We start from the raw sequence: 57671 nt of genomic DNA on the forward strand, positions 1-57671 counted from the left end.
ATCATCATCAACTAAAACCGTAATTTTTGTATGTCCTTCCAGCGAAGTTTTTATTTCATTTTCTTGAGATGAAGAAGTAAATAGCTCAAACTTAATAGCTGATTCTTTTACATTTTTCTCTTTCAAAATATCAGAAACGGTATTGATCATTTCTTCTGGACCACACAAGAAAAATTTATCAAATTGAAGTTCTTTATGTTTGTTGTTCAATACAAAATTTACTGCAGATTTTTCGATTCTGCCAAACAATGCATTTTCGGCTTTGGCCTGACTGTATACATAATGTACAAAAAGACGGCCGACATATTGCAATTGCAAATCGTGAAGTTCTTGATGAAAAATAGTTTCTTCAGGAGTTCTGTTTCCGTAAACTAATACAAATGAGCTTTTTGGCTCACTTTTTAAAACTGATTTTATAATAGAAAGAACTGGCGTAATACCACTTCCTGCTACAAAAGCAGCATAATTTTTTTGTCTTTCAGCATCTGGTTCAAAAGTAAATTTTCCTTCAGGATGACCTACTTCTAGAACATCTCCGGCTTTTAGTTTTGTATTGGCAAATTGAGAAAACAAACCATTTTTAACGGCTTTAACTGCAATTCGCAATTCACCGCTTTCTGGTGCAGAGCAAATAGAATAAGCACGTCTTATTTCTTGATTATCAAGAGTTAATTTTAAATTTATGTATTGTCCTGCAATAAATTTATAGTCTGATTTTAGTTCTTCGGGAACATTAAAAAGTACAGAAACAGCATCGTTAGTTTCGCGTTTTACCTCTTTAATTATGAGTTTTAAGAATGAAGGCATGGTTGTATATTTTATGCAAAAGTAGCAAACAGCAGTTAAATCACAGGCACTAAATTATTATTTTTAACTTTTTTTGTAACGTTTTCTTACATTTGATCTCTTACTACCAAACTCAAAACCAATTAACCATGATTAAAAAGTTTATTTATCTCGAATGGAAGGCCTTTACAAGATCGGCATCGTTTGGCGCAAACCTGGCGATGAAAATTTTAATCGGTTTTTTGATGGTCTACTTTTCGGTACTATTTATCGCGATGGGCGTAGGAGCATTTTATGTTCTAAAAAAAATGAATTTCGAACCATTAGTAACTGTCAATAAATTTTTGATTTACTATTTTCTGTTCGACCTTGTAATTCGTTTGCTTATGCAGGCAATTCCGGTGCTGAATATAAAACCGTTATTGGTTTTGCCTTTCAAGAAGCCCACAATTGTTCATTTTTCTTTAGGCAAAACAGCATTGTCTTTTTTCAACTGGGTTCATGCGCTTTTCTTTGTTCCTTTTTCGCTTGTGCTGCTATTTGAAGGATATGATATTCTAGGAATCACTTTTTGGCTTTTAGCGATTTTCTCTTTAATATATATCAACAATTTCTTGAATATCATTTTAAGTAATATCGACAAATTATTTGTTGTTTTTATCGGAATCGCGCTGGCTTTAGGAGCAGCACAATATTATAAATTATTTGATATTACGATTTTTACAACACCATTTTTTCAAGGACTTTATGCAAAGAAAGGCTTGTTTTTAATTCCAGTTTTGGTGCTTATCGGCTTATATCAGTTTACATTTAAATACTTCAAGAATAATTTATATTTAGATGCCGGACTTTCTAAAAAAGAAGATATAGCAACGACCGAAAATTTGGTTTGGCTAAATCAATTTGGAACTTTAGGAACTTTTCTTAAAAATGATATTAAACTGATTAAGAGAAACAAAAGATCTAAAACAACTATTTTTATGAGTGTGCTCTTTTTGTTTTATGGACTCATCTTTTTCGGGAATTCGCACCAGCCTCCAATCATGCACATTTTTGCAGGAATATTTGTTTCAGGAGGATTTTTGTTTGTTTTTGGTCAATTTGTACCAAGCTGGGACAGTTCATATTATCAATTAATGATGACACAAAACATTCCGTATCGCGGCTACATAACTTCAAAATGGTGGCTGGTTGTAATTGCTACTTTCGTTTCGACAATTTTGGCATCCTTCTATCTTTTTTACGGATGGGAAATTTATCTGACAATTGTAGTTGGTGCAATTTATAATATTGGAGTCAATTCGCATTTGGTTCTTTTAGGCGGCGCATTTACCAAAACGCCAATCGATTTGAGCAACGCCGGAGGTGCCTTTGGAGATAAAAAAGCATTCAATGTAAATGCCATGTTATTGACACTGCCAAAATTATTATTGCCTTTAGGATTATACGGAATCGGACTTTATTTGGGTGATAAAACACTGGGATTATTACTGGTTGCAGGTGCAGGAGTTTTAGGATTTATTTTTAGAAATAAGGTTTTCTCCTTAATCGAAAGAAGATACAAAATTGAAAAATACAGCACAATAAGCGCTTACAAACAAAAAAACTAATTAGAAAATTTGTCAATTAGAAAATTCTAAAAACTGAAACAAATTAACTATTAACCAAATCAATAATTAAACATATAAAAAATGATACAAGTAAACCAACTTTCAAAAATATATAACGGAACAACAGTTTTAAAGATTAATAATCTTGAAATTCCAAAAGGACAAAGTTTTGGATTAGTAGGAAATAACGGAGCAGGAAAAACTACTTTTTTCAGTTTGCTTTTAGACCTGATTCAGCCTTCTACCGGTCACATTACAAGCAATAATATTCAGGTAAATACAAGCGAAAACTGGAAATCTTTTACAGGATCTTTTTTAGATGAAAGTTTCTTGATAGGATATTTAACTCCTGAAGAATACTTTTATTTTATTGGAGATTTGCGTCATCAAAACAAAGCAGATATTGATGCTTTATTGGCGCAGCATGAAGAATTTTTTAATGGAGAAATTCTGAAAAACAAAAAATACTTACGCGATTTATCAAAAGGAAATCAGAAGAAAGTGGGAATAATTGCCACACTTATTGGTAATCCTGAAGTGGTTATTTTAGACGAACCTTTTGCGAATTTAGACCCTACAACCGTTAGCCGATTAAAAAAAATAATTAAGGATTTGGCAGAAAATCCAAACGTTACTGTTTTGGTTTCAAGCCATGATTTACAACACACTGTAGAGGTTTGCGATCGTATAGTTGCACTTAATAAAGGAGAAGTAGTAAAAGATATTCAAACATCAAAAGAAACCTTGCAAGAGCTGGAGTTGTTTTTTGCAGTATAACTTCTATTGTTTCAAAAAAGAAGCGTATTTTTACGAGTTCATTATACTAAAAAGCTATTTTCGAAGTTAAATGATTTAAAATCTTTTCTATTGAAAAAGAATACTCTAAAATATTGTTTTCCTGTTGTGTTTTTATTTCTTTTGATAGCTTGTTCTACCAAAAAAAATACTTTTGTGTCTCGAAATTCTCATGCGTTAAGTACAAAATATAACATTTTGTACAACGGAGGCATTGGCCTTGATAAAGGTTTAAAATCTATTCAAGGCAACAATCAGGATAATTTCTGGAAAATGCTTCCTATTGAAAAAATGCAGGTTGATGAAAATTTTTCTGAAGAAAAGAAGACAAAAAACCCTGATTTTGAATTGGCAGAAACTAAAGCAACAAAAGCCATTCAAAAACACTCCATGAATATTGGAGGACGCGAAAGAAACAGCCAAATTGATGAAGCTTATTTAATGCTCGGAAAAGCCAGATATTACGATCAACGTTTTATTCCAGCACTTGAGGCATTCAATTATATTTTATACAAATACCCAAACAGCAGTAATATTTATACGGCAAAAATCTGGCGTGAAAAAACAAATATGCGCTTAGGAAACGACGCAATTGTCTTAAAAAATATAAATAAATTATTAAAAAACACAGATCTAGACAAACAGACTTTTTCTGATGCAAACGCTTTATTGGCAGAAGCTTTTTTGAATTTAGAAGAAAGAGACAGCGCAGTTGCGAAACTTAAAATTGCAGAAGAATTTTCGAGAGTAAATGAAGACCGCGCGAGGTATCGTTTTATTTTGGGTCAGATGTATCAGGAAGCCGGAAAAAAAGACAGCGCTGCTTATTTTTATGACGGAGTAATAGACATGAACCGCAAAGCTGACCGTAAATACATGATGCATGCTTATGCGAAAAAAGCCCAGATGTATGATTATGAAAATGGCAATGACACCATTTTTTTAAAAACGTATAATAAGTTAGTTGCAGATCGTGAAAACCGACCATATTATGATGTGCTTTTTTATGAAATGGGAGTATTTTATGATAAAAAGAAAGACAACGAAAGCGCACTGAAATTCTATAATAAATCTTTAGGCAGAAAATCTAAAGATCCGTACTTGACAGCATCAGCATATCGAAATATCGGGAACATGTATTTTAAAGATACAGACTACACAATGGCTGCCAAATATTACGATAGTACACTAGTAAAATTAGACCCGAAAACGAGGGAATTTGCTCTTATCGAAAAAAACAGAAAAAATTTAGATAATGTAATTTTATACGAAGGAATTGCAAAACGCAATGACAGCATTATCAAAGTTCAAGGTTTGCCTGTAGCAGATAGAAAGGTGTACTTTGAAAATTATATTGCAGAGCTTAAAAAGAAAGATGAAGCAAAACGCATCTTTGAAGAACAAGAAAAAGAAAAATTGGCCAATGTTGAACGTAATACGAACGCCAGCAATATCCCAACTGCTGTAAATCCGCAATCACAAGCTAAAAATGATTTGACAGCCGGAGCATTTAATCCGCCGTCAGGAACTGAAACAGCGAGTACTTTTTATTTTTATAATCCAACAACAGTTGCTTATGGAAAACTGCAATTCAAAAAAATGTGGGGTAATAGAACTTTAGCTGGCAACTGGAGATTGGCTTCATTAAAATCAATTATCAATACTGCAATAAAAGACTCTTTAAGCATTCAACAAGATTCTATAAATGCCTTGAAGGATACAGTTGTAATAGAAAAGTACACTACGGAGTTTTACGAAAAACAGCTTCCAACAAGTCAGCTTGTTATGGACAGCATTGGAAAAGAACGCAATTTTGCGTATTACCAATTAGGACTTATTTATAAAGAAAAATTTAAGGAGTATAATTTGGCCAGCGATAAACTGGAGCAGTTACTGCGAAATAATCCAGATGAAAAATTGATTTTGCCTTCGATGTATAATTTGTATAAAATTTATCAGATTACAAATCCAGCAAAGGCCGAATCTGTAAAATTGGATATTACTTCGAAATATCCAAACTCGAGATATGCGCAAATTTTAAACAATAAAAATTCAGATGATTCGAATTTTTCACCTGAAAAAGAATATCAAAAATGGTACAAGCTTTATCAGGAAGAACAATTTGATGTTGTTTTAGATAATATCGATAATTTGATTAATCAATATGCTGGAGATGACATTGTTTCTAAATACGAATTGCTGAAAGCAAATACTTTAGGAAAAGTAAACGGTTTGGCAGCATATAAAAAAGCACTTGAAGGCGTTGCAGATAATTATCCGAATAGCGAGGAAGGAAAAAATGCAAGAGAAATTTTAGAGAAACAAATTCCGAGTCTAGAAAAACTTGATTTTACTGCTGTTGACGGTCATAGTTGGAAAATTATTTATAGAGTAGCGAATAATGATCTTAAAACGCGTAAAAAAATTGAGGAAGCAATTCGAGTATTCTTATTAGTTGAAAATTTCGAGAGACTAACAACTTCTTTTGATAAGTATAATAAAACAGAAAGTTTTGTAGTTATTCATGGTATAAAAACAGAAGCTTATGCCAGAGATCTTTCAGGAGTTTTTAGAGATGACAAAAAATATAAAATTTCAGATCCGGCAATCGTTATCTCAAGTGATAATTATACAATAGTACAAATCAAAAAAAATCTGGAAACTTATTTAGCCCCTAAAAATCCATAAATCATGTTTGATAAAGTCAAAAAAAACGGCACAGAGCAGTTAGGAAAAACCAACAGAATTGTTGAAGGAACTTCTATTATTGGAGACATTGTCTCTAAGGCCGATTTTAGATTAGACGGAGAATTGATTGGAAATTTTACATCACAAGGCAAACTTGTTATTGGCGCATCTGGAATTGTAAAAGGCGAAATCATATGCCACAATGCAGATATTGAAGGAGAGTTTCAAGGAAAATTAAAAGTTTTAGAAGTCCTTAATATAAAAGCCACAGCAAAAATTCATGGTGAAGTTGCTGTCGGAAAGTTATCCATAGAACCTGGAGCCGATTTTACAGCTACTTGTACCATGCTAACCAACACTAAAGAAGTAACCGTAAAAGATGGAAAAAGAGCCGAACAAAAACCAGTGGAATAAATGGATTGGACTTATCAATATTCCGGTTCAAATGGGAATTATTATTTTCGTGTTTTCTTATTTTGGCAGCTGGCTAGATGAAAATCATCCTAGTCCTAAAGTTTATTATAATACAATTTTTGTAATGATTGGCGTGGGACTCGCCTTATATAATGTTATCCGTCAGGTGAACGAAATCAATAAAAAGTAAAAAGTTTTTTAAAAACAGCTTTAAATAAATGTTGCATCTTTGCATAAATTTATTTCAAATGCTTTTAAAAAATTATAAACCTTTTGTACAATTATTCTTTTTCGCTTTAGCAGCCTACATTTTGCACAAAGCATCTTTTCTAGTTTTAAAAGTTAATCCCCTAAACTTTTATTATAGTCTTGAATTTTTGTATTTGATTTTTTTCGGAATATCCGCATTGTTATACTTTATATTATTAATAGTAAAAAAGAAGAATTTTGAAATTGTCGGAATGGCTTTCCTGTTTGGAACCTTCACGCAAATGTTATTAGGATATTTAATTTTGAGACCAATTTTAGAAAGCAAGTCTGAAGAAGTCGAGATTGAAAAAATCAATTTTTTTATAACATTTATTTTATTTTTGTTATTTGAAACGCTTTTAACTGTCCGATTATTAAATGAAAAGCGTTAAAATAACGATTCTGTAAAACAAGGTTCAAAAATAATTTTTCATATCCTTTTGAATATTAATAAAAAATGTACCTTTGCACCAAATTTTAGAAACGTAAAAAAAATAAGATTTTTAACAGATATGGTGATTTCCAACAAACCGCTCAAATTTATTCTTGCCGCTTTAGTAGCTTGTTCTCCAGTAATGAGTTTTGCAAATTCAGAGAATGACTCAACGCATGTGCAAAATGAGATAGCTCATGAAGAGAAAGTAGTTTCGCATAACACTCCTGCGGAAGGAGAGCATGTAGCTCTTGATCCGAAAGCAAAAGTGGATGCTTTTATCGATCATCACTTACAGGATTCTCACGATTTTGTTTTCTTTTCAGATGAAAAGGAAAACAAACATTATGGTTTCCCATTACCAGTTATTCTTATTGACGGAGGTTTGAAAATTTTTTCATCTTCAAAATTACACCACGGTGAAGCAGTTGCAGAAGTTGACGGAAACTTCTACAAATTAGTTCACGGTAAAATTTACAAAACAGATGCTGCCGGCACAATTAACTTTAATGAGCACGGACATCCTGAAAACGAAAAGCCACTAGATTTTTCGATTACAAAAAATGTAGTGTCAATGCTTTTTGTTTCAGTTCTATTATTTATAATGTTTACTGGTTTAGCAAGATCATATAAAAAAGGACCAATTCCAACTGGATTTGGAAGAGTTTTAGAACCGCTTATTATTTTTATCAGAGACGAAATTGCTGTTCCTAATATAGGTGAGAAAAAATACAGAAAATATATGGGTTACTTATTAACTGTATTTTTCTTTGTGTGGCTGTTAAACTTATTAGGTATGACTCCGCTAGGAATTAACGTAACAGGAAATATTGCAATTACAGTTTGTTTGGCTGCCTTTACTTTTATTATTACGCAATTTAGTGCAAACAAAGATTATTGGGGACACATTTTCTGGATGCCAGGAGTTCCTGTTCCAATGAAAATCATTTTAGCTCCAATAGAAATCTTAGGAACATTAACAAAGCCATTTGCATTATTAATTCGTTTGTATGCAAACATTACTGCAGGTCACGTCGTAATTATGAGTTTAATTGCAATGATTTTTGTTGGTAAAAATTTAGCTGCAGATTTGCCAATCTCTTTAGGATTAACATTATTTATTTCGGTTATCGAAGTTTTAGTTGCATTTTTACAGGCTTTCATTTTTACAATGTTATCATCATTGTTTATTGGTATGGCTGTTCAAGATCATGATCACGCACATCATCACGAAGATGAGACTGCAATCATTTAATTAGAAGTTTAATTTTATATATATAAATACTTATGGGAACAATTCCAACTTTAGTAGGTGCAGGTTTAGTAGTAATCGGTGCAGGTTTAGGTTTAGGTAAAATCGGTGGATCTGCTATGGACGCGATTGCTCGTCAACCAGAAGCTGCTGGTAAAATTCAAACTGCGATGATTATTATCGCGGCTTTATTAGAAGGTTTAGCATTCGCTGCTTTAATCTTAGGAAAATAATAAAGAGAGAAATAACAACATCTTTAACGGTTGGTTAAAGGTGTTGTTACTTTTAAAAAATGAAATTAAATATTTAATATAGTTATAAAATGGATAAGTTAATTAACGATTTTTCATTCGGTTTATTCTTTTGGCAAGCTTTAATCTTGTTGGTTTTGATTTTACTTTTAGTAAAATTCGCTTGGAAACCAATTATGGAATCTATTACTGCAAGAGAAGAAGGTATTAAAAACGCATTGCTTTCTGCTGAAAATGCAAAGAGAGAAATGGAAAACCTACAAGCTGATAATCAAAGAATTTTGAATGAAGCTCGTGCAGAACGTGACGCGATGTTGAAAGAAGCTCGCGAAATGAAAGAGAAAATGATAGCTGATTCTAAAAACGAAGCACAAGTGCAAGGTCAAAAAATGATCGAGCAGGCTAAAGCTGCTATCGAAAGTGAAAAAAATGCTGCAATGGCTGAATTGAAATCACAAGTTTCAACTTTATCATTAAGCATCGCTGAAAAATTGTTGAAAGAAGAATTATCTAACAAAGAATCTCAAACTAAATTAGTAGAGAAAATGTTAGGTGACGTAAAGTTAAACTAAGATTATGGCAAGTACAAGAGCAGCAATTCGTTATGCAAAAGCAATTCTAGACTTAGCAAACTCTAAAGGTGTTGCCGAAGCTGTAAACAACGATATGAAGTCAATTGCTTCGGCAATTGAAAACAATTTAGAATTGAGTACCTTTATCCAAAACCCAACTACAAAGGTTGAAGTTAAAGAGAGTGCTCTTTTAGAAGTTTTTGCAGATGTAAATGGCGTAACTAAAGGTTTATTTCATTTATTATTTGAAAACAAAAGATTCGAAATTCTAGAAGCAATTGCATTAGAATATAAAAAATTATTTGATGAAAGTAATGGCGTTGAGGTAGCAATAGTTACTACAGCTATACCTATGGATGCTGCATTAGAAGCTAAAGTTTTAGCAAAAGTGTCAACATTATCAGATAAAAAAATAACAATAGAAAATATAGTAGATCCATCAATCATTGGAGGATTTATTTTAAGAATAGGTGATCAACAATACAACGCTTCTGTTGCAAACAGATTACAAGTATTAAAAAGAGAGTTAAGTAATTAGTTTTATTACACATAAAAGTGTCTAAATTATAAATTAAGATGGCGGAAATCAAACCTGCTGAAATTTCAGCAATATTAAGAAAGCAAGTAGAAGGTTTTGAATCTGGTGCTACGCTAGAAGAAGTAGGAACAGTACTTCAAGTTGGAGATGGTATTGCTCGTATTTACGGGCTATCGAATGTACAATATGGTGAGTTAGTTGAATTTGATAACGGACTTGAAGCTATTGTATTGAACCTTGAAGAAGACAATGTTGGTGTGGTATTGTTAGGACCATCAACAGGAATCAAAGAAGGATCAACAGCAAAAAGAACACAACGTATTGCATCTCTTAAAGTAGGTGAGCAAATGGTAGGACGTGTAGTAAACACTCTTGGTTTTCCAATTGATGGAAAAGGACCAATTGGTGGAGACTTATACGAAATGCCTTTAGAAAGAAAAGCACCTGGAGTTATCTTCCGTCAGCCAGTAACTGAGCCATTACAAACAGGAGTAAAAGCAGTTGATGCTATGATCCCAGTTGGTCGTGGTCAGCGTGAGCTTGTAATTGGTGACCGTCAAACAGGTAAATCAACTGTTTGTCTTGATACAATCTTAAATCAAAAAGAATTTTACGATGCAGGAAAACCTGTATTCTGTATATATGTTGCAATTGGGCAAAAAGCTTCAACTGTAGCAGGAATCGCTAAAATGTTAGAAGAAAAAGGTGCAATGGCTTATACAGTTATTGTTGCAGCTAATGCTTCTGATCCAGCTCCAATGCAAGTTTATGCTCCTTTCGCAGGTGCTGCAATTGGAGAATACTTTAGAGATTCTGGTCGTCCAGCTCTTATCGTTTATGATGATTTATCTAAACAAGCTGTTGCTTACCGTGAGGTTTCTCTTTTATTAAGAAGACCACCGGGACGTGAGGCATATCCTGGAGACGTTTTCTACTTACACTCTCGTTTATTAGAGCGTGCTTGTAAAGTAATTGCAGATGACGGAATTGCTAAAAACATGAACGATTTGCCAGATTCTATCAAGCCTATCGTTAAAGGTGGCGGTTCATTAACTGCTTTGCCAATTATCGAAACTCAAGCTGGTGACGTTTCTGCATATATCCCAACAAACGTAATTTCGATTACAGATGGTCAGATTTTCCTTGATGGAGATTTGTTCAACTCTGGAGTGCGTCCTGCGATCAACGTAGGTATTTCTGTATCTCGTGTTGGAGGTAATGCTCAAATTAAATCAATGAAAAAAGTTTCTGGAACTTTAAAATTAGACCAAGCTCAATTCCGTGAATTAGAAGCTTTCGCTAAATTTGGTTCTGATCTTGATTCTGTTACTTTAAACGTAATTGAAAAAGGAAAAAGAAACGTTGAAATCTTGAAACAAGGTTTGAACGATCCTTATACAGTAGAAAATCAAGTTGCTATTATTTACGCTGGTTCTAAAAACTTATTAAGAAACGTTCCTGTAAATAAAGTAAAAGAATTTGAAGCAGATTTCTTAGCTTACTTAAACAGCAAACACAAAGATACGCTTAATGCGTTGAAGGCTGGGAAGTTAGATGATAACATTACTGATGTTATTGAAAAAGCAGCAAAAGAAATTTCAGCAAAATATATCTAATTAGATAATTCGTTAATTAGATAATTAGAAAATTTCTTGAGAGACTTTCTAATTATCTAATTTTCAAATTGTCACATTTTTTAATTAACAAATGGCAAATTTAAAGGAAATCCGTAATAGAATTACTTCCGTTTCATCGACGATGCAGATTACATCGGCTATGAAAATGGTTTCTGCTGCAAAGCTTAAGAAAGCACAAGATGCAATCACTGCAATGCGCCCTTATGCCGAGAAATTAACGGAGTTGCTGCAAAATCTTTCTGCTACACTTGAAGGTGAAGTTGGAGGAGATTACACAACACAACGTGAAGTAAAAAAAGTATTGCTTGTAGCGATAACTTCTAACAGAGGTTTATGTGGTGCATTTAATACAAATGTAATTAAAGAGATTAAAAGCCGTACTGAGTTTTACGCTGGAAAACAAGTTGACGTTTTTGCTATTGGTAAAAAAGGAAATGATGTTTTAAGCAAAACTCATAAAGTTCACGGTCATCATAATGCAATTTTTGATCATTTGACTTTTGAAAATGTTGCTGGAATTGCTGATAATTTGATTGAGAAATTTTTAGCTGGAGAGTACGACAAGATCGAAATAATCTACAATCAGTTTAAAAATGCTGCGACTCAAATTGTTCAGACTGAGCAGTTTTTACCGTTAGCTCCAATTAAATCTGACGTAGCAGCTACTGCTGGAGATTATATTTTTGAGCCTTCAAAAGAAGAAATTGTATTGACTTTGATTCCAAAATCATTAAAAACACAATTGTACAAAGGTATTCGTGATTCATTTGCTTCAGAACATGGAGCACGTATGACAGCTATGCACAAAGCAACTGACAACGCAACTGAATTAAGAAACCAATTGAAATTGACATACAATAAAGCACGTCAGGCTGCAATTACTAATGAGATCTTAGAGATCGTTGGTGGAGCAGAAGCCTTAAACGGATAATACTTTATTACAAAAAGCAAAAGAGCCGACAATTAATAATTGTCGGCTCTTTTTAATATATAGTAGTTTAGTTTTTTCAAGTGTAACTTATAAAATGGTGATTCCCAATTTACCCAAAAACTGAGAATCAATACCATTTTATAAAATTAATGAACAGATTTATCACCTCTGTAATGCTTTGTCTTTTATGGGAACAAACTAGCTTTATTAGTCCCAATGCTCTGTTTTTTTGAGGGTTACATTTCAGCAGAATCAATCCCTTTTGCTTTGTCTTTTATGGGAACAAACTAGCTTTATTAGTCCCAATGCTCTGTTTTTTTGAGGGTTACATTTCAGCAGAATCAATCCCTTGTGCTTTGTCTTTTGTGGGAACAAACTAGCTTTATTAGTCCCAATGCTTCGCTTTTTTATAAGGGTTGTATTTTAGCTTTTCTCAATCCCTGTGAAGCAAATTTAAGAAGAGACTGTTAAAGAAATGTTATATAATTTTTAGCCTCGATTTATATATTTCACATGTGTAAGTTTTTTGCTATAATAACAAATGAAAAAATTAAGTATTTTTGATGTCTATTTTTAATACAATGAAACTGCAAATACAAGAACTTACTACTATTGAAGAAATGATTTCTCAGATTGAAACCATGAGATTTCTTTATCCAAACCTATCTGTTGAAAAATACAAATCCTTTCTCTTAGACATGGTACCGCGCAACTATATTCAGATTGGAGTTTTTGAAGATGGTGTATGTTTAGGAATAACAGGGTGTTGGTCTTCTACTAAATTATGGACAGGCAAATATCTTGAAATTGATAATTTTGTTGTAAATCCCCAACACCGCTCTAAGGGAATTGGAAAATTGCTGACAGATTATATTGAGCAAAAGGCTTTAGATTTAGACTGCAGCAGTATCGTTTTAGATGCTTTTACGGCAAATTTTGCTGCTCACCGCTTTTATTACAATCAAGGTTATGGCCCAAAAGGTTTTCATTTTGTGAAAATTTTAGATGAAAAGAAATTGACACAATAAAAAAGAGACCTAAGTTTTTTTTATTGAACCAGCAAAAGCAATAATAAACCAAAGAATTGGTTATTTTTGTTTTACGAACTTTATTATAAAATTATTTTGGGATTATATAAAAATCTATTCAAACAGACTGCGATTTATGGACTAGCAACGGTTTTACCAAGAATGCTTAGTTTTTTATTGGTCAGATTATATACAGATATCTTGCCAACCGCAGAGTACGGCGAAGTTTCGATTGTTTTGTCTTGGATGGTTTTCTTTAACGTCGTGCTTTCGTACGGAATGGAAACAGCCTTTTTTAGATTTTACAGTGCCGAAGAAGACAAGAAAAATGTAATTGCAACCTCGACAATTTCGATATTTTGGTCGTCTATTATTTTCTTATTTGCTGCTTTAATTTTTAGAAACACATTGGCAAGTCTTGCCGAGGTAGACGTACAGTATATTACATATTCGGTTTGGATTTTAGTTTTAGATGCTTTGGTTTTGGTACCTTTTTCTAAATTAAGAGCCAATCAGAGACCCATGGTTTATGCAGCCATAAAAATTGGAAATGTCATTATCAATCTATTATTAAATGTGTTTTTCTTAATGTACCTGCCTAAACTTGCAGCTTCAAATCCTAATTCGGTTTGGGATAATTTGTATGTTGAGAATTTCCAAATTGCCTATATTTTCATAGCAAATCTATTAGCTAGTTTAGCGACTTTTGTGGTGCTTTCGCCAAATTACCTTTCACTCGGAAGAAAATTTGATCCAGTACTTTGGAAAAAAATGATGAAATATGGTCTGCCAATTTTGATTGCCGGACTTGCATTTGCAGTAAATGAACATTTTGATAAAATTCTTTTAGGATATCTGCTTCCTGAAAATCTTGCAAAATCTGAAGTTGGAGCTTATTCTGCTTGTTACAAACTGGGACTTTTTATGGTTTTGTTTGCAACAGCTTTTAGATTAGGAATAGAACCGTTCTTTTTCAGCCATGCTAAAAATGAAAATGCCCCTCAAACATATGCTGTTATCACAAAATATTTTGTCATTCTTGGTTCCTTAATTTTATTAGGTGTAATCGTTTTTGCAGATGTTTTGAAATTTTTATTACTGCATGATAAAGCCTATTGGGAAGCTATGAAAGTAGTACCGCTAATTATTTTGGCAAACTTCTTTTTAGGAATTTACAACAACTTATCGGTTTGGTATAAATTAACAGATAAAACAAAAATTGGAGCTTACATTTCAATTGTCGGCGCCATTGTAACATTGGTTTTAAATTATCTTTTAATTCCAAAATACAGTTATTACGGTTCTGCAATTGCAACTATTTCAGCTTACGGAAGTATGATGTTAATCTCATATACTTTGGGAAACAAATATTATCCAATACCGTATGATATGAATAAAATTGGAGCTTACTTAGGAATTTCAATCGCATTTTCGGCTATTTCTTTTTACGGATTTAGAGAAAATTATTTCGTTGGAATACCGTTATTATTAGGCTTTATGTATTTTGTTTATCATAATGAAAAAGCGACAATCAAAGGAATTATGAATAGAAAGTAATAGTACTTTTTAATCTTTAAAATAAAAAATGAAAATACAAATTATCAATAAATCACAACACGATTTACCAAATTACGAGACAATTGCTTCGGCAGGAGTGGATTTACGCGCCAATTTGACTGAAGCTATAACGTTAAAACCATTAGAAAGAACCATTGTAAAAACAGGACTTTTTATTGAATTGCCAATTGGCTACGAAGCGCAGGTAAGGCCAAGAAGCGGATTGGCAGCAAAAAAAGGTGTTACCGTTTTAAATTCTCCTGGAACTGTAGATGCTGATTACAGAGGTGAAATAGGTGTGATTTTAGTAAATTTATCAAATGAAGAATTTGTAATCGAAAACGGAGAAAGAATCGCACAATTAATTATCGCTAAACACGAAAGAGCAGAATGGATGGAAGTAGAAGTACTTTCTGAAACTTCAAGAGGCGAAGGCGGTTTTGGAAGCACTGGCGTAAAATAGTTTTCAGTCTCAATTTTCAGTTTTTACCGATTTAAAATTGTACTTAAAAAGTTGAACTAACCAAACTGAAGATTTTAAATCTTCTATATAAAATACATTACATGAAAATAATCGTTCCAATGGCGGGTCGCGGATCGAGACTTCGTCCACATACTTTAACAGTTCCAAAACCATTAATTCCGGTTGCTGGAAAATCTATAGTACATCGTTTAGTCGAAGACATTGCCAAAATATTAAAAGAACCAATAGAAGAAGTTGCTTTTATTTTAGGCGACGCCGCTTTTTTTGGAGATGATCTAGTTGAAAGTTTAGAAGAATTGGCAGGAAGTTTAGGTGCAAAAGCATCTATTTACCGCCAAGATTTGCCTTTAGGAACAGGTCACGCTATTATGTGTGCAAAAGAATCTTTGTCAGGACCAGCTGTAATTGCTTATGCAGACACTCTAATCAGAGCTGATTTTGAATTAGATCCTGCAGCAGATGCCGTAATTTGGGTAAAACAAGTAGAGCAGCCAGAAGCTTTTGGTGTTGTAAAATTAAATCAGAATAATGAAATCATAGAATTGGTTGAAAAACCAAAAGAGTTCGTTAGTGATTTAGCGGTTATTGGAATTTATTATTTCAAAGAAGTTGGCGATTTGAAAAAAGAACTTCAAGGTGTTTTGGATAATAATATTCAGAATGGAGGAGAATATCAAATTAATGACGGAATAAAAGCCATGATGGCAAACGGTAAAGTCTTTAAAACTGGAAGCGTTGACGAATGGATGGATTGCGGAAATAAAGATGTTACTGTAGAAACAAACACCAGAATGTTAGGCTTTTTGCACAACGACGGCGAACATTTAGTAGACTATGATGTAACGCTAGAGAACTCAACAATTATTCCTCCTTGTTATATTGGAGAAAATGTAGTGTTGAAAAATGCAACCGTAGGACCAAATGTTTCACTAGGAAAAGGATGCCATGTTATTGACAGTTCAATTAAAAACAGCTTAGTTCAGACTTATTCTCAAATAAAAAATGCTAACTTAGACAATGCTATGATCGGAAATCACGTTAGTTATGATGGTAAAGGTACTAGCATTAGTATTGGTGATTATTCAGTTGTAGAATAAAAATAAGTTTCGACTGATTCTTTTTGGTTTAAATATGAAATTATAAAAGAATGAAAAAAAGGGTATTACTAATTTTATTTTTTGCTTTTATTGGCAATTCAGCTTCGGTTTTCGCACAGACAGAACCGGAAGATATTGCTATGGCAACCGATGAATATCAGGACTCCTTTTATGAATCTTTAAAACAAAAAGGAATTGAGAATTACGATAAAGCTATTGTATCATTAGAGAAGTGTATCAAACTAAAACCTAATGACGCCGTTGCTTATTTTGAATTAGGGAAAAATTATTTGTCATTAAAAGAATATCAAAATGCTCAAAGCGCATTTGAAAAAGCGACGCAGTTAAATCCTAAAAATAAATGGTATTGGCTCGGAATTTATGATGTAAGTTATGAAACTAAAAACTATCCTTTAGCAATAGAAACGATTCAAAAAATCATTCCGTTTGACGAAGAATATAAAGATGATTTGATTTCGTTATATATGATTACAAATCAATATGACAAAGCGCTTTTGACGATTAATGAAATGAATGATAAATTCGGAAAATCAGAAGATCGCGAAAGATATAAAACACAAATTTTATCTCAGGGAAAATATCAAAATGCAGAAGCTTCAAATTTAATTGAGCAGATTAAGAAGAATCCAAAAGAAGAATCGAATTATGTTAATCTGATTTTTTTATATTCAAAATCAGAAGAAACAGATAAAGCGTTAGATGTTGCAAAACAATTGGCGAAGGAAATTCCGAATTCTGAATGGGGACAAGTAAGTTTGTTTAAAGGATATTTAGATGCCAGTCAAGCTGATAAGGCGATTAAATCGATGAATGTGATTTTGTCAAGTTCAAAAATAGATTCAAAAATTAAACACCGCACACTAAATGAGTTTTTGATTTATGTGAATAAAAATCCGCAGTATGCGTCAGATTTAGAAAAAGCGATTGCTTATTTTGATAATGATAAAGAAGTTGATGTTGCAAAAGAAATTGGTAAATTTTATCACAGCAAAGGTCAGTTTGAAAATGCTATTAAATATTATGAAAAAGATTTAAAAGCAAATTCAGATACAGATCGTGAAACGAACTTGCTTTTGCTTGAAGCCTATACGCAGGCAAAACAGTTTGAACCAATGACAAAAAGAGCGATGAACATGATTGAAGTTTATCCGAGCCAGCCTCAATTTTATTATTATGCAGGTTTGGGAAGCAATCAGTTAAAACAATTTAAAAACGCAAAAACCGTTTTAGAAATGGGACTCGATTATGTTGTAGACGATAAAAAGCTCGAAGCAAATTTTAACATTCAACTAGGAGAGGCTTATAATGGGTTAGGAGATGCCAAGAAAAAAGAGGAATACTTTTTGAAGGCTAATGAGTTATTAAAACAAAAAAAGTAAAGGAGAGCATTCAGATGAAAAAATATATAGTTATATTAATAATGTCAGTGGTTATGATTTCTTGTAAATCAAAAGCAGTCGCTGTACAAAACAACAATAAAGCAGAAGCACCAACAAAAGAAGATAAAAAAGCGGTAGAGAAACATTACGATAATAAATTAGACTTCAAGACATTATACATAAAAGCAAGCGCTAAATATGTTGATGAAAAACAAAGTCAAAACGTTACAGCTGAAATTAGAATTGAAAAAGACAAACAGATTTTAGTTAGTGTTCGTTTCCTTGGAATTACAATGGCAAAAGCATTGATTACGCCAACTGCGGTAAGTTATTATGAAAAAATAAACAGTACCTATTACGAAGGCGATTTTACTAGTTTAAGTAAATGGCTTGGAACAGAATTAGACTATAGTAAAGTTCAAAATTTATTAGTTGGAGAAGCATTAGATGATTTAAGAAAAGGAAAATATACACAGACTATTGTTGAAAATCTTTTTCGTTTAGAAGATGAAAAAGACGATAAACTAAAAAAGACATTTTATTTAGATTCAGATAAATATTTGTTGCAGAAAGAAGAGATTTCTCAGCCTGCTGAAAACAGATTGTTGAAGATTTCTTATGCAGACAGTAAAACTTTTGATCAAGGAATACTTCCTACAAGCATCGAAATTAATGCAATTCAGCCAAAAGGGAAAACGGATATTAATTTAAATTACAACAATATTTCATTTAACGAAGAACTTTCTTTTCCATATAGCGTTCCTGGTGGTTATAAAAAAGTTATAATTAAGTAAATTTGCAAAAAGAAAACACACACATGCCAAAATTTCTCCTAAGCCTAATTTTTATATGCGCCACAACTTTTATGTGGGCACAAGATTCGCAACAAGAAAAACTGGAACAGCGAAAAGCTCAGATTCAGCAGGAAATTAGAGATAACGAAAAAATGCTGCAGTCTGTAAAGAAAAAAGAAAAATCGGCTGTAAATGTTTTTTTAATTCAGGCGAATAAAATTAAGCTGAAAGAAAAACTGATTAATACAACGGCAAAACAAGAAAAACTTTTAAGCAACGACATGTATATTAACCAAGTTCAGGTTAATAAACTAAAAAAAGAACTTACAGTTTTAAAACAAGATTATTCTAAAATGATCTTGAAATCATACAAAAGCCGTTCTGAACAAAGTAGAGCAATGTTTATTTTGTCATCAGAGAGTTTTTTACAAGCTTATAAAAGAGCACAATATTTAAAACAATATACAACTTTTAGAAAAAATCAAGGTTTAGAAATTCAATCTAAATCGGCACAATTACTTGATTTTAATGCAAAATTAGACGGACAGAGACAAGTTAAGAAAAAGATCATTGCAGAAAATCAGAAAGAAAAACAAAGCTTAGAAGTTGAAAAGAAGGAACAGCAAAAACTGGTTAATGCAATCAAAAAGGATAAAAACAAAATTATTGCTGATACAAAAAGCAAGCAGGCAGAAGCAAAAAGAATTGACAGACAAATCGATCGTTTGATTCGTGAAGCCATTGCAGAAGCAAATAGAAAAGCAGCTGCAGAAAAAGCAAAAGATAATCCTGGTTCAACAGCAACGGTGACAGCAGTTTCGTCATCTAAAATTGCATTAACTCCAGAAGGTAAAATTTTGGCGGCTGATTTTAAAGCAAACCGAGGAAAATTGCCTTGGCCGGTAGAAAAAGGATTTGTTTCGTTAAAATATGGAAATCAGCCACATCCGCTTTATCCAGATTTAACGGTTCACAATTCTGGTGTAGAAATTACGACAGAGCAAGGAGCAAATGCACGCGCAGTATTTGAAGGTGAGGTTTCGACAGTTATGGTTTTATCTCCTGTCAATAGAGCAGTCGTTATTCAGCATGGAGATTATTTTACCGTATATCAAAATTTAAGTCAGGTATTTGTAACTAAAGGCGATAAGGTAAACATCAAACAAAGTATCGGAAAAGTGAGAACCAGTGGTGATTCTGGAAAAACAATCATTAAATTCTTGATTCTTCAAAATACAACAAACAGCGATCCTGAAGGATGGCTTCAAAACAGATAATCAAAAGGGAGCTAATTTTAGCTCCCTTTTTTATTGCAATTGCAATTGTTGAATGTGAAATTGCAGCGATTGAATTTAAAAATAGTATTTTTGCACTATGGAAACAAATAGACAGAAAAAAATAGGCGGTGTCATCCAAAAAGATTTGGTTGATATTTTGCAAGGTGAAGTGCGAAAAAACGGAATTAATAATTTGGTAATTTCGGTATCCAAAGTTAGTGTTACTTCAGATTTATCTGTGGCAACAGTGTATTTAAGCATTTTTCCTCAAGATAAAGCGAAGGAAACACTAGAAGGTATAAAATCAAATACAACCTTAATTAAACACGATTTATCGCAGCGTGTTCGTTTGCAATTGCGTCGTGTACCAAACTTGGTATTCTTTATTGATGACTCTCTTGATTATATCGAGAAAATTGACAACGCTTTATCAAACAGAGAAAACCCAATTGAAAACCGTGATCTTTTAGAAAAAAGAAGAAAATCATAAATTGAATTTCCCCCTTTACATAGCCAAACGTTACATTTTTAGCAGAAGTAAAAACAATGCTATAAATATCATTAATCGCATTGCCAGCATGGGAATCATTGTTGGTACGATGGCTTTGTTTGTAGTTTTATCTGTTTTTAGCGGACTAAAAGTATTCAGTCTTTCGTTTGCAAACGAAATAGATCCTGATCTAAAAATTACCAGTACATACGGAAAATCATTTTTGATTACACCAGAACAGGAAGCTCAAATTAAAAAAATTGATGGTGTTATTTCGTATACTAAAATTATCGAAGAACGCGTTCTGTTTTTGTTCAAAGACAAGCAAAAAGTAACGTATTTAAAAGGTGTTGACCGTAATTATGCAGTAGTTAACGATATAAAAAAAAGGCTTTTTACCGGACAGTGGCTAAAACCAGATACGTATCAGGTTGTAATAGGGTACGGAATGTCTCGTGATTTTTCTTTAGGTGTTCTTGATTTTGAAAATCCGCTGCAAATATTTGCGCCTAAACCTGGAAAAGGCGCGATCGAAAATCCAGAGGATGCTTTTAATAAAACAGATGTTTTGCCAGTTGGAATTTATTCCATCAGCGAAGATTTAGATTCAAAATATGTTTTTGCTGATTTAGGTTTGGCACAGGAATTATTAATGTACAAACCCAATCAGATTTCAGGAATTGAATTTAACCTGAAAGAAAATGCAGATGAAAGTGCAATTGTAGCAAAACTAAAGCCCATCTTTCAAAATAAAATTACTTCAAAAAATAGAGCACAGCTTAATGAGTCGTTGTACAAAATGCTGAATACCGAAAATATTGCAGTTTATCTGATTTTTACTTTGGTAATTATCGTAGCACTTTTTAATTTGATTGGAGCATTAATTATGATGATTTTAGAGAAAAAAGGAAACTTGAAAACCCTTTTTAATCTCGGAACAGAAATTAGTCATCTTCGAAAAATATTTTTGCTTCAAGGTACTTTGTTAAGTGTTTTTGGAGGTTTAATCGGACTTGTTTTGGGTGTCATTTTGGTATTGCTGCAACAGCGATATGAGCTCATTATGATTACGCCAACTTTAGCTTTTCCGGTTGTTTTTACAGTCGAAAATATACTTATTGTATTAGGAACCATTATCTCACTTGGTTTTCTGGCTTCTTTAATTGCTTGCAGCCGTGTGAGCAAAAAGCTGTTAGATTAGTATTTTTTGCTAAGAAAAATTACCTATATTTATCGTCTTAAATAGCTACAGCATATGATTGTTTCTGCCTAATCCTACTTTTATTTTTTAGAATAGGATACTTACGTGTTTTCTCGAGTTCAGATTATTGAATCTGGATCAATTTTATCATTTATCCTAAAATATTATGACAGAAACTACAATAGAGAAAAGTTTATTTTCTAAAATTTTCACGACTTTAAAACAGGCCATAAAAGGCGACGAATCATTTGATTATACTGCCGGAAGTATTAAAAAAGCCGTTATTCTATTAGCTATTCCAATGGTTTTAGAAATGATGATGGAATCAGTTTTTGCATTGGTCGATTTATATTTCGTTGGTCATTTAGAACACAGCAGTTTTGCGATTCAGACCGTTGGTTTAACCGAATCAGTTCTTACTATTATATATTCACTAGCAATCGGAATGAGCATGGCGGCAACGGCCGTGGTAGCACGACGCATTGGCGAAAAAGATCCAGTCGCTGCTGCAAAAGCAGGAATGCAGGCCATTATAATTGCTTTTGCAGTAAATAGCATTATGAGTGTTTTAGGCGTTATGTATGCCAAAGACATTTTGGTTATTATGGGAGCTTCTGCGGAAGCGGCCGAACATGGCTACCGATTTACACAAATAATGATTGGCTCAAGTTTGTGCATCATGCTTTTATTCTTAATAAACGGAATATTTCGTGGTGCAGGAAATGCAGCAATTGCTATGAAAAGTCTTTGGCTGGCCAATATTTGCAATATTATTTTATGTCCTATTTTTATTAACGGTTTAGGACCAATCCCAGCTTTTGGATTAGTTGGTGCTGCATTGGCAACAACGATCGGAAGAAGTATTGGTGTATTATACCAAGTATACCATTTGTTTTTTGGAAAAGGTGCTTTAAAAATTATTATCTCTTATTTTATCCCAGATTTTCAGCAGATAAAAGCTTTAGTTAAAATCGCTGCTCCGGGAATTTTACAATTTGTAATTGCTTCCTGCAGTTGGATTTTTCTAGCGCAATTAGTTGCAACAACAGGAGGCGATCACGGTTCGGCGGGTTATCAGACAGCACTTAGAATTATGATGTTTTTTATTCTTCCGGCTTGGGGATTGAGTAATGCAGCCGCAACCTTAGTTGGACAAAATTTAGGGGCCAAGCAAATTGAGCGTGCCGAAAAATCAGTTTATACAACAGCAAGATATAATGTTATTTTTATGGCAACCATTATGGTCATTACATTGTGTTTTGGAAAATATATTATTTCGTTTTTCACAAATGACGAAATGGTAAAAACTGTTGCCGTTGAAGCTTTGCAGATTATGAGTGCAGGATTTATTTTCTACGGAATTGGGATGGTTTTGATAAATACTTTTAATGGAGCAGGAGATACTTGGACACCAACGGGAATTAATTTTTTCGGATTTTGGCTGTTTCAGATTCCGCTTGCGTTTATATTGGCGAAGCATTTTAACATGGGACCAACTGGAGTTTTTATTGCCATTCCGGTTGCAGAGACTGCGATTACTTTAGCAGGAATAGTGCTTTACAAAAAAGGAAAATGGAAACGTATTCAAGTATAAGTTTATAAAAAAAATGCCTTCAAATTTTGAAGGCATTTTTTTTATTGAATTAAGAATATTTATACAAATTCGTAACCTGCATAAACTTGTTCGATTTCTTTCATAATGGCGAACAAAACTTCAGGCTCATCCGTTGTCACTAATTTTTGTTTGTATTCTTTAAAAGAGTGAATGCCTTTGAAATAGTTTGTATAATGACGGCGCATTTCTACAATTCCCAAACGTTCGCCTTTCCATTCCATCGACCACATTAAATGATTTCTGGCAGCTTCTACACGATCAATAACCGTTGGAGCAGGCAAGTGCTCGCCAGTTTTAAAATAATGCTTGATTTCATTAAAAATCCATGGATAACCAATCGCAGCACGGCCGATCATGATACCGTCAATGCCGTATTCGTTTTTATATTGTAATGCTTTTTCTGGGCTGTCGATATCGCCGTTTCCAAAAATTGGCATTGTAATTCTTTGGTTGTTTTTTACACGCGCAATATGCGACCAGTCAGAATGACCTTTATACATTTGAGCTCGGGTTCTGGCGTGAATCGTTAAAGCTTGAACACCAATATCCTGAAGTCTTTCAGCCACTTCATCAATGTTAATAGAGTTTTCATCCCAGCCTAAACGCGTTTTTACGGTAACAGGCAAATCAGTTCCTTTAATAACCGCTTGTGTCAAACGTACCATCAAATCAACATCTTTTAAAACTCCCGCTCCAGCACCTTTGCAAACTACTTTTTTTACTGGACATCCAAAATTAATATCAACTAAATCTGGTTTTACTGTAGAAACAATTTTAGAAGACATTTCCATTGCTTCCTCATCGCCTCCAAAAATCTGAATTCCAACCGGACGTTCGTAATCAAAAATATCTAACTTCATTCGGCTTTTGATAGCATCGCGAATCAATCCTTCTGATGAAATAAATTCAGAATACATCATGTCAGCGCCGTGCGTTTTGCATAATCTGCGAAACGGCGGATCGCTAACGTCTTCCATCGGTGCTAATAATAAAGGAAATTCAGGTAATTCTATGTTGCCAATCTTGACCATCTTCAATATTTTGTGCAAAATTACAACATTTAGTTTAATTTGTACCAAATTGAGGTTCAAAGGTTCAGAGTAACAAAGGTTGAAAGGTTTTTTTATTAGTTTTTTAAGAAACCTTTGTCCCTTTGAACCTTTGTCCCTAAAAAATTATCTATAATCAAAAAACCGAATTGGTTTTCTGCTCATCGGATTAAAAACCAATGGATTTAATATTTCTTTTGAAGCAAATTCAATCTTTGGTGTAACTCTCAATTTGGCTCTAAAGTGATCTTTTATTTCTTGTAAAAATTCTGGAGTCTGGTTTTTTACCGCAATTTTTATTACGATTTCATCTGTGCCTAAATCGTTCGTCGAAATCTCAATAATATGATTTTCGATATTGTCAAAACCGCTCAAAACATCATTCATCGCAGGCGGATAAAGTGTTGTTCCTTTGTATTTTATCATTTGTTTTTTACGGCCAATTACTGGACCCACACGCAACGTATTTCTGCCACAGGCGCAAGGTTCATTATGAAGCTGTACAATATCTCCAGTTTTAAAACGCAATAAAGGCATAGCTTCGATACCCAAAGTGGTAAAAGTTAATTCGCCAACTTCTCCATTTTTTACGGGCATATTATCTTCATCTAAAACTTCTACAATAATTAATTCTGGATGATGATGACCTCCAACTCCGTGTTCACATTCTGTAAAAGCGGTACTCATTTCTGTCGAAGCATAAGTCGAAAACAACTTAATATCCCATTTATCTGTAATTTTTTGGGATAATGTATTCATCGAAAAATCGTCATTTCGCAATGATTCTCCAATGCAGATCGCTCCTTCTATACTCGAATTATTATACTCTATTCCGTGAATTTCAGCATATTCGATTAACTTCAATAAAAAAGAAGGAACCGTAATTAAATACGAAGGTTTATATTTTAAAATCGAATCCCATTGTAATTCTGGAATTCCAGCGCCAACTCTAATAACACCAACTTTTAATTTTCGAAGTCCAAGAAAATAAGCCAAACCAGCCATGAATTTTCGGTCTATTGTAGTCATCAACTGCACAACATCGCCTTCTGCAATTCCGGCGCAGGCAAACGAAATCGCTTCATTATAAGCCAATCGATCTAAATCTGAATCGGTTAAGCCAAAAGTTACCGGATCGCCTAAAGTTCCTGAACTCGAAGCATAATCTATAATTTTATGCTGTGGTACGCACAAAAAATCATCGTTGTATTGCTGTAAATCTTCTTTATTAGTTACAGGCAAATATTGTAAATCTTCAAGGGTTTTAATTTTAGAAATATCAATATTTTGTCCTGCGAAAAGGCGTTTATAAAAAGGTGAATTTTTGCTTATGTAAGTTAAAAGTTCGGTTAGTTTTTGTTCCTGAAAAATTTTAATTTCTTCTAAAGAATTTTTTTCTATTGCTGGAATCATTTTAATTTTCTTTTGAGTTTTTTTAAATATTTTTCAATTGTTGCTTTTTCAGGAGCGGTAGTAATTTCTTTTGTCAACGCTTTTTGGAAATTAGCTTGAGCCAGCTTAAATTCTTTTTTTTGATAAAAGTACAACCCTGCTTTGTAATATACAACCCAATAATCCGGGTTTAAAGATTGATAATGTTCTATGAATTCTAAAGAAACAGTTTCTTTGTTTTCTCGATATAAATCAAACTGATGATTTTGTATTTTAAACTTTTTATAGTTTTGATAAGCAGTCGATTTTACAAACGGATCTTCGGCTATGTTTAAATTTTCTTGTTCGAATGAAACAGCAGCATTTGATTTTCTTTCTTTAAAAATAGAATCGAGATTGTAACACACAAATTCGCCCATTTGAAACGGATTTGCAGAAACCCAAACCAGTTTTTCTTTAGGTTTAAAAATAATGCCATGATGCGCCAAAAGCTGATTCAAAGCTTTTTCATTTCCTAAACCTAGTGGAATATCTTTTAAGCCTTCTTTATTTCGTAAAATTTCTGATGCAATTTTTGGATTGATTTTTGAATTTTCAGACAAAAGTTCCTGCATTCTGTCCAAGCGATATTTAGAATGACTGTCTGCTATTTGCATTTCATTTCGCTTGTCATTTTCGAAAGCTTTGCTCTGAAAATGATTTGAACAAATTAATTGATTGGTGTTTGGAACATCAAAAACATCCATTTTCTTAGGAGAAACTTCAATCAAAACGGCTTTATTATCTTGAGCACTTCCAACCATAATAGATTCAGAAACAAAGACAGATCGCTTTTTGGCGATCATAATAGCTTCTTCAATATTTTGTGCGTGCTGTAAAATTTCGCGGGTCAAGATCGAAATGGGTGTTTTTGCACTTAGCGGAATTTCTGATTTTCCTGCATTAATTGTAACTGTCAAGCCTTCCTGATTCATTCCAGAAACTGCTCCAACCATTCCGGGCCAAGTTACCATCATAAATTTGTGGCCTTGTTCTGGACTTATAAACGCGATGATTTTGTTTTCCGCGAAAGCGTCATTTATATAAAAATCAAAATTTCGTCCGAGAATTAAATTGCCATCTTCTGATTTTTCGCCCCAAGCCGCAAACGAAGAACAGCCAACCAAAGCCAAATCTTGCAGCGCGTGCCCAATGTCGTGGGCCGCGTGCAAATATAAACTGCGCTGATATTGTGGAGCAATGTTCTCAAAATCGTGTGACGTGTATTGCGAAATGCCGTAAATTTCTGTCTGGTATTCTTCAGGAACATTCAGGTATAATTTTCGGTTGTACCATTTTAGAAATTGGCGCAATATTTTTTGTTCGAATCTGGACGGAATTATATCTTTTATTTTAGAGAAGAATATGTGTTCCTGATTCTTTAAAAGAGAGTCAGACAAAGCCCCTGTATTTAAACCAATCTCCAACGGATCGCCTTCTACATACAATTCCCAGAGACCTTGTTTGTTTTTTAAAAGCGAATTTTTTCCAGAAACAAAAACGGTGTCAGATTTTTTTATTACAGTAGGTTTTGAAGTATTAAGGTTTGAAATTTGAGGCTGATGACGCATAGATTTTGATGTTCCGCACGAAGCCAACATCAACAAAAAAACAACGAAAAAAAATAAATTAATCCGGTTTTTCATATCCCACTTTTATTCAAATGCTTTATTGATTTTTGTTACTAAATATTCTTTTCCTAGAATTTCTGAGCAGGTTACCACCGCACCAATCGTTACTCCTAAAACGCCATGCATATTGATACTTTGGCCAGTTAGATATAAATTGTCTAATTTGGTTTTTGAAGGAATAAGAGTTTTCATAGGATTATTAGAGTCCTTCACATAACCATACATATTCCCGCCATCACCTCCAATATAATCCCGATAAGAAAGTGGAGTAGAAGTGTGTATCGATTGAATACAGTCTGTAATTCCTGGAAATTTTATTTCAATTTCTTTTAAAAATTTTGCAGCTTTTCTTGATTTAAATGCTTCGTAACTTTCTCCCCGATCATTTTCTTGAACAGTGGTATTAAACGTATCTGCCCATGGCGCAACATCTTTATATTTCATATAGGTTATAAAAGTCATTCCTTCTGCCCATTCTTCCTGTTTTTTTGAGGCATTCATAGAAGCCATAAAAGCCTTTGGCCAAGAATTTTCGTCGTAATCATGAGCACTCCAGACTTCACTGCTTTTTTTAAAATGATAATGATTATGGTTGATATATTTAAAGGTTTCCGGTTTAAAAACAATGTATAAACTAAATGCCGATATGACGCCTTCAAGACTTTGAATACGATTTAAAAATGCTTTTCTGAAGTTTTCTTCGCCAGCCATTTTTAGGGTTGTTTTGGGTTCAATATTCGAAATAAACATAGAGCCAAAAACTTTTGTTCCGTCTTTTAATTCTACACAATCAACTTTGTTGTCTGTAACTTTAAAACGGGTAACTTCTTTATATTTATAAAATTCGCCTCCGTACTTTTTCAGTTGTTTTAAAAGCTGCTTCGTAATCTGGCTTCCGCCATTAATACATCGCCATGAACTTTGAATGTAAGAGTTGACAGAAAGCGCATGAACGTAAAAAGGCGATTTATCTGGAATTCCGGCATACAGAAAATTAGAACCAGCTAAAACTGCTTTTAATTTTTCGTTTTGCGTGCATTCGTCAATGATTTCTTTTGCATTTAACTCCAGAATTTCATTATCATATTTGCCTTCCCATTCTAAATTGTAGAGCGGAAATGATTCGCAAATTGCTTTTATTCTTTTGCAATATTCTTCAATATTTGCTTTTTCATCAGGAAAAAAATCGACTAATTGATTGGCAAAATTTTCGTAACCCTGTGCATGTGGATATTCATTTTCGTCGTCTTCAAACGAAATAATGTCAAAACCATTTTCATCTAATTTTTTCAGATTAAGATGATCCATAATGCCCAAATAAGTAAAATATTTGTACAAATTTTGCCCTTCTTCTAAACCTCCGATATAATGAATTCCGGTATCAAAAATAGTTTTATCGCGTACAAAAGTCTGAAGATTGCCACCATATTGATTGTTTTTTTCGAGCACACAAACGCTATAGCCTTCTTTAGCCAAAATTATTGACGAGACCAATCCGCCCAATCCGCTGCCAACAATTACAATATCGTATTGCTCCTTCATCTTAATTTTTCTCTAATACGATTATAGAATCTTCTTCTAAAACAGATTCAAAACCAAAATTAAGCAAAGTATTTTTTAAGTCCGAACTATTGATTAAGATTATAGATGAAGTGGTCGAAATTATTTTTTCAAGAGCATCTTTGTAATTTTCATCAGAAATTAAAACAACATCGTATTGATTTTGCAACGCAAATTCCAGATCATCTAAATAAGATATTTTTCTTTTTTTAACGAAATAATTGGTTTTTGAAACCGACAGTTTTTCTTCGTCAAAATTGTATGAAGTTACTTTTCGCTGTGGTTCCTGCAACGTTAATAATACATCTAACTGACCGTAATCGTTTGATAAATGCAATATTTTGGCTTTCGCCGAAAGATGCTTGTTGAGATGATAGTAAGTTTCAAGGTTATTTTTTAAATCGCTTTTGACGCTGTTTACGATTTCGATTTCTTTATAATCAAAACTATGAATAACCATTTTTTTGAAATACTCGGGACCTTCTAAACGCTGACGAATTTTATGATACTCTTCTTTAAAAAAGACACTCATTTGTTTTGTTCTTTCGGCATAATTTTTCCCGAAAGAAAGATTGTCAGGCGTGATTCTTTCTAAAATAGAGACCGTAAGATGGCTGTCATGAATAACAAAATCACCTTTCGGAATTGTCTCTGACGCGCCATGAATAATTACAGGGAGAATGTCTAAATTAAATTCTTCTGCAAGATAAAATGCTCCTTTGTGAAAACGCTTAATCTGATTACTTTCTGAACGTGTTCCTTCTGGAAAAACCATTAACGAATATCCTTCATTTACTTTTTGGCGTAAATGTTCAACACCGCCTTCAATTCCTTCAGAAACAGGATAGAAACCTGCTTTTCTAACTGTACCGCCAAAAATAGGAGAGTTGTAAACCCAATCGTTTACCAGAAATATAATTTTTGGACTAAGCATTCCCATTGCTAAAATATCGATAAAAGAAGAATGGTTTGCAATGATAATTGCCGGTTTATCGAAGGTTTCATTATACTGATTAATGACTTTTTTATGAAGAAATGGATTAGAATACAAAACTGATTTCATGAATTTTGAAATGAAGTATCGAAAGCCTTTCATTTTTGTTTTTTCATTTACAGGAAGAATAGGCATAATCGTTATGCTGAAAAGAGACATCAAAATACCACCAAGTCCGTAATAAGTAAATGAAACAATACCGTGAATAAAAGTTCGCAGCATAAAAGGCGGATTTCCTTTTTTCGAGCGATTTGATATAAATATTTTAAATAGAATTGGATAAAAAATAAACGTAATAATCAGCGCAGCAAAAACTCCAATCAATGAAACAGAAGAAATAGATCGCAAAGCCGGATGCTGTGCAAAAATCATGGCACCAATTCCTAAAATAGTTGTAATAACAGCCAGAATAATTGAAGTTCTATAAATCGCAATTTCGTTTTTTCCGGTTGTATATTCTTTTTGAAGTGCACTTGTCATGAAAATACTAAAATCGACACCGTGGCCAAAAATCAAAGTACATACAATCATACTGAAAATGTTCATTTGAATGCCAAAAATGCCCATTATTCCTGCAGTTACAATTCCGGTTAAAGCAATCGGAATACAGCTAACAATAACCAATTCGATTCTTCTGAAAAAGAAAAACAAAATCAGAATTACGGCAACAAAAGAATAATTAACAAGCGAATTAAAATCAGTTTTTAAAGTGCTGAAAAACGTTTCATTCATTTGCTGACGGTCGATCGCAATCAAATTATTTTTGGCTGAAGCCGATTTTACAAAAGCATCTCGTTGTTTTGGCGTCACTTTTACTAAAGTCGAAATCGTATAAAAACCATCTTTTTCGGTTACAAATTCTTTTAGCTGCAATGCTTGAATTTTTAAATAATTTGCTGCAGAAATAGGTTTGAAATTAGAATCTAAATGATCAAAAAAAGCATCATATGTTGTTGGCTTAAACCCAAGTTTTGAACCTTCAGCAATTAATTGTGATTTTAAAACTTGTTTTTTATTGGCATTCCAAAACGAATTCCATTTATCAATTTTTTCTTGTTGTGTTTTCTGCGAAAGCATAATTCCTCCAACCGAACTAAAATTTAATATTTTATTTTGCTGTTTTTCAGCTGCTAAATCAGCAAAAAGGTTAGAATTGTTTTGCAAAACTTCATCCATACTTTTTCCGTACGAAGCCACATAAATGGTTTTTGAAGTTAAGCTTGTACTTTCTTCCAATTGTTTTTCGGCGGCTTTTATTTCCTTCGGAACAAAATTCAATTGCGACAAATCGTTATTGAAACCGACATTGTTATATGTAAAACAGCATACAATTGTAATTAAAACGCAAAAACCAATTAAAATTTTATTGTTATGAAAAGAGAAATGCGCCAATTTATCAATCACATTTTTCTTATGGTCAAAATTGTTTTCTTTTGGTTTGTATAAATGAGGAACAATCAAAAGTGAGAAAAAAGCAGAAGCCATTACGATCACGGCAGCAAAAATTCCTAAATCATTCAACGCATCAGATTTTACAAAAAGCAGACATAAAAATGCAACAGCTGTTGTAGAACTGCTCATAATTACGGGCATCGTAATATCTTTGTATAATGTTTTTACATCGCTGTTGTGTTTGTAATGCGTGAGAATGTGTATGGAATAATCGATCGTGATTCCCAATAAAATAGAACCAATTCCGAGTGAAATGGCAGAGATTTGTTCTTTTACAAAATATAAAAATGCAACGGCAAAGAGCGCGCCGAAAATCGTTGGAATAAAAATGATTATCGGAATCAAGATTTTTCTATAAAACAAAATCAAAATCAGCATCAGCATGATCATCGCGATTGTTGTCGTCAAAATAATATCGCTTTTGATTTGATTGGCATTTGCCACCGCAATTAAAGCCGAACCAAAATAACTGATCGAAGTTTTGCCTTTGAATTTCTGATTTAAATGATCTTGAATCGATTGGAGCTTTGCAGCAAAAATGCTGTTTTTTTCGGTTTCGCTCGACGGAAGATTTGATGTTATAAAAAGCAATAATTTCTTTTTGTCCTTCGTCATTACAAAACCATTGTCGAGCGTAAAATCGTCTCCAATATTAAGCTGTTGTAATTTTTTTAAAGCGATAAAAGAAATTCCAAGCGGATCCTCAAGAATAAAATCTTTTGTAATAAATCCTGAAGGCGAAATAATCGATTTGTAATTTCCTTGAACCGTAGCTGCAATACTGTCTTTTTGCAATTTATTTTGAATCGCGGCGTAGTCTTTATTTTCTAAAAAAAGAGGCAGATTGTTGTAGACAAAATCAATAGTTTCCTGAATGTTTTCTTCATCAATTTTTCCTTGAATTCCGGTAATATAAGGTTTGCAGGATTTCGCAACACTGTCAGAAAAAGCGGTTGCCATTTCTTTTAAATCTTCGTCAGAGCCATTTTTTTCTAGTTTGAAAATAACGGTTATTTTATCGGCAAAGTTAAGTTGTTTTAAAACTTTTGCTGTAACATCGGCTTTGTCGTTAGTGGGAATAAGTTTGGTTATGTCTTCTTCAAATTTAATTTGAGAAGCAAAAAAGCCAAATATAAAAAGCAACAGAATAGCCAATAAAACCGATAAAGATTTTCGTCGGTTTACAAATAAATGAATGGCGTAGAAGTACTGATGCATAATTATTTATTATTGTTTTTTGCCACAGATTAAAGGAATTAGTAACGAAAAAATCATTTTAATCCTTTAATCTGAGGCAAAACGGAATTTAAATATTTTTTTTGTTTTTAGAACTAAAAGCAGTTAAAAGCAGATAACTTATAAAACCAACTAAAAGTGCTGAAACAGCTGCTAAAATAAGACTTCCCACGATATATTGTGTTGCATTTTGCTGAATATCATTAAGTGTGATCGAACTGTCTAAAACCAAAGGGGCATCATTGGATACAAAATAGCTGCCCATTTTTAACGAACCGTAGATAACAAACGGAATAAAAGGCGGAAAACTAACATTTGAAGATAAATAGGCAATGACTTTATTAAGCCTGAATAAGGCGGCAAAAGTAAAAAGCAACACAGTTTGAAATCCCCAGAAAGGTGAGATCCCGATAAAAATACCCAAAGCAATTGCAGCGGCTTTTTTGAAATTAGAATCGTTGCTTTCTAAAATATCTTCAAGAAAGAATTTTTTAAATCCTTTTTTTTTTGCTCTTCTAAAAAAATCTCGAGGCTTGATATACAACAAAGCGTTAGTTACCAAAACGGTATTTAAAATACTGATTCGGGTAAAATCTCGAAACGGACGAAAGTGTGAAACGCGTTCTGCGGGATCGTACAAAACCTGAATCGGAATATTTTTAACTACAATACCTTTCCATGCCGAACGCACAATTACCTCAATTTCAAACTCAAATTTATTGGTGTAAAATTGCTTTGGAATAAGCTGCAGCGGATATAATCTGAAACCAGATTGTGTGTCTTCTAATTTAATTCCGGTTTCAAATTTGAACCAAAAATTAGAGAATTTATTTCCGAAACTGCTTTTCTTTGGCACATTTTCTTGTGTCATATTTCGGCTTCCAATTAATAAAGAATTGGGTTCTTTCTGAATTGCAGCAATAAAACTCGGAATATCTGATGCAAAATGCTGTCCGTCAGAATCTATCGTGATGGCGTATTCAAATTTCATTTCGATCGCTTTTCTAAAACCATTTCTAAGCGCTCTTCCTTTTCCTAAATTATTAGGATGATGAATTTGTGTTAACTGAGAATAGTTTTGTAAAATTTCGAAAGTCGTATCTGTTGACCCGTCATTAACAATAATAATATTTGAAGTGAAACCTAAAATAGAATCCAGCACTTTTTGCAGCGTTTTATGATTATTGTACGTCGGGACAATAACACAAAAAGAAGTGGAATTAAGTAAGTCGTGCTGTGATAAGGTAGGTTTCATTTAGTGTTTTGCTTTCGCTTACTTCACGAATTGTTTTTCTTTTTCAGAGAAACTTTTAGATTGTAAAATAAAGTCTTTTAGGTATTCTTTTAATGTGGCATTTTGCGCACTATAATGATCTGTAAGGTATTTTTTGTCTTCCTTTATGTTCTTTTTATAACCCGTAATTGGCGGAACATTCTCTTGAATGCTCAAACGAATCAAACGGATTTCGATATTATTAGGTTCGCTTTTTATAGTCGATTCCAGTAATTTTGCACCTTCTTTAAAACGATCCATTTTACTTTTCATCTTTTTCTCAAACTTCGAATCTAATAAAATCGAAGCCGCTTTGTAAGCCACTAAAGTTTTATCATCGCTGTTAGAAATGTCAGACAATTTTTCTGAAAACTCTTTCGCATTACTTTCAGATTTTGTAACACCCGTATATAATTTTCTGATAGTCGCCAAATCTGGCGTACCAGCTAAATTTACCCATAAAAGTAAGGTTAACAACAGTTTCATAATCACATTTTTTTATACACAGTGCTCAATTTCAGAGCAACCGTATCGTTAAAATAAGTTGTATTTTTTACTTTAACCAAATCATCTTCGGTTTTTGCAATATCAAGCTCCAAACGCAATTCAGGAGTAACTTCCGGATTAATAAGCGCCATGAATTTAACATTCGCAAGCGTCTGAATCATTAAAGTACTATTGGTAATTTTTTCCGTCAATTCTTTAATAATCTGAATCATGCAAACTCCTGGCATAATCGGATTTCCTGGAAAATGACCTTTGAAAACTTCGTGTTTTTCATTGACCAAAATCGTAATATTATATTTAGAATCTTCTGTTTTTTCTTCTGAAAGAACTTTATAAAAATCTTTTAAAACCATTTTTTATTTTTTTTCACTAAAAGCGTAAGCAATACCGAATTGAAAATTTACATTTCTATTATAGTCGCCAAAAATCCTATTGTTACTGTCGTCATTATTATAATAGCTGCTTTCTAAAACATCATATAACCCTTTTTTAATCCGTCCTTCAATGCTTAGGCCAGAAGGAAAACAATAGGCAAATCCGACCAAAATTGCGGCATCATTGTATGTTTTTCTTCGAACCAAATTGTTGTTCACCAAAATATCTAATGACGGTCCAAATTGTAATTGAATACCCGGTCCAAATGTAAATTTGTTCATCATAGCAAACGATACATAACCTAATTGAAGATCACGATATTCAACTTTTTTCACATCATCAGCATAATAAATTCGGGCAAGATTATTTGCTCCTTGCCTGATATAAGTTATTTCGGGCTGTAATGCATAATGTTTTCTAATATTTATCTCTCCAAATCCGCCAAGGTAAAAGTCAGTTTTATAATCAGAATTCATTTCTGAAATATTTGAAAAACTAAAACCGCCTCTGAAACCCGGCCTAAAAACTACCTGAGCTTTCGCTTGAAGCAATACAACGAAAAAGAGTATTGCAGCTGCTATACTTTTAAAGTCCAATATTATTTGACTTTAAAAGTATAACTGATACCAATCTGGAAAACTTGATTTAAAATTATATCATCATAATAATAATTGTTTCCGTTATCATAATCAAGACCGTCGTAACCGTAAATATCAATTAATCCTTGTTTGAATCTCGCTTCAAAAGTTAATCCGTTTGGCAGTGTATATCCAATGCCGCCTACAAAAGCAATATCAGCATCTATCGGATTAAAACCATATCGTCCAAAATTGTCATCTGTTTTTAAATCAAATGATGGTCCGGCCAAAAGATGAAAACCGCCTCCGTTAAAATTAAATTTAGCTACTGCTCCAAATGTCAAGTAGTTAAGATCGTATGTTTTCTGATCTAATATTGAATTTTGTTCCGGAGAACCATCATAGTAATAGCCTTTGCTTCCTTGTCTTGAATAAGTTAGTTCTGGCTGTAAGGTGAAAAACTTATTGAATTTTATTTCAACTAAACCTCCAACATAAAAATCAGATTTCATGTCGTTGCCGTCGATATTGGTTAATCTCGAAAGATTTAAACCACCGCGAATTCCCGGACTAACTCTTACCTGCGCTTCCGCGGATGAAAGACCGATAAATAAGACAAATGCAATTAAGGTTAATTTTCTCATATTGGGTTTGATTTAGTTAAGGTTAATTGATTTTTACTCTGGTTTAAAATAGTTTAGCTCGATTTTCAACTTTATATTATGATGTAAAATGACAACTTTTTTAGCAAAAATATCGTTTTCTAAAGTAAAAGTAATTGTTATTTTTTCTTTTGTCTTAGATGCATTAACGACTTTCTCCAGTTTTTGATCTTTTTTGGATATAAAAAGATAATTGTCGCGATCACCATCTGCTGCTTTATAAATATTATCTGACTCGTTTTCAAATTGTTCCTGAATCAAATATTCTTTTTTTAGAAGAAGTCGAAAATCATCTGTCAAAGTATTGATTAGTAATTTTCGATCTAATTCTGATACAATCGAATTGACTTTAAAAGTCTTTTCTGAAATTTCAAAATCCAATAATTTGTTGCCAAATTCAGTTGTAAAAACTACTCGATGTGTTGTATCGTTTATTTTTTTTGCAATGAAAATTCCAGACAATTCGTGACCATAAACTGTGATATTAGTTTTGTAAACATAATCGCTTTTTGAATCAGAAAAATAAGGAACTTGGTATGATGTTTTGTCTAATTTTTTGGGCGCATAATTTTTTGTGACAGAGCCACAAGAAACTAAAACCAAAGCCAAAAGGCAATTAATTAGTAAAAACTGAATCGTCGATTTTTGCATTGATCACTTTGTTTTTAAGAACAATTCGGGTATAATCTTCAGAAGATTCTAGTAATTTTACTTGAACCACAGTTGCTTCTTCCTTGTCGAAAGTCAATTCTATTTGTTTAATGTATTTTTTCAACGCAGCATCTTTCGGAACAAATTTCGCAAGATTCTGACCTTTCAGTTTAAAATATGAAATTGTAAATTCTTTTTCGTCGAACATATTACCGCTCACGCTTCCAACAATTAATTTATTGATTCGCCCAAAAATTTTACTGTTGCCAATATCAACTGCACTTTTCTTTCCTTCGTCGTTAATCAGTATTTTTCCGTTTTTAAAAGTAATACTGTAGTTGTATGGTTTTTTGTATTGCCATTGCAGCAATGCAGGTTCTTTAAAAACCATTTTTCCAGAAGTTTCAATGTCTTTCGATAAAAAGTCCAAATGTTTGTACTGCACAAAATCTGTGCTTAAGGTTTTTATTTTTTTTGCCACAACATTTACATCTTGTTTAAAAGATGCAATTTCGGCATCGGTCATTTTTTGTTCCTGAGCAGACAAATGAACGCCAAAGATGTTTAAGAAAAAAAGCAGAATATATATTTTAGTTTTCATAAGCTTTAAGATTCAAAAGTTCTTCCACAGAAGTCACTTTATAATTGTTTTGCTGTAAAAATTGCAAAAACTGTTCCAATACCAAAACAGAGTGTGAAGCCGTGTCGTGCAAAAGTACGATTCCGCCGGGACAAACGCGTTTTATAATTCGATTGAATATTAATTCTTGATTTTTTGTACCGCCGTCAAGCGAACGAATATTCCATCCGATAACGTTATGTCCGGTAATTTTTAAAGCTCTTCCAATTGATGGAGTTGTAACTCCGTAGGGCGGCCGAAAAAAGTTTATTTTTTTTGAAGTGAATTTTTCCAGAAGCGCATCTGTTTTTTGAAGTTCTTCTCTTATAGTTGCTTCGGTATAAAAGTCAAAAAACTTAGAATGTGAATACGAATGATTTCCAACCAAATGACCGTCGTCAATTACTTTTTGAAGAATTTCAGGATGTTTTTCAATCTTTTTTCCAATGCAGAAAAATGTGGCTTTGACATTGTATTTTTTTAAAAGCTCTAAAACTTCCAAAGTATAGATGCTTGGTCCGTCATCAAAAGTTAAAGCGATTTTTTTTTCTTTTTCCAATGGATTGTTACAGAAAGCTTTTACAATATAATTAGATGAAATTCTTGCTGTACCATAAATATTAATGGCAAGCCAAGCTAGAATAGCCACTAAAAACCATAATTCGTTAATTCCTTTATCAGCTTTTAATAAAAATAAAAAAAGTAATAAGGAGATAAAAAAAATGGTGACTTTTTTATGCGTTATCATTTTGACAGTAAAGTAAAACTATGATTTTTTCCACATAAATGATTGTATAATAAAATGGTATTATAAGCGGGTTTCTCTAGCGAATTCACTTTTATAATCTCTGGAATTGTTTGTGTTTTTATGATTTTTGAACCAACCCAAAAAGCAAAAGCTGTCGAGGTATTAAACTCTCCAGACAAATGTTTATAAAAAACTTGTGGTGTCTCTGCGAAAGCATTTTGAGTTAAATTTTTATAATAAGAATCGAATTCAGCATCGCCATTTAAACCTAAAATTACAGCGTCGATGTCTGAGATTTCCAGATTATTAGCTTTAAGAAATGCAGTTATTTCAGTTTCTACTTCATTTTCCTGCAATATGTTTTTAAATGCAACATCAACAAATTCAGCATAAGTGGTATCTTTTTTTTCATTTTCTAAAACAAAAAAACTGGCTCCTTCTCCATAAACAGCCCCTTTTGTAGTCTCGTTCAATAAATCATAAGGTGCACTTTTTTCGTCTTTAATATAACCCGCTAGTTTAAAAAGAGACGTTGTATAATCTCCATTCTCATCAACGCCGCCGACTAATATCGATTTTGCTTCATCTGCTTCAATTTGCATTTTGGCATCTAAAAGAGCTGATTCAAAAGAGATTGCTCCATTTACATATGTAAAATTATATCCTTTGCATTGCAATGTAAGGGCAATTTGTGCTCCAACAGTATTATGTGTCGATTGAATAAATGAAGTTGGTGTCAAAAATTCTTCATTATTATCAATAATTGTCTTCAAAAATTTCTCTGAATCTTCGATGCAGCCCATTCCGGTTCCGGTAATGATGGCATCTATATTTTCGACATTTGCTTCTTTCATGGCATAAGCCGAAGCTACGATTCCGTTTTTAATGCCATTTGCCATTCTTCTGCTGGCAACAGGAGAAATAAAATCTTTATAAACGGGTTTGTTTAAAAAGAATATATTTTCATTTTTATTATACACGGCTTCTTCTAAAAAAACAGTATCAAATGTTTTTTGAGCTGAAAGACAACCTACACCATTTATATATGTTTTTTTTATCATACGAAAATTATATTTGTTTTTTTAAAGGAATATGGTATCGTCATTTTTAGTTTTTATTGTTATTTAAAATCATGACGATTTCACTAACTTTTAGAAAATATAAGTGTCGAACAATTTCCGCCAAACCCAAACGAATTTGATAAGACATGTTCAATATTTTTATGCTTTAATGTTGTTTGCGGTTTTAAGTCGAATTCCTGCATTGGAGTTTCAAAATTTAAACTTGGAAAAACTACATTGTGCTGAATGGCAAGTACGCTGTAAACTGCTTCAATCGCAGCAGCAGCAGCTAAAGTATGTCCTGTAAATGGTTTAGTTGAACTAAAATCGGGTATTGGGTTTTCATTATAAATTCTCAAAATAGCTCTTCCTTCTGATAAATCATTATTAGGAGTTGCTGTTCCGTGAACATTTATATAATCAATTTCACTCGGATCTAATGCAGCAATTTCAAAAGCTTTTTTCATGGCCGAATAAGCGCCGTCACCATTTTCAGAAGAAGCAGTTTGATGAAAAGCATCATTTGCATTTCCGTAGCCAGAAACTCGAGCCAGTACTTTTTTGTTTTCTTTTTTTACAATTTCGTCAGATTCCAAAACCAGATAGGCTGCTGCTTCGCCAAGATTTAATCCTTTTCTTTCATTATCAAAAGGTTTGTTATAATCATCTGACAAAATCATCAAAGTCTTAAATCCGTTAATGGTGAATTTTGCCAAAGCATCAGTTCCGCCCACAATAACGCGGTCTAATTTTCCGGTTTTAATTAATCTTGCACCCAGCATAATCGAATTAGCGGCAGATGAGCAAGCTGTACTTATAGTCGTAACCATACCTTTTAGCCCAAGTTCGTCTGCAATTTTTTCAGCAACATCACCACAATTATGACTTACAATGTATTTTTGTACTGCTGGATTTTCGAAATATTCGTAATAATATTTTTCCGTCATATCCATGCCGCCAACGCTTGTTGCCGAAATTAATCCTGTTTTATATTCATTAATAGAAGTGATTCCAGCATTAGCAACAGCTTCTTTCGCAGCAATTGCACCAAGCAGTGCAGACCTCGAAAAGTTGTTTTCTTTTCCCAGTTTTAATTGCGCGATCAGTTCATCGTTGGTTTTTTTGATTTCACCAACTTTAATAATATCAGCATGAACGGTTGAAATATTTGTGATACGAGAAATACCAATTTTATTTTCAATTAATGAAATATAATTTTCTTCGACTGAATTTCCAATCGAAGAAATAATTCCCATTCCGGTTATTGCGACACCTTTCATTTAGACTTGCTTAGATTGTTAGATTTTTAGACTTGCTTAGATTCCAGACTTCTTAGATTATTGGGCTTTTTATTTTTTGTCTAAGAAGTCTAAAAATCTAAGCAAGTCTAAGTAAGTCTTACTTTGTTCTGTTAGCGCTAATATAAGCCGCCATAGTTTCGATCGATTGGAAAATTGTTTTTCCTTCTTTTGGGTCGACAAGTTTAATTCCGTAATCTTTATCTAAAATCACGATCAATTCAAGTGCATCAATCGAGTCTAAACCTAAACCGTCTCCAAACAAAGGATCGTTATCTGCAATATCTTCGATTGCGATATCTTCTAAATTTAAAGTAGTAATGATTTTATTTTTTAATTCTTCTTTTAATGCTTCCATGATTATTTATTATATAATGTATTGATATTTTCGTTTGTATATTTTTCATTTTTTTCTTTGCTGATAAGACAGAGAAAAGCTTTATAATTGTCGTTAAAAAACTCGACCCAACCGCAAAGAACCATATCGGCTTTATTTGTGTTTAACAGAATCTCTGAATAGTTCGACAAAAATTCAGAATTGAAAGCATCAAATATAAAGAAAGAATTTTCACTTTTCAGCTGATGGCGGATACTTATTTCGCCCAAACATATATTTGGAAGCGTATACACAAAAACCGCCGGACTCGGAAAATAATTTTCTTTGTCTGAAATCGATTCCTGATATTTTACATCGGTATCTAAACTTGAAGATTTATTGGCCAAAACCAAAGCAATATTATTTTCTTCCTCATTTGAAGTTATTGGACTCAAAAGCAATTCTGATCCTAAAAAAGCCAGTTTGCTCAAAGCATCCATTTTGAAAAACTTCGGATATTGCATTTCAAAATTACGATAAGCTTGTTTAGCAAAATCCGCAAAATCTGTTGGTTCAATTTTGAATACAGAAGTTCCGTTCAAAACAATTTCGTTGTTTTTGATGGTGATGTAGGATTGTATGTAGGTTTTGTTTTGAGTCATTTTTTAGTTCAATACGGAATGCATTTATGTATAATTACTAAGAAGAGGATCTTTTATCATTTCTTCTCTTACCATTTCCCAATATTCTAAATTAGGATTATTAGGATTGGTAACTTCTTCTTCGGTTGTTACCAGAGCTAAATCATGTAAAATAATCATTAATAATTTAAGAAAATTTAAGCATTTATCAATAGCTAATTTACATTCTTCGGAACTTATTAAAGAAATAGCATTGTAGTATTCTAAAAAATCTTTATCAATATGGCCAGAAGATTTATGCCTTATGTTCTTTATTTTGCTTTCGTAATTAAATTCTTTTTTGAAATTTTTAAGGAGTTCAGCACTTTTATTAAATATAGGAAGTAACGAAGGCATGTCGGTTTTTATACTATCGAATAATGGTTTTTTATTGGTTTCATAATTTTTAATAATTTCATAAATAAGAAGATAACCAGTTTTTGAAAAATGAATTTTTTCCCATTCTGTGCTTGAATTATAAAAGCCTTTAAGAGTACACAAAAGATCATTAAATGACGCAGAAAGAAAGCAAAGAAGTTTTAGTTGAGAAATTTTGTCTTCAAATGGTTTTAGTTTTTTCTTTTCAAAGATAACATTTTGACATTTAGTCATTAAATCTAAAACAGCTTTAGCGGTAGTAAATTCGCTAAAGTGTCCATCTATTAAATCATTTATTTCTTCTATATTAGAAAAGCTCATTTTTTTTTTAGTGTAAAAATTGAACTTGTAAATTTTCCTTACAAGTTGTTTTTTGAATTGTTCGGAAATTCCGAACAGTTCAAATTATCTTATTTTCTCAAAAACAACAGCCGTATTACAACCGCCAAACCCAGAAGCTGTCTTCAAAAAATAATTAATCATTGCCTCTTCATTTTTCTCAATCACATTTATAGATTCACTTACGCCAATTTCATCAAAACCTTTTGATTCAAAAAGCATATTTTGATTCGCAGATTCTATTGCGATTACCGTTTCCAACAATCCTGAAGCGCCTAATGTATGTCCGTAAAATCCTTTCAAACTATTTACTGGAATATTTTGTAAACCCAAACGGCTGAATGCAATGGCTTCCATTTCATCGTTGAATGGCGTTGCGGTTCCGTGTGCTGAAATATAATCTAATTTATTGGCTTCGATTTGAGCTTCTGTCAAAGCATTCTGGATACTTCTGAACAAACCTTCGCCCGTTCTTGACGGACCAGAAATATGATTCGCATCGTTTATAGAACTGTCGCCAATAATTTTTATTTTGGCGTTTTTGGCTTCCGCCGAAATTAAAATCGCTGCGGTTGCTTCGCCTAAACTTACTCCGGTTCTGTTTTTAGAATAAGGCTTACAAGGCAAATCGCTCATCGCCTGAAAAGCATTAAATCCAGACAAAACAAATTCTGAAACTTCGTCGCCCGCCACAATAAAAACATTATCATAAAGCTCAGACTGAATCATTCTTTTCGCTACGGAAATGGCTAAAATTCCAGAAACACAGGCATTTGAAATTACAATTGGCTGTGTCGTAAAACCAAAAAAAGCAGCAATGTTTTTCGCTAAAACATCTAAATGTGCGGTGTTAAAACTTTCTTCAGAGTTATCTTTTAAAGCCGTAACATTTCCTTTTGTGGTTGAAAGTATAAAAGCGGTTTTCGAATTTAATTCAATTCCTGAATTTTTAATCATCGGCTCTAAAGCCAAAATCATCATTTTCTCTAAACGAGAATATTTGGTTTCAGTGCTTATTTTTGCAAAAGCACTGTTTATTTTTTCATCTGAAATAATAGAAGCATAAAACGGATTTGGCATTAAAGAAATATCCTGATGCAATTGAATTCCAGAATCGCTGCGCAAAATCGCCTCAATGTTCGATTGAACATCAAAACCTAAAGGCGTGATACAATTTGTTTCTGTGATGTATATTTCTCTTAACATTTTATGATCTCGATTTCTCCTGCAAGGTTTTCAAAACCTTGTAGGTATTTTATTTTAAAGCCTCATCTTAAAAAAAAGGTTTCACGCAGATTTTGCAGATTAAGCAGATTTTAATTTTATACCTACAAGTTTTTAAAACCTTGCAGGAAAACGAAAAACGAAAAAGACAACGAAAATAAATTAGTGCTAATTCGTGAAATTCGTGTTCTACTTCAACAACCCCACTTTTCGTTTCCATTCTTCATAAAAAGGAGGATTTGTCAGCATTAAATTTCCTTCTTTATCTAAAAAAACCTGAACAGTTTCGCCGGTACAAGCAATCTCACCTTTGGCATCAATAATTTTAAAACGGTAAATCATTTTGGCTGCAGGCGTATCGACAACTGTTGTTTCAATTGTTACAACATCGCCGTAGCGCAAAGACAATTTATGTTCGCATTTCGATTTTACGATTGGTGTTGTGTAGCCAGTTGCTGCAATATCTAAATACGTAAGTCCGTGTTCACGTCCAAAGGCTTCGCGTCCATCTTCAAAATAGGTAATATAATTGCCGTGCCAAACGATTCCGAGCGGATCAGTTTCGTTAAAACGAATTCTGATTTCGTGCGTAACGCTTAGGGAAGCGACCTCGTTATACTGTTCTTTTCTTTTTGTCATAAAATAAGGCGATGGAAGTTGTGATTATAAAGAACAAAAATAACAAACTTATTTTTGGAATGATTTCGACGAAAGAAACGTTACGCAGTAAAACATCATAAAATGCTTCTAATGCCCAATTCATTGGCGATGATTTGGCCACAATTTGCATAATTTTTGGCATTACAAACACAGGAACCCAAACACCGCCAATTGCAGCTAAAATAATAACGCTTGTCGCGCCAAAGGGAGCAGATTGTTCTTGTGTGTTCGCAACAGTTCCTAATAAAATTCCGAATCCGATGGCAGCAAAACCTGAAAATAAAGCGACGACACTCATTAAAAATAAATGTCCTCCGATATTTAATGAAGGCAAACCAATATGCGGAAATAAGAAAATCGCAACAGCAACCATCATGTAAAACTGAATCATACAAATGAGAGAATATGTGATTGTTTTTCCGATGATGACGATTAAATTAGAGACCGGATTGGTCAGCAATCGAACAAATGTTCCCTGAGATTTTTCTTTAACAATATTGATAGACAACGGAATCACGATAAAAAAGATCGCAAAAAGTGTCCAAGCCGGAACGTTGTGCTGTACCGAATTTGGCAACACTTCTTTGTTGTTTATTTTTGGAATTATTTCTTTGAAAGTAATAAAACTCTTCTGGTCAAATTTGGTATTTTCTTCGCCCAATTGATTTTGAAAAGTGGTGTAAATGGATTTTGTTTCGATTTGAGAGATCATTTTATCAATAGAACTCATTACAGAATTTTTGAAACTCAATTGAACCGCCGGGTCAAAATAAAGTTTTACTTCTTTTTGCTCAATTACTTTTGGTTTTTCTGGTTTGGCAACGCTGTCTGTGAAACCCATTTTACTGACAATGTTTTCTACATTCTGATCTACTTTTGCCTGTAAATCAACGCTTAGGTTTTTCGGGATTACTATTGCCAATTGAAATTTTCCTTTGTAGACATTTTCTCTGGCAACGTCTTCTGTGATTGGTTTGTTGTCGATTTGAGTGACAACGCTAAATAATTGACTTTTTTCCAGGTTTTCAAAAACTGTTTTCGAAACAGAACCATTGTCGTTATCGACTAATAAAATTGGAATTTTAGTATCGCTTACGGTTTTAAAAGTACTATCCTGAATTAAAGTTACCGTAATTACCAAAACCAACGGCATTATAAATAAAATAATCAAGCCGCCTAAATCTCGTTTCAGCAACAACAATTCTTTTACTATCGACATCCAAATTTTATATATCATCTCTCAAGTCGTTACCAGTTAATGAAATAAAAACTTCTTCGAGATTTCTCGCTTCCTGAGTTGATTCAATCAAACTTGATGGCGTTCCTTGCGCATAAATTTTGCCTTGATCTAAAATGGCAATATTCGTGCAGAAATCTTCGGCTTCAGCCAAATGATGTGAGGTATAAATAATCGTAGTTCCGTTTTGATTCAATACTTTAAGATAATCTAAAATGGCATTTTTAGAATGAACATCAACACCAACGGTTGGTTCATCTAAAAACAAAACTTTAGGATTGTGCAGAATTCCAGCAATCAAATTGACGCGTCGTTTCATCCCGCCTGAAAAAGTTTCGATACGTTTGTCGGCAAATTTTAATAAACCTAGAAGATCTAAAGTTTCGATTACTTTATCTTTTAAATTTGAACCTTTCAAACCATACATGCTTCCAAAATAATGCAAGTTTTCACGAGCTGTCAGTGTTGGATACAATGCATATTCTTGAGGAACAACACCAATTATTTTTTTGATTTTTGAAGAATGATCAGTGTAATTCAAATCATCAATTGTAAAATGTCCTGAAGTTGGTTTTATTAAACCGCAGAGCATTGAAATCAAAGTTGTTTTTCCGGCACCATTCGGACCTAATAATCCGAAAATCTGGCCTTCTTTTATTTCCAGCGAAACATCGTTCAAAGAATACATTTCTGCACTTTTGTACTTTTTCGAAAGCGATTCTATTTTTATAATGGATTGCAAAATATGTCTAGCTGATTGCTTTTTTTAGTTTTTTGAAAAAGATTTCTTCTCGATTGGCGATGTCTAAAAGATCATCGGCAATGGCGTTGTAAGCGTCTTCTTTGGCACTTCTATTTTTATAAATTCTCGAAGCTTCTACGGCAAAATCGCGCCAAGAATCTCCAATTTGAGTCATTTCTTTAGAAAGCACTTTCAATTCGTCATTACCTAAAACAACCGAGGCTTCCTGCAAAAATGCGGCATAAATAAAACGAAAACCGCCACCTCCAGTTCCTATTTCTTCCTGCATGCGCACCATTTGTGCCAAATAATGATTGGCTTTTCTGACACCATGTTTTACAGGCCATTTTCTAATTCGTCTTGAAACTAATCTAATCCCGCGCACGCCTACAATTGGCATTGGCGCCAGCATATCACGGCAGGTATTTTTGATTCCTTTGATGATCGCACTTTTAAAGTCAACTTCTTTCGGAATCTGAATTGGATAATACATTTGTCCTTTTGGTGCAAATGCACCTTTTGCAAAACGTACTTTGTCTAATTCATCGTGTGTTAAAGTCGTAACGGTTTCCATTACCGGATCGCTTATTAAATAATCGGTTTCGGTTTTGCCGTAAACCACTAAATTGTGCGCGTTGAAATGAAAGCGGTATTCATCAGGAAAATAACTCAAATGATAAACACCAACTTGTAATCCGGTTGGAATATTGTTTTTTAAATTTTCTTCTAAAGCTTTATTAGCATTGCTTACCGAAGAAAATTTTTGTCTTTTAATTTTTAAATTTAAACGATTTGCAACCTTATTAAAAATCTGTCCAGGCAAAGTTCTATAACTGATTGCCGGCGCGTGATTGACTTTTATAAAAGGCAAATACACAAATAAAAGTCCAGAACCAATTCCAAAAATCATCGGTTCGCTGATATTCAGTCCGTTGTTTTTTAAGAGGTTTGACGCTACTCCATTTTCACAATGAGCAGATTGATGATGTGTAAAAGTAACTTGCATTAATCTGTTTTAAAGTTTTTTAATTCGGCTATTGAAATCTCAAAAGCATCGGCATATTTTTGTAAAATCGTATCGCTTAGTTTGGAAAAAACGGCTGGCTTAAAATGTCTTTTTACGCGCCATTTCCACATTCCTACATATCCTGCAAGAATCGTAAGATCCATTTTATTGAGTTCCATATAATAACAAATCGGACTCAATTCTCCGTTTTGAACTTTCAGTTTTGCTTCTTCGGTTCGTTCTTTTATATCGTCGATCGCGTTAGAAAGCGCAATGGCTTTTGGTTCCCAGCCCGTGCTTAGAGCCGTTGTATAATTACCGTTTTCATCCGTAGCATAAACTAATTCTTTGAGATTTTTTTTGCTCAAATTTCCATCGTGCTGTGGTACATTTTCTTTTTCCATGACGGTTTAGTTTTCGATTAGAATTATGTTGTTGTCGAAATCGTCTTTTGAATGAACAAATTAATTTCGCATTCTAAAAGTTTTTCGTCTTCGAGTAAACTTTCGCAGTTCATTGTGCATAAAGTATAATCGTCGCCAACAAATTTCGATACCAAAGTTGCTTTTGTTGTGATAGAATCACCAACTTTAGGCAATGAATATATTTTTACATTTTTTAATGCGCTGATAAAACCAATAACATTTACGTTTTCATTTTCGGTTCCGTCATCTTCAAAAAAATATTTTTTCCCGACAATTGATGAACAGGTCTGCGCTGTATTTTCGATTAAGCCGGCTTCAATAAAAATGTCATTATCAACAAAAATATTGTCTTCTTTAATTAAAAATATAGTTTCTACAAAGTTGGCATCAATATCTAAAATTAAATCGACCATAAGCATCGGCGCGCGATGAGGTAAATAATTTTGTATGTCAACTCCAGCTTTCATACGTTTTATTGTTTTGCTAAAACGGTTTTCATCTGTCCGTTTGCAATTTCTTCATTATTTAAAAAAGTTGCAATATTAACCAAAGTAATTCCGGCAAATTCTTGTAAAATCGTAATAGTTGATTGAATTGTATCGTTGGTTTTTGGCAGTTTTTTAATTTCAATTTCTTTGATCGAACCAATATATCCGGTAGGAGCAACTTCGTTTTTCAAAAAAAACTGATATCCTGTATGCAACGCAACAGACTGCGCCATATGTTCGATTAAGCCTGCTTCTAAAAAAGTGTTTTCCTCTAGAAAAATATTGTCGTTCTTAATTTTCAAACCTGCAACCAATGAAGTTTCAGAATAAGAAAATAGGCGATCTACCATTACAAAAGGAAACTTTTGAGGCAGAAGATTTTCGACAGCTTCTTTTTCTAAGAGAATTTCAGTTTCCATTAGCAAACTGTTAAATAAGCATAAGCAAATGAAAACCTGCCGCTTTCAGGAACAGACAATAAAATACGTTCTCCTTTTTTTAATTTTCCTGAGTTTATTAATTCTTCAAGTGCAATATAAATCGAAGCAGAACCCACGTTACCCACTCTCAAAAGATTCATAAACCATTTTTCATCGGTAAGTACAATTCCTTTTTCGTTCAATCCTTTTTTTAGTCCTTCAACAAAAAAGTGAGAAGAAACGTGTGGTAAAAAATAGTCAACATCTTGTGCAGTAATATTATGCTTTGCCATCGCATCGCTCATACTTTCTACGCCTTTTGGCAAAATAAATTCATCAAGCAGTTTTACGTCTTGTTTTACGGCAAACACAGATTCCTTAAGCCATTGTTCTGGATGGTAATCGCTCCAAGGCTGGATTTCGCCATTTTCTAATTTATCGCCGCCGGCGTACATACACGTTTCTAATTCGAACGCGTATGAATATGCTTCCATCCATTCTATTTTTAAAGAAATGCCGTTGTTGCTTGGTTTATTTTCTAATAAAAAAGCACCAGCACCGTCCGATAACATCCAACGCAGAAAATCTTTTTTGAAAGCAATAATGGGCTGTTCTTCAAGGTTTTTTAAATTGATGATTTCATGCTTATATTTTGGAGATGAAAGCCAAGTCGAAACTTTTTCAGATCCTGTGCAGATCGCGTTTTTAGAATTTCCTGATCGAATCGAAAGAAAACCATATTTCAATGCGTTCATTCCAGAACAGCAAATGCCCATAGACGAATTTAATTCTACGGATCTGTTTTTTAATAAACCGTGAACCATTGCAGCATGCGACGGTGCCAAAACGTCTGGCGACGAAGTACCGCAAGAAAGAACCTCTACATCTTGATCTGTAAAGTTTTCATCAAACAATTGTACAATTGCATTTCGGGTTAATTCAGCATTGGTATGTGTGCTTTTTCCTGTTTTGTCTACGGCGTAGTATCGGCTTGTAATTTTATTATTTCGCAAAATAATACGTCTTGCTTTTGAGGCAGTATCATTTATTAGGCCTAAGTAAGCTTCCATTTCGTCATTTGAAACAGCTTCATTTGGCAAATATTTTGCAGCTCTGGTAATATATACGTCAAACATAATTTAATCCTTCTTCTAAACTCCTTGATAATATCGAGTTTCTTTTTTTATGGTTTTCAACTTAAATGGGTAGGTAATAAGGTGCAATATATACACTATTGGCGAGATTAGCCATATTGCAAGCAATAAATAAACATTAAATACTTTAAGAAGCATTTTTCTGTTTTTTTGATTTTTATGGATGATATTAGACCACTTATTAAAAATTTTGTTAGCTGTTTTGTCAACAGTAACCAAATAAGAACTGATTTTTACGGCGCCTAATGCTGTTAATTTTGGTTGTAAATCTTCTAATTTATTTTGTTCAAATTGCGAAAGTATCGCTTCTCCAAATTTATCAGATTCTTGAATGTCTTTATCAGAAACTCCCGGCAGTGGAAAAAATCCCAAATACCTTTTCTTTACTCCAGAAAACATCCAATGTACAATTGTAATTACACTGATTAAATTTCCAACGCGATCTACCAAAGCAACATTTCCCACCAATTTTGCATTCGCATCACGCAATAAAACTTTTACTTTTTCCTGCGCCATAATCCACATGTTTCTTGAACCATTTATGGTAACGACAGGCGTGTGGTTTAAGATAGTTTTAGCTTCTGCACTTTTTAGAAAAGAGTTCATCGGAATTGAAGGCGATAAAAACCAAACCTGATAATGCAAAAGAACTAAATCGAATTTTGTATTCAAAATTTCTTCAGAAACAGGTTTTAAAGCTGTCGGAATCTGTAGAAATGATTCTGGAAAAGCCTCAAAAAAAGAAGCTTTGTCCCACGGAAAAGGAAAAGGTTTTTCTAATTGAATTTCGTGAAAAGTTACCTTTATTTCATCTGAATTTAAAAACGGTTTTGCAATATTTCGTGCAATCGATTCTAGTTGTCCAGACTGAGAATAATAAATAACGAGAACATTTTTCATTTGGTTGAAAGTCTTTGGTTGCTAGCAAAAATAAGTATTTTTATTTAAATGAATTTTCTTAATTTGTCTGTTCGTTTTGTGTGAATCCAATCTGGCCAAGTTGAAGCATCTTCAGCATCATAAATTCTGATTTTTTGATTTTTATCTTCAATTAATAAATCGTCAGAAGTACATCCTAAAATCATTGCAGCTGCCGCAACACCAGAATATGTAGCGCCGGCAACACCGTGAGACAGCGTACAAGCACCACAGAGAAATAGATTTTTAATTTCGGTTTTGTTTTTATAGGAAAAGGGACCAACTTGGTTTAGTGTTTTTTCAGTTCCGTAGACATTTCCTTTTGTCGAATTTATATAAAACTCGTTGGTTTTTGGAGTTCCTAATTCGGCTTGAATGACGTGCTGTTTGGCATTCGGAATTATCTTTTCGAGATTGTTCATCAGTTTATCTATAATCTTTTCTTTAAACTTTTTATAGTCTTCATTATGATAATCTTCTAACCCATTAAAATCTTTTAGATGATCGTAATTCACATACGTTACAATTTCAAAATTATGATATCGTCCGTTAAAACTTGCTGGATCTTTGAGCGTGGTACAGCTCATAAAAACAGAAGGGAATGAATCTCCAGTGGCAATTGTATCGCTCATTAAATGTTCAAAATTAGCATCGTCGTTTTCATCTTTCATCATCCAGATATTTCCGGAATCAATTCCGTAGAGTGTTACATCTATATCTAGAGTCAAAAATAAAATGAGAGAAGTAACAGAATATTTCGTTTTGTCCAGTTTTTTAAGAAGCGATTTACTTAAATGTTTCTTATCTATTAAATTTAAATAAGTAATGGAAGGATCTGCATTTGAAACAATATTTTTGGCCAATATTTCTTCTCCATTTTCAAGCCTTATGCCAATAGCTTTGTTATGATCGACAATGATTTTGCTTACATTTTGTTTGATTCTTATTTCACCGCCATTTCTCTTTATGCTGTTAGTCATGGCTTTTACGATACCGCCACCACCGCCCATTGGGTAAAAACCACCGTCAAAATAATGGTTCATTACGGAACAATGAACCGGAAAACAGGCTCGGCTTGGAGAAAGTCCGTGATCGCCGCACTGAATATTCAGAACAGCTTTTAGCATTGGATCTTTAACATGCCATCCAATTACTTTTTTTAAAGGGAATAAGGCAAATTTTCCAAAATGCTTCGTTCGAAACGGAACGGTAATATTTTGCCAGAAACCTTTTAATTTAGGAATAAGCTGCAGTTCATAACTCACTTTCTGAACAAGTGAAAGATATTCTTTTATGTTTTTTTCTTCGTGCGGAAAATGAGCAGAAAGTGTTTTTTTAAGATTATCGAGGCCTGCGGGAAGATCGTAAGTTTCGTCTCCAATGAGACAATGCTCGTAGGCATTTTTATTCATTCGGAAAAAAACCATGTCATTGGCAATTCCCAAACCGCGATACAATTCGTTAGTTGATTGTCCTTCTTCCAGAAGTCCTACATAATGAACGCCGGGACTAAAACGTTGTCCTTTTAAGGTAAAACTATGACTCCAGCCTCCAGGAACATAATGTTGTTCGAGTACCAGAACTTTTTGTCCTGCTCTTGCCAGACATATTGCAGTTGCCAATCCGCCTACTCCTGAACCTATAATAATCGTATCAAACTCCTGCATACTTTGCTTTAAGAATTGCTAAAGTATAAAAGAACGATTTTAAATGATATTATTTTACTTTATTTTTAATTGATTCCAAAAATCAAAATAATTAAACCATTGCAGCGGATATTTTTCCAGCATCGATTCTAAACTTTCGATATAGGCTTTTAGTAAACCTTTTTCATCACGGTGTTTGACTACAGCTTCGCGTGCGTATAAGTGATAGTGTAAGTTGGGTTCTTTCATTACATAAACAAAAACTACAGGAACTTTTAATCTGGAAGCAATTAAAAATGGACCGGCAGGAAAGTGGGCTTCCTGACCTAGAATTTTATCAGATAGAGATTTTGTGCCTTCAAAATAACGGTCGCCAGTGAAACAAACCAACTCGTTGTTTGCCAAAGCGGCGTTGATCTCAAAAATATGCGATAAATCGTCTCTGATAATAATAAATTTTACGCTTGATTTTTTGGTGACGCTTTCTAAATAATTTTTAATAGCAGAATGCTCTAAATCTGTAGTGACTAAATTGATCTGAAAATCAAGATCAATTTCGCCAAAAAAATGCTCGGCGATTTCAAAATTTCCAATATGGGCACTAATCAGGACACCGCCTTTTTTCTCTGCCAAAAGTCTTTTCAGGATATCAATTCCGTCAAATTCATAGGTGAATTTATTCCGCATTCCTGCAGAAATGGAAATTTTATCAATAATGGTTTGCCCAAAAGTAAAGTAACTTTTGAAAACCATTTTTTTAGCTTTGAAATTGGAGTACTGCAGTCTTTCTTTAAAATAATAAGAAATGGCTTTGTTGCTTTTCTTTAGAAATAAAAAATAATAAGAAGCAACAAAATAAAGTAAAACATAGGCAGCCCTTATACCTGCTTTTTGTATTAAAAAAACAAATATTCTATACCCTAAAACAGTTCCTTTTGATTTGCCATCCCATTGACTCATTAAGCAGCTTTAGCTTTTAATTTGTTTTCAATGAGATCGTAAAAGTTTTGAAAAGAAGCAATTCCAACGAAATCAACTTCAACCAGCTTTACACCAAAGTTAGCTTCAATAGAAACTACCAAATCTACATAGTCTAAGCTATCTAATCCAAGTGTGTCTTTCAAATTAGCATCCGGTTCAATGTCATCATTGTCAACTTCAAATTCATCAACCAAAAAACCATTAATTTTTGCTATTATCTCTTCTTTATTCATCATTCAGTTTAAACTTTTTAACAACCAACGCAGAGTTGGTTCCTCCGAATCCGAAGGAATTGGACAAAAATATGTCAAATTTTTTGTTTAAAGTAGTTTTGACCAAATTTAATTTAGAAGCATCTTCATCTGGATTTTCCAAATTGATGTTTGGCGCTATAAAATCGTTTTGCATCATGAGGATAGAATAGATCACTTCGCTGGCTCCAGCCATCCAACATTCGTGGCCAGTCATTGATTTTGTAGAACTTACGTACGGATTTTTTTCTCCAAAAACTTCAAAAATTGCTTTTGCTTCATTACCGTCTCCAACCGGAGTTGAAGTAGCGTGTGCATTAATATATTCGATGTCATTTGCTTTTAATTGAGCATCATCAAGCGCTCGTTGCATGGCTATAGACGGGCCTTCAACGTTTGGTGTTGAAATATGACCGCCGTTTGATGAGAATCCGTAACCCACAACTTCAGCAATAATATTTGCGCCTCTTGCAATGGCAGATTCGTAACTTTCGAGAATTAAAGTGGCACCGCCGCCACTCGGAATCAATCCGTCACGATCAGCATCAAAAGGTCGAGAAGCTTTTTCCGGATCATTTTCTCTAGAAGAAAAAACACCCAAACCATCAAAACTGCTCATTGCATATTTGTTGATTTCTTGTGCGCCTCCGCAGATAATAATATCCTGAAAACCACTTTTTATTAAGAAATAAGCCAATCCAATAGAATGTGAACCGCTCGCGCAGGCCGCACTTATCGTAAGATTGATGCCTCGAAGTTTAAAAATCGTTGAAAGATTCATCGTAACGGTAGAATTCATCGATTTAAAAATCGCTCCAGAACCAATTAAAGCGGTGTCTTTTTTCTCACGAACAATATCTGTGGCATCAATAATTGCTTTAGAAACACTGTCATTTCCGTACATAATACCCACTTCGCGATTGTCAAAAAAGGCATCATCGATATTGGCATTTTTCAAAGCTTCGATTGTAGCCATATAAGCATACTCGGTTTCTTCACCAATGCTCATACGCTGTCTTCGCGTCAATAAATTTTTAAGATCTGGTTTCGGAACCACTCCTGTTAAGGCAGATTGAAAACCAAATTCTTTTCTATCAGAATCAAACTGAATACCAGATTTTCCGTTGTATAAAGATTCCTTTACTTCATCTAAAGAAGTTCCGATACAAGAATAAATTCCCATTCCAGTAATTACAACTCTTTTATTCATCGTCTTTCAAGTAATTTTTTATCCGTTACGTGTAATTTTTAAACACATAGAAACACAGCTTTTGTAACTCAAAAAAAGGCATTTCACTTATTTTAAATTAACATAGTTTTCTATGTGGAAAGAAATGTATTTCTTTTTTGTATTCTTTATTCCATAGAAAACCTAGGTCTCTATGTGTTAGAATTTTAAGAATATATTCCTCCGTTTATATTAATAATTTCTCCGGTAATATAACTCGATTTTTTAGAAATCAAAAAGCTTACCAAATCTGCTACTTCTTCGGCTTCGCCAAAACGATTTACCGGAATAAGTTTTAATAATTCTTTTTCGTCTAATTGGCTCGTCATATCCGTTCTAATAAAACCTGGTGCAACGGCATTAACTGTAATATTTCTTTTGGCAACTTCTTGTGCCAATGCTTTTGTAGCAGCAACAATCGCGCCTTTTGCCGCAGAATAATTGGTTTGTCCTGCAGTTCCTTTTACTCCAGAAACCGAAACCATGTTTACAATTCGGCCATATTTATTTCGAAGCATTTTTTGAATAAAAAACTGCGTTACATTAAAAAACCCGTTTAAACTTGTGTTCACAACGCCGTTCCAGTCTTCGGGAGTCATCCACATAAAAAGACCATCTTTTGTAATTCCGGCATTGTTTACAATTGCTTCTACAATGGCGCTAGGATTTTCTTCCTGCCATTTATTTAAAACAGTTTGAACTTCTTCAAAATTAGAAACATCAAAACCTAAAATTTCTCCTTTTCCGCCTAATCTCTGTACTTCAAGAAGTGTTTCTTGCGCAGCAGTTTTATTGGAGTGGTAGTTAATCAGAATATGATAGTCGGCATCAACGGCTAATTTTTTACAAATAGCACTTCCAATTCCTCTTGAACCGCCTGTTACTAATACACATTTCATTATATATATGGAATTTATTTTTATTGGAAATAAAAGCTATTTCTTCTTTTTAGCTGTTGTTTTGGTTGCTGTTTTTGCCGGTTTTGTTTCTGGTTTTGGTTTTTCAGCAGGAGTTTCAGCTATTTCTCTTTTTTCTGTTTTTGAAAATAGTTCAGCATTGTCAAACCATTGGTTGCTTAATACGGTTCCGTCTGGTTTAAGAAACCCCCATTTTCCTTCATTTTTTACTCTTGCAACGCCATCAATAAATCCTTTATCTTGTTGCGTAAACATAGCAATTAGTGCATTTGCAGTAATACCGTATTGTGTAGGGATTACTAATTTTCCAGATTCATTTATAAATCCCCAATTGCTTTCTTTTATCGGAGCCAAACCGTTTGTACTGAAAACTTCTGCATCATTATAAGTTGGCGGAATAACAAATTCTGCTTTTGGATTTATATACCCCCATTTTGAACCCACTTGTACTGGTGCTAAATTTTTAGAGAAAGCTTTTCCTTTATCGTAAATAGGAAGAATTACCCAATTTCCTTTTATATCAATGTAGCCAATTTTTCCGTTTTTCTTGGCAAATGTCAAATCTTGAGTTTCAAAATCCCAGATTTTTTCTGCACCGTCTACAGGAATAAATTTCCCTGCATTTACGAGTCCGAAAGTTTTATCTTTCCTGGCCCAAGTTGTATTTTTAAAATAGCCTCCAATTTCATCATAAACAGGTTCTACTAATTCTTTGCCGGCAGTATTAATAATTCCCCATTTTTTATTGCTTTCCACTCTTGCATATCCATTTTCAAAAGACTTGATCTGATCGTATTTTGGCTCTAAAACAACAGTCATTTTGTTGTTGATCAATCCTACTTTATTGTTTTGTCTAAAGAAAGCAACACCATCATTAAAATCAAATAATTTATCAGAAGCCGGTGCTTTTTGAATCTCACCTTTTGTATTAATATAAACCCACTCTTTGTCTTTTTGTACAATTGCGATACCGCTGTTAAAATCTTTGGCATCTTTAAAATCAGCCGGAATTATCCAAGTTCCTTTAGCATCTATAAATCCCCATTTTCCGCCATTTTCAACAGCAGCCAAACCTTCAGAAAAACTTCTGGCAGCTTTATATTGAGGTTCAATTTTAAAAGAGCCGTCTTTAGCAAGATATCCAAATTTTGAATTCTTTTTAACTAACGCCAGTTCTTGACTATTAACGAATTGAATGAGTAATAACAATAAAAAAAGTAGTGATTTTTTCATGGATTTAAGATTCAAAATTAATATAATCGGTTTAACTATTTATAAGGTAATCTTTTACTTGTTGAACAAACGGATACATTACCTGATCTTCCTTGAATTCTGGAATTATATTTCGAACATCGCCGTACCATTTTTTAGTAACCGATGAAATTTTATTTTTTTGAGCTAAATAGTCAATCGCCTGAACAATCGTAATCATTTCAATTGCTAATACTTCAAAAGCATTTTCGATAACTTTTGATGTAATCACTGCGGCATTTGTTCCCATACTTACAATGTCTTGATTGTCATTGTTATTTGGAATTGAATGAACATACATTGGGTTCGAGAGCATCTGGCTTTCTGCAGTTGTTGAGGTTGCGGTGAACTGAACACCCTGCATTCCGAAATTAAATCCTAAAGTTCCTAAATTCACGAATGGAGGAAGAATTTCGTTGATTTTTGAATTCAATAAATAATTCAATTGACGTTCTGCCAGCATCGTTAATTTCGTAATAACAATTTTCAGTTTATCCATTTCAAGTGAAATATAATCACCGTGGAAATTTCCTCCGTGGTAAACATGTTTGTTTTTTACGTCGATAATTGGGTTGTCGTTTGCTGAGTTAAATTCGTCTTCTAAAATCGAAGCAACATTATTAATCGTTTCTAAAACCGGTCCAAGAATTTGGGGCACACATCTTAATGAATAATATTCCTGAACTTTTTCTTTAAAAATTTCTTCTGTATTTTCTCCAGAATATAAATGATCTTCTCTTTTGCGGATCAAAGTACTGTCAGAAAGATTTTGTCTCATTCTTAAAGCTACTTCCTGTTGTCCTTTATGTCTTTTGGTTTGATTTAATTCTTCAGAAAAATGATCATCATAAGCCTGCACCAATTCGTTTATAGCACAAGAACATTTTAGAGACCAATCTAATAATTTGTTAGCGTGATGCACATTTACAACGCCAATTCCGGTCATTACAGAAGTTCCGTTGATTAAAGCCAATCCTTCTCTGATTTCTACCTGAATTGGTTTTAATCCTTCAATTTCAAAAACTTCAGGAGTTGGTCTTCTGTCGCCTTTATAAAAAACTTCGCCTTCGCCAATTAAAACTAAAGCTAAATGAGATAATTGAACTAAGTCACCGCTGGCACCAACACCGCCATGTTCAAAGATTAAAGGCGTAATATCTCTGTTGATTAATTCTGCCATCAAATGA

The 57671-nt window shown here is 33.3% G+C and carries 57 protein-coding genes (2 of these 57 only partly in view); 21 read left to right on the forward strand and 36 right to left on the reverse strand.

Annotated features, from left to right (window positions below):
* On the reverse strand, positions 1-807 hold the 5' portion of the coding sequence (locus IRZ83_RS06440; RefSeq protein WP_029271384.1) for a ferredoxin--NADP reductase. 246 nt of this gene lie to the left of the window's left edge; 807 of the gene's 1053 nt are visible here — the first part of the coding sequence; it begins with the start codon at positions 805-807; the stop codon falls past the left edge of the window.
* A gap of 128 nt (positions 808-935) precedes the next feature.
* On the opposite strand from IRZ83_RS06440, the gene IRZ83_RS06445 reads away from it, so the two are divergent.
* The 21 genes from IRZ83_RS06445 (at position 936) to IRZ83_RS06545 (ending at position 23078) form a co-directional block, all read left to right on the forward strand.
* Positions 936-2396 carry a DUF5687 family protein gene (locus tag IRZ83_RS06445; protein WP_194567613.1) on the forward strand — a complete coding sequence of 487 codons (1461 nt, stop codon included), beginning with the start codon at positions 936-938 and terminating at the stop codon, positions 2394-2396.
* A gap of 81 nt (positions 2397-2477) precedes the next feature.
* Complete coding sequence (locus IRZ83_RS06450) at positions 2478-3173, forward strand: ABC transporter ATP-binding protein (RefSeq protein ID WP_029271386.1); 696 nt, start codon at positions 2478-2480, stop codon at positions 3171-3173.
* Between the two features lie 90 nt (positions 3174-3263).
* Complete coding sequence (locus IRZ83_RS06455) at positions 3264-5879, forward strand: tetratricopeptide repeat protein (RefSeq protein WP_194567615.1); 2616 nt, start codon at positions 3264-3266, stop codon at positions 5877-5879.
* A gap of 3 nt (positions 5880-5882) precedes the next feature.
* Positions 5883-6293, forward strand: coding sequence for a polymer-forming cytoskeletal protein (locus tag IRZ83_RS06460; RefSeq protein WP_029271388.1), 411 nt, complete (start codon positions 5883-5885; stop codon positions 6291-6293).
* A complete protein-coding gene (locus IRZ83_RS06465) occupies positions 6259-6483 on the forward strand; it encodes an AtpZ/AtpI family protein (RefSeq protein ID WP_029271389.1) in 225 nt (74 codons plus the stop codon). The genes IRZ83_RS06460 and IRZ83_RS06465 overlap by 35 nt, the downstream gene beginning before the upstream one ends.
* A 571-nt stretch (positions 6484-7054) precedes the next feature.
* Positions 7055-8230, forward strand: a complete 1176-nt coding sequence (gene atpB, locus IRZ83_RS06470) for a F0F1 ATP synthase subunit A (protein ID WP_029271391.1) — start codon at positions 7055-7057, stop codon at positions 8228-8230.
* Positions 8231-8262: 32 nt separating this feature from the next.
* Positions 8263-8460 (forward strand): ATP synthase F0 subunit C, encoded by a 198-nt coding sequence (gene atpE, locus IRZ83_RS06475; RefSeq protein WP_008465835.1) that lies wholly within the window; start codon positions 8263-8265, stop codon positions 8458-8460.
* A gap of 89 nt (positions 8461-8549) precedes the next feature.
* Entirely contained in the window at positions 8550-9050 is a 501-nt protein-coding gene (locus IRZ83_RS06480; protein ID WP_029271392.1) for a F0F1 ATP synthase subunit B, read from the forward strand.
* Positions 9051-9054: 4 nt separating this feature from the next.
* On the forward strand, positions 9055-9588 hold the full coding sequence (gene atpH / locus IRZ83_RS06485; RefSeq protein WP_029271393.1) for an ATP synthase F1 subunit delta: 534 nt from the start codon (positions 9055-9057) through the stop codon (positions 9586-9588).
* 38 nt (positions 9589-9626) lie between these two features.
* Entirely contained in the window at positions 9627-11204 is a 1578-nt protein-coding gene (gene atpA, locus IRZ83_RS06490) for a F0F1 ATP synthase subunit alpha (RefSeq protein ID WP_029271394.1), read from the forward strand.
* A gap of 91 nt (positions 11205-11295) precedes the next feature.
* Positions 11296-12156, forward strand: a complete 861-nt coding sequence (gene atpG / locus IRZ83_RS06495) for an ATP synthase F1 subunit gamma (RefSeq protein ID WP_029271395.1) — start codon at positions 11296-11298, stop codon at positions 12154-12156.
* Positions 12157-12737: 581 nt separating this feature from the next.
* Positions 12738-13184: a GNAT family N-acetyltransferase gene (locus IRZ83_RS06500; protein WP_194567617.1), complete on the forward strand. Its 447-nt coding sequence runs from the start codon at positions 12738-12740 to the stop codon at positions 13182-13184.
* Between the two features lie 96 nt (positions 13185-13280).
* Positions 13281-14741, forward strand: a complete 1461-nt coding sequence (locus tag IRZ83_RS06505) for a lipopolysaccharide biosynthesis protein (RefSeq protein WP_029271397.1) — start codon at positions 13281-13283, stop codon at positions 14739-14741.
* A gap of 28 nt (positions 14742-14769) precedes the next feature.
* Complete coding sequence (gene dut / locus IRZ83_RS06510; protein WP_194567619.1) at positions 14770-15204, forward strand: dUTP diphosphatase; 435 nt, start codon at positions 14770-14772, stop codon at positions 15202-15204.
* Positions 15205-15305: 101 nt separating this feature from the next.
* Positions 15306-16322, forward strand: a complete 1017-nt coding sequence (locus IRZ83_RS06515) for a sugar phosphate nucleotidyltransferase (RefSeq protein ID WP_029271399.1) — start codon at positions 15306-15308, stop codon at positions 16320-16322.
* Positions 16323-16372: 50 nt separating this feature from the next.
* On the forward strand, positions 16373-17722 hold the full coding sequence (locus tag IRZ83_RS06520) for a tetratricopeptide repeat protein (protein WP_194567621.1): 1350 nt from the start codon (positions 16373-16375) through the stop codon (positions 17720-17722).
* Between the two features lie 14 nt (positions 17723-17736).
* On the forward strand, positions 17737-18516 hold the full coding sequence (locus tag IRZ83_RS06525) for a DUF4292 domain-containing protein (RefSeq protein ID WP_194567623.1): 780 nt from the start codon (positions 17737-17739) through the stop codon (positions 18514-18516).
* A gap of 23 nt (positions 18517-18539) precedes the next feature.
* Positions 18540-19793, forward strand: coding sequence for a murein hydrolase activator EnvC family protein (locus tag IRZ83_RS06530; protein WP_194567625.1), 1254 nt, complete (start codon positions 18540-18542; stop codon positions 19791-19793).
* Between the two features lie 97 nt (positions 19794-19890).
* Positions 19891-20283, forward strand: a complete 393-nt coding sequence (gene rbfA, locus IRZ83_RS06535) for a 30S ribosome-binding factor RbfA (protein WP_029271403.1) — start codon at positions 19891-19893, stop codon at positions 20281-20283.
* 1 nt (position 20284) lies between these two features.
* Positions 20285-21484, forward strand: coding sequence for an ABC transporter permease (locus IRZ83_RS06540; protein WP_194567627.1), 1200 nt, complete (start codon positions 20285-20287; stop codon positions 21482-21484).
* Positions 21485-21650: 166 nt separating this feature from the next.
* Positions 21651-23078, forward strand: coding sequence for an MATE family efflux transporter (locus tag IRZ83_RS06545; RefSeq protein WP_194567629.1), 1428 nt, complete (start codon positions 21651-21653; stop codon positions 23076-23078).
* 59 nt (positions 23079-23137) lie between these two features.
* On the opposite strand, the gene dusB is transcribed toward IRZ83_RS06545, so the two are convergent.
* The 35 genes from dusB to hutH all read right to left on the reverse strand — a co-directional run.
* Positions 23138-24130 (reverse strand): tRNA dihydrouridine synthase DusB, encoded by a 993-nt coding sequence (dusB, locus tag IRZ83_RS06550; protein WP_194567631.1) that lies wholly within the window; start codon positions 24128-24130, stop codon positions 23138-23140.
* A 144-nt stretch (positions 24131-24274) separates the two neighbouring features.
* On the reverse strand, positions 24275-25561 hold the full coding sequence (locus tag IRZ83_RS06555) for a phenylacetate--CoA ligase family protein (protein ID WP_194567633.1): 1287 nt from the start codon (positions 25559-25561) through the stop codon (positions 24275-24277).
* A complete protein-coding gene (locus IRZ83_RS06560; protein WP_194567635.1) occupies positions 25558-27225 on the reverse strand; it encodes a C45 family autoproteolytic acyltransferase/hydolase in 1668 nt (555 codons plus the stop codon). Before IRZ83_RS06560 ends, IRZ83_RS06555 begins: the two co-directional genes overlap by 4 nt.
* Positions 27226-27234: 9 nt before the next feature.
* Positions 27235-28752 carry a phytoene desaturase family protein gene (locus tag IRZ83_RS06565; RefSeq protein WP_194567637.1) on the reverse strand — a complete coding sequence of 506 codons (1518 nt, stop codon included), beginning with the start codon at positions 28750-28752 and terminating at the stop codon, positions 27235-27237.
* A gap of 1 nt (position 28753) precedes the next feature.
* Positions 28754-32434 carry a 1-acyl-sn-glycerol-3-phosphate acyltransferase gene (locus IRZ83_RS06570; RefSeq protein ID WP_194567639.1) on the reverse strand — a complete coding sequence of 1227 codons (3681 nt, stop codon included), beginning with the start codon at positions 32432-32434 and terminating at the stop codon, positions 28754-28756.
* Between the two features lie 88 nt (positions 32435-32522).
* Positions 32523-33707, reverse strand: a complete 1185-nt coding sequence (locus IRZ83_RS06575; protein WP_194567641.1) for a DUF2062 domain-containing protein — start codon at positions 33705-33707, stop codon at positions 32523-32525.
* Between the two features lie 18 nt (positions 33708-33725).
* The gene (locus IRZ83_RS06580; RefSeq protein WP_194567644.1) at positions 33726-34211 is read right to left on the reverse strand and encodes a hypothetical protein; all 486 of its coding nucleotides are present in this window, start codon (positions 34209-34211) and stop codon (positions 33726-33728) included.
* 2 nt (positions 34212-34213) lie between these two features.
* Positions 34214-34585 (reverse strand): 3-hydroxyacyl-ACP dehydratase, encoded by a 372-nt coding sequence (locus tag IRZ83_RS06585; protein ID WP_029271414.1) that lies wholly within the window; start codon positions 34583-34585, stop codon positions 34214-34216.
* A 3-nt stretch (positions 34586-34588) separates the two neighbouring features.
* On the reverse strand, positions 34589-35203 hold the full coding sequence (locus tag IRZ83_RS06590; RefSeq protein WP_228520666.1) for an outer membrane beta-barrel protein: 615 nt from the start codon (positions 35201-35203) through the stop codon (positions 34589-34591).
* Between the two features lie 2 nt (positions 35204-35205).
* On the reverse strand, positions 35206-35829 hold the full coding sequence (locus tag IRZ83_RS06595; protein ID WP_194567646.1) for a porin family protein: 624 nt from the start codon (positions 35827-35829) through the stop codon (positions 35206-35208).
* Positions 35830-35862: 33 nt separating this feature from the next.
* Entirely contained in the window at positions 35863-36498 is a 636-nt protein-coding gene (locus IRZ83_RS06600; protein ID WP_194567648.1) for a hypothetical protein, read from the reverse strand.
* Positions 36464-37099 carry an outer membrane lipoprotein carrier protein LolA gene (locus IRZ83_RS06605; RefSeq protein WP_029271418.1) on the reverse strand — a complete coding sequence of 212 codons (636 nt, stop codon included), beginning with the start codon at positions 37097-37099 and terminating at the stop codon, positions 36464-36466. The genes IRZ83_RS06600 and IRZ83_RS06605 overlap by 35 nt, the downstream gene beginning before the upstream one ends.
* Complete coding sequence (locus IRZ83_RS06610) at positions 37089-37865, reverse strand: polysaccharide deacetylase family protein (protein ID WP_194567650.1); 777 nt, start codon at positions 37863-37865, stop codon at positions 37089-37091. Before IRZ83_RS06610 ends, IRZ83_RS06605 begins: the two co-directional genes overlap by 11 nt.
* Positions 37862-38926: a beta-ketoacyl synthase N-terminal-like domain-containing protein gene (locus IRZ83_RS06615; RefSeq protein ID WP_194567652.1), complete on the reverse strand. Its 1065-nt coding sequence runs from the start codon at positions 38924-38926 to the stop codon at positions 37862-37864. Before IRZ83_RS06615 ends, IRZ83_RS06610 begins: the two co-directional genes overlap by 4 nt.
* A gap of 83 nt (positions 38927-39009) precedes the next feature.
* A complete protein-coding gene (locus IRZ83_RS06620; RefSeq protein WP_029271421.1) occupies positions 39010-40206 on the reverse strand; it encodes a beta-ketoacyl-[acyl-carrier-protein] synthase family protein in 1197 nt (398 codons plus the stop codon).
* Positions 40207-40324: 118 nt separating this feature from the next.
* A complete protein-coding gene (locus tag IRZ83_RS06625; RefSeq protein WP_017496902.1) occupies positions 40325-40582 on the reverse strand; it encodes a phosphopantetheine-binding protein in 258 nt (85 codons plus the stop codon).
* Between the two features lie 2 nt (positions 40583-40584).
* Positions 40585-41202, reverse strand: a complete 618-nt coding sequence (locus IRZ83_RS06630) for a 3-oxoacyl-ACP synthase (RefSeq protein ID WP_194567654.1) — start codon at positions 41200-41202, stop codon at positions 40585-40587.
* A 24-nt stretch (positions 41203-41226) separates the two neighbouring features.
* A complete protein-coding gene (locus IRZ83_RS06635) occupies positions 41227-41919 on the reverse strand; it encodes a hypothetical protein (protein ID WP_194567656.1) in 693 nt (230 codons plus the stop codon).
* A gap of 84 nt (positions 41920-42003) precedes the next feature.
* Complete coding sequence (locus IRZ83_RS06640; protein WP_194567658.1) at positions 42004-43143, reverse strand: beta-ketoacyl synthase N-terminal-like domain-containing protein; 1140 nt, start codon at positions 43141-43143, stop codon at positions 42004-42006.
* A gap of 207 nt (positions 43144-43350) precedes the next feature.
* On the reverse strand, positions 43351-43800 hold the full coding sequence (locus IRZ83_RS06645; protein WP_029271425.1) for an acyl-CoA thioesterase: 450 nt from the start codon (positions 43798-43800) through the stop codon (positions 43351-43353).
* The gene (locus IRZ83_RS06650; RefSeq protein WP_194567660.1) at positions 43775-45058 is read right to left on the reverse strand and encodes an ABC transporter permease; all 1284 of its coding nucleotides are present in this window, start codon (positions 45056-45058) and stop codon (positions 43775-43777) included. The genes IRZ83_RS06645 and IRZ83_RS06650 overlap by 26 nt, the downstream gene beginning before the upstream one ends.
* Complete coding sequence (locus IRZ83_RS06655; protein ID WP_194567662.1) at positions 45048-45746, reverse strand: ABC transporter ATP-binding protein; 699 nt, start codon at positions 45744-45746, stop codon at positions 45048-45050. Before IRZ83_RS06655 ends, IRZ83_RS06650 begins: the two co-directional genes overlap by 11 nt.
* 61 nt (positions 45747-45807) lie before the next feature.
* Complete coding sequence (locus IRZ83_RS06660; protein ID WP_029271428.1) at positions 45808-46806, reverse strand: BtrH N-terminal domain-containing protein; 999 nt, start codon at positions 46804-46806, stop codon at positions 45808-45810.
* Positions 46806-47210 carry a hypothetical protein gene (locus tag IRZ83_RS06665; protein ID WP_194567664.1) on the reverse strand — a complete coding sequence of 135 codons (405 nt, stop codon included), beginning with the start codon at positions 47208-47210 and terminating at the stop codon, positions 46806-46808. Before IRZ83_RS06665 ends, IRZ83_RS06660 begins: the two co-directional genes overlap by 1 nt.
* A 23-nt stretch (positions 47211-47233) precedes the next feature.
* Positions 47234-47698, reverse strand: a complete 465-nt coding sequence (locus IRZ83_RS06670; protein ID WP_029271430.1) for an ABC transporter permease — start codon at positions 47696-47698, stop codon at positions 47234-47236.
* A gap of 5 nt (positions 47699-47703) precedes the next feature.
* Positions 47704-48138 (reverse strand): hypothetical protein, encoded by a 435-nt coding sequence (locus tag IRZ83_RS06675; protein ID WP_194567666.1) that lies wholly within the window; start codon positions 48136-48138, stop codon positions 47704-47706.
* On the reverse strand, positions 48138-49274 hold the full coding sequence (locus tag IRZ83_RS06680) for a beta-ketoacyl-ACP synthase III (RefSeq protein ID WP_194567668.1): 1137 nt from the start codon (positions 49272-49274) through the stop codon (positions 48138-48140). Before IRZ83_RS06680 ends, IRZ83_RS06675 begins: the two co-directional genes overlap by 1 nt.
* 15 nt (positions 49275-49289) lie before the next feature.
* A complete protein-coding gene (locus IRZ83_RS06685; protein WP_194567671.1) occupies positions 49290-50192 on the reverse strand; it encodes a dialkylrecorsinol condensing enzyme DarA in 903 nt (300 codons plus the stop codon).
* Positions 50193-50236: 44 nt separating this feature from the next.
* On the reverse strand, positions 50237-51877 hold the full coding sequence (locus IRZ83_RS06690; RefSeq protein ID WP_194567673.1) for a phytoene desaturase family protein: 1641 nt from the start codon (positions 51875-51877) through the stop codon (positions 50237-50239).
* 54 nt (positions 51878-51931) lie between these two features.
* Positions 51932-52816, reverse strand: coding sequence for a lipid A biosynthesis acyltransferase (locus IRZ83_RS06695; protein ID WP_194567675.1), 885 nt, complete (start codon positions 52814-52816; stop codon positions 51932-51934).
* Positions 52816-53070: an acyl carrier protein gene (locus tag IRZ83_RS06700; RefSeq protein ID WP_029271436.1), complete on the reverse strand. Its 255-nt coding sequence runs from the start codon at positions 53068-53070 to the stop codon at positions 52816-52818. Before IRZ83_RS06700 ends, IRZ83_RS06695 begins: the two co-directional genes overlap by 1 nt.
* Complete coding sequence (locus tag IRZ83_RS06705) at positions 53063-54298, reverse strand: beta-ketoacyl-[acyl-carrier-protein] synthase family protein (RefSeq protein WP_029271437.1); 1236 nt, start codon at positions 54296-54298, stop codon at positions 53063-53065. Before IRZ83_RS06705 ends, IRZ83_RS06700 begins: the two co-directional genes overlap by 8 nt.
* Positions 54299-54483: 185 nt before the next feature.
* Entirely contained in the window at positions 54484-55215 is a 732-nt protein-coding gene (gene fabG / locus IRZ83_RS06710; RefSeq protein ID WP_194567677.1) for a 3-oxoacyl-ACP reductase FabG, read from the reverse strand.
* Positions 55216-55251: 36 nt separating this feature from the next.
* Positions 55252-56466, reverse strand: a complete 1215-nt coding sequence (locus IRZ83_RS06715; RefSeq protein ID WP_194567679.1) for a WG repeat-containing protein — start codon at positions 56464-56466, stop codon at positions 55252-55254.
* Between the two features lie 31 nt (positions 56467-56497).
* A protein-coding gene (hutH, locus tag IRZ83_RS06720) for a histidine ammonia-lyase (RefSeq protein WP_029271440.1) crosses the window boundary here: on the reverse strand, positions 56498-57671 show its 3' portion. It continues 347 nt past the right edge of the window; 1174 of the gene's 1521 nt are visible here — the last part of the coding sequence; its start codon lies off the right edge, out of view — the gene reads right to left on this strand; its stop codon occupies positions 56498-56500.

The sequence above is a fragment of the Flavobacterium sp. JLP genome (assembly GCF_015350755.1).
Classification (GTDB): Bacteria; Bacteroidota; Bacteroidia; order Flavobacteriales; family Flavobacteriaceae; genus Flavobacterium.

Coding starts and splice junctions, on each gene's coding strand:
- IRZ83_RS06445 (WP_194567613.1), top strand. CDS start 936: ATGATTAAAAAGTTTATTTATCTCGAATGGAAGGCCTTTACAAGATCG.
- IRZ83_RS06450 (WP_029271386.1), top strand. CDS start 2,478: ATGATACAAGTAAACCAACTTTCAAAAATATATAACGGAACAACAGTT.
- IRZ83_RS06460 (WP_029271388.1), top strand. CDS start 5,883: ATGTTTGATAAAGTCAAAAAAAACGGCACAGAGCAGTTAGGAAAAACC.
- IRZ83_RS06465 (WP_029271389.1), top strand. CDS start 6,259: ATGGAAAAAGAGCCGAACAAAAACCAGTGGAATAAATGGATTGGACTT.
- atpB (WP_029271391.1), top strand. CDS start 7,055: ATGGTGATTTCCAACAAACCGCTCAAATTTATTCTTGCCGCTTTAGTA.
- atpE (WP_008465835.1), top strand. CDS start 8,263: ATGGGAACAATTCCAACTTTAGTAGGTGCAGGTTTAGTAGTAATCGGT.
- IRZ83_RS06480 (WP_029271392.1), top strand. CDS start 8,550: ATGGATAAGTTAATTAACGATTTTTCATTCGGTTTATTCTTTTGGCAA.
- atpH (WP_029271393.1), top strand. CDS start 9,055: ATGGCAAGTACAAGAGCAGCAATTCGTTATGCAAAAGCAATTCTAGAC.
- atpA (WP_029271394.1), top strand. CDS start 9,627: ATGGCGGAAATCAAACCTGCTGAAATTTCAGCAATATTAAGAAAGCAA.
- atpG (WP_029271395.1), top strand. CDS start 11,296: ATGGCAAATTTAAAGGAAATCCGTAATAGAATTACTTCCGTTTCATCG.
- IRZ83_RS06500 (WP_194567617.1), top strand. CDS start 12,738: ATGAAACTGCAAATACAAGAACTTACTACTATTGAAGAAATGATTTCT.
- dut (WP_194567619.1), top strand. CDS start 14,770: ATGAAAATACAAATTATCAATAAATCACAACACGATTTACCAAATTAC.
- IRZ83_RS06515 (WP_029271399.1), top strand. CDS start 15,306: ATGAAAATAATCGTTCCAATGGCGGGTCGCGGATCGAGACTTCGTCCA.
- IRZ83_RS06520 (WP_194567621.1), top strand. CDS start 16,373: ATGAAAAAAAGGGTATTACTAATTTTATTTTTTGCTTTTATTGGCAAT.
- IRZ83_RS06525 (WP_194567623.1), top strand. CDS start 17,737: ATGAAAAAATATATAGTTATATTAATAATGTCAGTGGTTATGATTTCT.
- IRZ83_RS06530 (WP_194567625.1), top strand. CDS start 18,540: ATGCCAAAATTTCTCCTAAGCCTAATTTTTATATGCGCCACAACTTTT.
- rbfA (WP_029271403.1), top strand. CDS start 19,891: ATGGAAACAAATAGACAGAAAAAAATAGGCGGTGTCATCCAAAAAGAT.
- IRZ83_RS06545 (WP_194567629.1), top strand. CDS start 21,651: ATGACAGAAACTACAATAGAGAAAAGTTTATTTTCTAAAATTTTCACG.
- dusB (WP_194567631.1), bottom strand. CDS start 24,130: ATGGTCAAGATTGGCAACATAGAATTACCTGAATTTCCTTTATTATTA.
- IRZ83_RS06555 (WP_194567633.1), bottom strand. CDS start 25,561: ATGATTCCAGCAATAGAAAAAAATTCTTTAGAAGAAATTAAAATTTTT.
- IRZ83_RS06560 (WP_194567635.1), bottom strand. CDS start 27,225: ATGAAAAACCGGATTAATTTATTTTTTTTCGTTGTTTTTTTGTTGATG.
- IRZ83_RS06565 (WP_194567637.1), bottom strand. CDS start 28,752: ATGAAGGAGCAATACGATATTGTAATTGTTGGCAGCGGATTGGGCGGA.
- IRZ83_RS06570 (WP_194567639.1), bottom strand. CDS start 32,434: ATGCATCAGTACTTCTACGCCATTCATTTATTTGTAAACCGACGAAAA.
- IRZ83_RS06575 (WP_194567641.1), bottom strand. CDS start 33,707: ATGAAACCTACCTTATCACAGCACGACTTACTTAATTCCACTTCTTTT.
- IRZ83_RS06580 (WP_194567644.1), bottom strand. CDS start 34,211: ATGAAACTGTTGTTAACCTTACTTTTATGGGTAAATTTAGCTGGTACG.
- IRZ83_RS06585 (WP_029271414.1), bottom strand. CDS start 34,585: ATGGTTTTAAAAGATTTTTATAAAGTTCTTTCAGAAGAAAAAACAGAA.
- IRZ83_RS06595 (WP_194567646.1), bottom strand. CDS start 35,829: ATGAGAAAATTAACCTTAATTGCATTTGTCTTATTTATCGGTCTTTCA.
- IRZ83_RS06600 (WP_194567648.1), bottom strand. CDS start 36,498: ATGCAAAAATCGACGATTCAGTTTTTACTAATTAATTGCCTTTTGGCT.
- IRZ83_RS06605 (WP_029271418.1), bottom strand. CDS start 37,099: ATGAAAACTAAAATATATATTCTGCTTTTTTTCTTAAACATCTTTGGC.
- IRZ83_RS06610 (WP_194567650.1), bottom strand. CDS start 37,865: ATGATAACGCATAAAAAAGTCACCATTTTTTTTATCTCCTTATTACTT.
- IRZ83_RS06615 (WP_194567652.1), bottom strand. CDS start 38,926: ATGATAAAAAAAACATATATAAATGGTGTAGGTTGTCTTTCAGCTCAA.
- IRZ83_RS06620 (WP_029271421.1), bottom strand. CDS start 40,206: ATGAAAGGTGTCGCAATAACCGGAATGGGAATTATTTCTTCGATTGGA.
- IRZ83_RS06625 (WP_017496902.1), bottom strand. CDS start 40,582: ATGGAAGCATTAAAAGAAGAATTAAAAAATAAAATCATTACTACTTTA.
- IRZ83_RS06630 (WP_194567654.1), bottom strand. CDS start 41,202: ATGACTCAAAACAAAACCTACATACAATCCTACATCACCATCAAAAAC.
- IRZ83_RS06635 (WP_194567656.1), bottom strand. CDS start 41,919: ATGAGCTTTTCTAATATAGAAGAAATAAATGATTTAATAGATGGACAC.
- IRZ83_RS06640 (WP_194567658.1), bottom strand. CDS start 43,143: ATGTTAAGAGAAATATACATCACAGAAACAAATTGTATCACGCCTTTA.
- IRZ83_RS06645 (WP_029271425.1), bottom strand. CDS start 43,800: ATGACAAAAAGAAAAGAACAGTATAACGAGGTCGCTTCCCTAAGCGTT.
- IRZ83_RS06650 (WP_194567660.1), bottom strand. CDS start 45,058: ATGATATATAAAATTTGGATGTCGATAGTAAAAGAATTGTTGTTGCTG.
- IRZ83_RS06655 (WP_194567662.1), bottom strand. CDS start 45,746: ATGTATTCTTTGAACGATGTTTCGCTGGAAATAAAAGAAGGCCAGATT.
- IRZ83_RS06660 (WP_029271428.1), bottom strand. CDS start 46,806: ATGCAAGTTACTTTTACACATCATCAATCTGCTCATTGTGAAAATGGA.
- IRZ83_RS06665 (WP_194567664.1), bottom strand. CDS start 47,210: ATGGAAAAAGAAAATGTACCACAGCACGATGGAAATTTGAGCAAAAAA.
- IRZ83_RS06670 (WP_029271430.1), bottom strand. CDS start 47,698: ATGAAAGCTGGAGTTGACATACAAAATTATTTACCTCATCGCGCGCCG.
- IRZ83_RS06675 (WP_194567666.1), bottom strand. CDS start 48,138: ATGGAAACTGAAATTCTCTTAGAAAAAGAAGCTGTCGAAAATCTTCTG.
- IRZ83_RS06680 (WP_194567668.1), bottom strand. CDS start 49,274: ATGTTTGACGTATATATTACCAGAGCTGCAAAATATTTGCCAAATGAA.
- IRZ83_RS06685 (WP_194567671.1), bottom strand. CDS start 50,192: ATGAAAAATGTTCTCGTTATTTATTATTCTCAGTCTGGACAACTAGAA.
- IRZ83_RS06690 (WP_194567673.1), bottom strand. CDS start 51,877: ATGCAGGAGTTTGATACGATTATTATAGGTTCAGGAGTAGGCGGATTG.
- IRZ83_RS06695 (WP_194567675.1), bottom strand. CDS start 52,816: ATGAGTCAATGGGATGGCAAATCAAAAGGAACTGTTTTAGGGTATAGA.
- IRZ83_RS06700 (WP_029271436.1), bottom strand. CDS start 53,070: ATGAATAAAGAAGAGATAATAGCAAAAATTAATGGTTTTTTGGTTGAT.
- IRZ83_RS06705 (WP_029271437.1), bottom strand. CDS start 54,298: ATGAATAAAAGAGTTGTAATTACTGGAATGGGAATTTATTCTTGTATC.
- fabG (WP_194567677.1), bottom strand. CDS start 55,215: ATGAAATGTGTATTAGTAACAGGCGGTTCAAGAGGAATTGGAAGTGCT.
- IRZ83_RS06715 (WP_194567679.1), bottom strand. CDS start 56,466: ATGAAAAAATCACTACTTTTTTTATTGTTATTACTCATTCAATTCGTT.